Source organism: Luteibacter yeojuensis (assembly GCF_000964085.1).
GTDB lineage: Bacteria > Pseudomonadota > Gammaproteobacteria > Xanthomonadales > Rhodanobacteraceae > Luteibacter > Luteibacter yeojuensis_A.
Genome location: NZ_JZRB01000001.1, coordinates 115,344 through 172,735, shown reverse-complemented (window position 1 = coordinate 172,735; position 57,392 = coordinate 115,344). Strand labels below are relative to the sequence as shown.

General features: G+C 67.8%; 49 protein-coding genes (2 of these 49 cut by a window edge). 28 read left to right on the top strand and 21 right to left on the bottom strand.

The features are described 5' to 3' along the window. Positions 1 to 227, top strand: partial view of a hypothetical protein gene (locus VI08_RS00755; RefSeq protein ID WP_045827612.1) — the 3' end only. Its footprint begins 310 nt before the window's first position; the window shows 227 of its 537 coding nt (coding positions 311–537); its start codon lies off the left edge, out of view; it ends in the stop codon at positions 225 to 227. A 328-nt stretch (positions 228 to 555) separates the two neighbouring features. Here the strand turns inward: VI08_RS00755 and polA are convergent, their stop codons facing one another. Continuing rightward, the gene (gene polA / locus VI08_RS00750) at positions 556 to 3,291 is read right to left on the bottom strand and encodes a DNA polymerase I (protein WP_045827611.1); all 2,736 of its coding nucleotides are present in this window, start codon (positions 3,289 to 3,291) and stop codon (positions 556 to 558) included. Between the two features lie 95 nt (positions 3,292 to 3,386). On the opposite strand from polA, the gene VI08_RS20655 reads away from it, so the two are divergent. Next, complete coding sequence (locus VI08_RS20655) at positions 3,387 to 3,917, top strand: DUF2782 domain-containing protein (protein WP_052697598.1); 531 nt, start codon at positions 3,387 to 3,389, stop codon at positions 3,915 to 3,917. A gap of 120 nt (positions 3,918 to 4,037) precedes the next feature. Here the strand turns inward: VI08_RS20655 and VI08_RS00740 are convergent, their stop codons facing one another. After that, positions 4,038 to 4,736, bottom strand: a complete 699-nt coding sequence (locus VI08_RS00740) for a glutathione S-transferase (protein ID WP_045827610.1) — start codon at positions 4,734 to 4,736, stop codon at positions 4,038 to 4,040. A gap of 44 nt (positions 4,737 to 4,780) precedes the next feature. After that, complete coding sequence (locus VI08_RS00735; protein WP_045827609.1) at positions 4,781 to 5,671, bottom strand: LysR family transcriptional regulator; 891 nt, start codon at positions 5,669 to 5,671, stop codon at positions 4,781 to 4,783. Positions 5,672 to 5,767: 96 nt separating this feature from the next. Here VI08_RS00735 and VI08_RS00730 point away from each other — a divergent pair, with 96 nt between their 5' ends. Beyond that, on the top strand, positions 5,768 to 6,730 hold the full coding sequence (locus tag VI08_RS00730; protein ID WP_045827608.1) for a bile acid:sodium symporter family protein: 963 nt from the start codon (positions 5,768 to 5,770) through the stop codon (positions 6,728 to 6,730). A 106-nt stretch (positions 6,731 to 6,836) separates the two neighbouring features. Here the strand turns inward: VI08_RS00730 and purH are convergent, their stop codons facing one another. The 3 genes from purH to VI08_RS00715 form a co-directional block, all read right to left on the bottom strand. Then, entirely contained in the window at positions 6,837 to 8,426 is a 1,590-nt protein-coding gene (gene purH / locus VI08_RS00725) for a bifunctional phosphoribosylaminoimidazolecarboxamide formyltransferase/IMP cyclohydrolase (RefSeq protein ID WP_045827607.1), read from the bottom strand. Between the two features lie 63 nt (positions 8,427 to 8,489). Further along, the gene (locus tag VI08_RS00720; RefSeq protein ID WP_428992122.1) at positions 8,490 to 8,771 is read right to left on the bottom strand and encodes a helix-turn-helix domain-containing protein; all 282 of its coding nucleotides are present in this window, start codon (positions 8,769 to 8,771) and stop codon (positions 8,490 to 8,492) included. Between the two features lie 170 nt (positions 8,772 to 8,941). Further along, positions 8,942 to 9,787 (bottom strand): zinc-ribbon and DUF3426 domain-containing protein, encoded by an 846-nt coding sequence (locus VI08_RS00715; protein WP_045827605.1) that lies wholly within the window; start codon positions 9,785 to 9,787, stop codon positions 8,942 to 8,944. A 64-nt stretch (positions 9,788 to 9,851) separates the two neighbouring features. Here VI08_RS00715 and prmA point away from each other — a divergent pair, with 64 nt between their 5' ends. Then, entirely contained in the window at positions 9,852 to 10,754 is a 903-nt protein-coding gene (gene prmA, locus VI08_RS00710) for a 50S ribosomal protein L11 methyltransferase (protein WP_045827604.1), read from the top strand. Between the two features lie 130 nt (positions 10,755 to 10,884). On the opposite strand, the gene accC is transcribed toward prmA, so the two are convergent. From accC to VI08_RS00680, 6 genes are all read right to left on the bottom strand, one after another. Further along, positions 10,885 to 12,258, bottom strand: a complete 1,374-nt coding sequence (accC, locus tag VI08_RS00705; protein ID WP_045827603.1) for an acetyl-CoA carboxylase biotin carboxylase subunit — start codon at positions 12,256 to 12,258, stop codon at positions 10,885 to 10,887. Between the two features lie 11 nt (positions 12,259 to 12,269). Next, entirely contained in the window at positions 12,270 to 12,740 is a 471-nt protein-coding gene (gene accB / locus VI08_RS00700) for an acetyl-CoA carboxylase biotin carboxyl carrier protein (protein ID WP_045827602.1), read from the bottom strand. Between the two features lie 30 nt (positions 12,741 to 12,770). Then, positions 12,771 to 13,220, bottom strand: a complete 450-nt coding sequence (gene aroQ, locus VI08_RS00695) for a type II 3-dehydroquinate dehydratase (protein WP_045827601.1) — start codon at positions 13,218 to 13,220, stop codon at positions 12,771 to 12,773. Between the two features lie 184 nt (positions 13,221 to 13,404). Further along, the gene (locus tag VI08_RS00690) at positions 13,405 to 13,956 is read right to left on the bottom strand and encodes a DUF1415 domain-containing protein (protein ID WP_045827600.1); all 552 of its coding nucleotides are present in this window, start codon (positions 13,954 to 13,956) and stop codon (positions 13,405 to 13,407) included. A gap of 17 nt (positions 13,957 to 13,973) precedes the next feature. Beyond that, positions 13,974 to 14,507: a TlpA family protein disulfide reductase gene (locus VI08_RS00685; protein WP_045827599.1), complete on the bottom strand. Its 534-nt coding sequence runs from the start codon at positions 14,505 to 14,507 to the stop codon at positions 13,974 to 13,976. Then, a complete protein-coding gene (locus VI08_RS00680) occupies positions 14,504 to 16,756 on the bottom strand; it encodes a protein-disulfide reductase DsbD family protein (protein WP_045827598.1) in 2,253 nt (750 codons plus the stop codon). The genes VI08_RS00685 and VI08_RS00680 overlap by 4 nt, the downstream gene beginning before the upstream one ends. Positions 16,757 to 16,992: 236 nt before the next feature. Between VI08_RS00680 and groES the strand changes: the two genes are divergently transcribed. From groES to VI08_RS00665, 3 genes are all read left to right on the top strand, one after another. Beyond that, positions 16,993 to 17,286, top strand: coding sequence for a co-chaperone GroES (gene groES / locus VI08_RS00675; protein WP_045827597.1), 294 nt, complete (start codon positions 16,993 to 16,995; stop codon positions 17,284 to 17,286). Between the two features lie 109 nt (positions 17,287 to 17,395). Beyond that, entirely contained in the window at positions 17,396 to 19,039 is a 1,644-nt protein-coding gene (gene groL, locus VI08_RS00670; protein WP_045827596.1) for a chaperonin GroEL, read from the top strand. A gap of 154 nt (positions 19,040 to 19,193) precedes the next feature. Then, complete coding sequence (locus tag VI08_RS00665; protein WP_045827595.1) at positions 19,194 to 19,649, top strand: DUF2778 domain-containing protein; 456 nt, start codon at positions 19,194 to 19,196, stop codon at positions 19,647 to 19,649. A gap of 326 nt (positions 19,650 to 19,975) precedes the next feature. Here the strand turns inward: VI08_RS00665 and VI08_RS00655 are convergent, their stop codons facing one another. From VI08_RS00655 to VI08_RS00645, 3 genes are all read right to left on the bottom strand, one after another. Next, positions 19,976 to 20,233 (bottom strand): hypothetical protein, encoded by a 258-nt coding sequence (locus tag VI08_RS00655; RefSeq protein ID WP_045827593.1) that lies wholly within the window; start codon positions 20,231 to 20,233, stop codon positions 19,976 to 19,978. Positions 20,234 to 20,761: 528 nt separating this feature from the next. After that, positions 20,762 to 21,778 (bottom strand): hypothetical protein, encoded by a 1,017-nt coding sequence (locus VI08_RS00650; protein WP_045827592.1) that lies wholly within the window; start codon positions 21,776 to 21,778, stop codon positions 20,762 to 20,764. Positions 21,779 to 21,958: 180 nt separating this feature from the next. Next, on the bottom strand, positions 21,959 to 23,851 hold the full coding sequence (locus VI08_RS00645) for an LTA synthase family protein (RefSeq protein WP_045827591.1): 1,893 nt from the start codon (positions 23,849 to 23,851) through the stop codon (positions 21,959 to 21,961). Positions 23,852 to 24,028: 177 nt separating this feature from the next. Here VI08_RS00645 and glnE point away from each other — a divergent pair, with 177 nt between their 5' ends. The 4 genes from glnE to VI08_RS00625 all read left to right on the top strand — a co-directional run bounded on the left by glnE (position 24,029) and on the right by VI08_RS00625 (position 29,796). Next, positions 24,029 to 26,917: a bifunctional [glutamate--ammonia ligase]-adenylyl-L-tyrosine phosphorylase/[glutamate--ammonia-ligase] adenylyltransferase gene (gene glnE, locus VI08_RS00640; protein WP_045827590.1), complete on the top strand. Its 2,889-nt coding sequence runs from the start codon at positions 24,029 to 24,031 to the stop codon at positions 26,915 to 26,917. Positions 26,918 to 26,969: 52 nt separating this feature from the next. Next, entirely contained in the window at positions 26,970 to 27,902 is a 933-nt protein-coding gene (locus VI08_RS00635; protein WP_045827589.1) for a nucleoside hydrolase, read from the top strand. Between the two features lie 127 nt (positions 27,903 to 28,029). Then, entirely contained in the window at positions 28,030 to 28,275 is a 246-nt protein-coding gene (locus tag VI08_RS00630; RefSeq protein WP_045827588.1) for a type B 50S ribosomal protein L31, read from the top strand. A gap of 225 nt (positions 28,276 to 28,500) precedes the next feature. Next, on the top strand, positions 28,501 to 29,796 hold the full coding sequence (locus VI08_RS00625) for a citrate synthase (protein WP_045827587.1): 1,296 nt from the start codon (positions 28,501 to 28,503) through the stop codon (positions 29,794 to 29,796). A 95-nt stretch (positions 29,797 to 29,891) separates the two neighbouring features. Here the strand turns inward: VI08_RS00625 and VI08_RS00620 are convergent, their stop codons facing one another. Together VI08_RS00620 and VI08_RS00615 are read right to left on the bottom strand one after the other, a co-directional pair. Then, positions 29,892 to 30,542, bottom strand: a complete 651-nt coding sequence (locus VI08_RS00620) for a hypothetical protein (protein ID WP_045827586.1) — start codon at positions 30,540 to 30,542, stop codon at positions 29,892 to 29,894. A 33-nt stretch (positions 30,543 to 30,575) separates the two neighbouring features. Then, positions 30,576 to 33,152, bottom strand: coding sequence for a penicillin-binding protein 1A (locus tag VI08_RS00615; protein WP_045827585.1), 2,577 nt, complete (start codon positions 33,150 to 33,152; stop codon positions 30,576 to 30,578). A 236-nt stretch (positions 33,153 to 33,388) separates the two neighbouring features. Between VI08_RS00615 and VI08_RS00610 the strand changes: the two genes are divergently transcribed. The 11 genes from VI08_RS00610 to VI08_RS00560 all read left to right on the top strand — a co-directional run bounded on the left by VI08_RS00610 (position 33,389) and on the right by VI08_RS00560 (position 45,713). Then, on the top strand, positions 33,389 to 34,447 hold the full coding sequence (locus tag VI08_RS00610; protein WP_045827584.1) for a pilus assembly protein PilM: 1,059 nt from the start codon (positions 33,389 to 33,391) through the stop codon (positions 34,445 to 34,447). Continuing rightward, positions 34,447 to 35,199: a PilN domain-containing protein gene (locus VI08_RS00605; protein ID WP_045827583.1), complete on the top strand. Its 753-nt coding sequence runs from the start codon at positions 34,447 to 34,449 to the stop codon at positions 35,197 to 35,199. The genes VI08_RS00610 and VI08_RS00605 overlap by 1 nt, the downstream gene beginning before the upstream one ends. After that, positions 35,196 to 35,825 carry a type 4a pilus biogenesis protein PilO gene (locus tag VI08_RS00600; RefSeq protein WP_045827582.1) on the top strand — a complete coding sequence of 210 codons (630 nt, stop codon included), beginning with the start codon at positions 35,196 to 35,198 and terminating at the stop codon, positions 35,823 to 35,825. The genes VI08_RS00605 and VI08_RS00600 overlap by 4 nt, the downstream gene beginning before the upstream one ends. Next, on the top strand, positions 35,822 to 36,349 hold the full coding sequence (locus VI08_RS00595) for a pilus assembly protein PilP (RefSeq protein ID WP_045827581.1): 528 nt from the start codon (positions 35,822 to 35,824) through the stop codon (positions 36,347 to 36,349). Before VI08_RS00600 ends, VI08_RS00595 begins: the two co-directional genes overlap by 4 nt. 19 nt (positions 36,350 to 36,368) lie before the next feature. Next, a complete protein-coding gene (pilQ, locus tag VI08_RS00590; RefSeq protein ID WP_045827651.1) occupies positions 36,369 to 38,603 on the top strand; it encodes a type IV pilus secretin PilQ in 2,235 nt (744 codons plus the stop codon). Positions 38,604 to 38,729: 126 nt separating this feature from the next. Continuing rightward, complete coding sequence (locus VI08_RS00585; protein ID WP_045827580.1) at positions 38,730 to 39,725, top strand: AAA family ATPase; 996 nt, start codon at positions 38,730 to 38,732, stop codon at positions 39,723 to 39,725. Then, positions 39,722 to 40,642, top strand: coding sequence for a DUF58 domain-containing protein (locus VI08_RS00580; protein ID WP_045827579.1), 921 nt, complete (start codon positions 39,722 to 39,724; stop codon positions 40,640 to 40,642). Before VI08_RS00585 ends, VI08_RS00580 begins: the two co-directional genes overlap by 4 nt. Beyond that, entirely contained in the window at positions 40,642 to 41,133 is a 492-nt protein-coding gene (locus VI08_RS20650) for a DUF4381 domain-containing protein (RefSeq protein ID WP_052697597.1), read from the top strand. Before VI08_RS00580 ends, VI08_RS20650 begins: the two co-directional genes overlap by 1 nt. Continuing rightward, entirely contained in the window at positions 41,126 to 42,106 is a 981-nt protein-coding gene (locus VI08_RS00570) for a VWA domain-containing protein (protein WP_045827578.1), read from the top strand. Before VI08_RS20650 ends, VI08_RS00570 begins: the two co-directional genes overlap by 8 nt. Continuing rightward, positions 42,103 to 44,007 (top strand): tetratricopeptide repeat protein, encoded by a 1,905-nt coding sequence (locus tag VI08_RS00565; RefSeq protein ID WP_045827577.1) that lies wholly within the window; start codon positions 42,103 to 42,105, stop codon positions 44,005 to 44,007. Before VI08_RS00570 ends, VI08_RS00565 begins: the two co-directional genes overlap by 4 nt. Next, positions 44,004 to 45,713, top strand: coding sequence for a BatD family protein (locus VI08_RS00560; protein WP_045827576.1), 1,710 nt, complete (start codon positions 44,004 to 44,006; stop codon positions 45,711 to 45,713). The genes VI08_RS00565 and VI08_RS00560 overlap by 4 nt, the downstream gene beginning before the upstream one ends. Here VI08_RS00560 and VI08_RS00555 read toward each other — a convergent pair. Further along, a complete protein-coding gene (locus VI08_RS00555; RefSeq protein ID WP_045827575.1) occupies positions 45,710 to 46,225 on the bottom strand; it encodes an O-acetyl-ADP-ribose deacetylase in 516 nt (171 codons plus the stop codon). The genes VI08_RS00560 and VI08_RS00555 overlap by 4 nt on opposite strands. Positions 46,226 to 46,307: 82 nt before the next feature. On the opposite strand from VI08_RS00555, the gene VI08_RS00550 reads away from it, so the two are divergent. From VI08_RS00550 to VI08_RS00540, 3 genes are all read left to right on the top strand, one after another. Next, positions 46,308 to 46,769 (top strand): MarR family winged helix-turn-helix transcriptional regulator, encoded by a 462-nt coding sequence (locus VI08_RS00550; RefSeq protein ID WP_428992123.1) that lies wholly within the window; start codon positions 46,308 to 46,310, stop codon positions 46,767 to 46,769. A 117-nt stretch (positions 46,770 to 46,886) separates the two neighbouring features. Continuing rightward, entirely contained in the window at positions 46,887 to 48,029 is a 1,143-nt protein-coding gene (locus tag VI08_RS00545; protein ID WP_045827574.1) for an efflux RND transporter periplasmic adaptor subunit, read from the top strand. An 11-nt stretch (positions 48,030 to 48,040) separates the two neighbouring features. Then, positions 48,041 to 51,145 (top strand): efflux RND transporter permease subunit, encoded by a 3,105-nt coding sequence (locus tag VI08_RS00540; protein ID WP_045827573.1) that lies wholly within the window; start codon positions 48,041 to 48,043, stop codon positions 51,143 to 51,145. Positions 51,146 to 51,267: 122 nt separating this feature from the next. On the opposite strand, the gene VI08_RS00535 is transcribed toward VI08_RS00540, so the two are convergent. The 3 genes from VI08_RS00535 to VI08_RS00525 all read right to left on the bottom strand — a co-directional run bounded on the left by VI08_RS00535 (position 51,268) and on the right by VI08_RS00525 (position 54,862). Then, positions 51,268 to 52,710, bottom strand: coding sequence for a M20/M25/M40 family metallo-hydrolase (locus tag VI08_RS00535; RefSeq protein WP_045827572.1), 1,443 nt, complete (start codon positions 52,708 to 52,710; stop codon positions 51,268 to 51,270). A 68-nt stretch (positions 52,711 to 52,778) separates the two neighbouring features. After that, entirely contained in the window at positions 52,779 to 54,152 is a 1,374-nt protein-coding gene (locus tag VI08_RS00530) for an ATP-binding protein (RefSeq protein WP_045827571.1), read from the bottom strand. Next, positions 54,149 to 54,862 carry a response regulator gene (locus tag VI08_RS00525; protein ID WP_045827570.1) on the bottom strand — a complete coding sequence of 238 codons (714 nt, stop codon included), beginning with the start codon at positions 54,860 to 54,862 and terminating at the stop codon, positions 54,149 to 54,151. The genes VI08_RS00530 and VI08_RS00525 overlap by 4 nt, the downstream gene beginning before the upstream one ends. A 145-nt stretch (positions 54,863 to 55,007) precedes the next feature. On the opposite strand from VI08_RS00525, the gene VI08_RS00520 reads away from it, so the two are divergent. The 3 genes from VI08_RS00520 to VI08_RS00510 all read left to right on the top strand — a co-directional run. After that, a complete protein-coding gene (locus VI08_RS00520) occupies positions 55,008 to 55,286 on the top strand; it encodes a hypothetical protein (protein ID WP_045827569.1) in 279 nt (92 codons plus the stop codon). A gap of 11 nt (positions 55,287 to 55,297) precedes the next feature. Continuing rightward, complete coding sequence (locus VI08_RS00515) at positions 55,298 to 56,308, top strand: helix-turn-helix domain-containing protein (protein ID WP_045827568.1); 1,011 nt, start codon at positions 55,298 to 55,300, stop codon at positions 56,306 to 56,308. A gap of 133 nt (positions 56,309 to 56,441) precedes the next feature. Continuing rightward, positions 56,442 to 57,392 carry the 5' portion of a TonB-dependent receptor gene (locus VI08_RS00510; protein WP_232309393.1) on the top strand. It continues 2,058 nt past the right edge of the window, so the window shows 951 of its 3,009 coding nt (coding positions 1–951); its start codon is at positions 56,442 to 56,444; its stop codon lies beyond the right edge, outside the window.

Genomic DNA, 57,392 nt, shown 5'->3' with positions numbered 1-57,392 from the left:
AGGTGGCGTTCGCGTGGAAGGCGTTCGCAGCATCGGCGCTGGGCTCGTTCGCGCTGATTGGCGTGGCGGCGTACGTGATCTGGGAAGCCAGGGAGGCCGCGCGTGTCACGCGCTGGGTGAAGCAGGTCAATGCCGCGCAGGCGGCGGGGCGGCTCGGTGCGTGTCCGGCGGGTGGCGAGCATGTGTGCGCCAAGGTCGATAAGCGCTGGGTGAGGCTCGACCCTTAGCCGGTGACGTAAGAGCTTCGCGCGCAAGCGCGCTCCTACATGAGTGAGGCAAAAAAAACCCCGGCAGCCAGGGGAGCTGCCGGGGCGGGGTGGGATGGCCGGCCCAGGGGAAGACTGGCCATCCGCGAGGTGGCCCCAGGGAGGTGGGGCCCACCGATGGGACGCCGTTGCGTGCGTCCGATGATATAGACGGCTGAAGGGGCCGGAAGTTGCAATGCCGGGCCAAAAAAAGTCAGGCCATGTTCATGGCCAGTGGAATCAATAGCTTGGCGCGGGGCAATCTGAACGGGTAAACGAAAGATTTACGATTTGGCCGTCTAAACGCTGCTCAGTGGGCTTCGTCCCAGTTCTTGCCTTCGCCCACTTCCACTTGTAAGGGCACGCTAAGCTCGGCGGCGCCGCTCATGCTCGCCTCGATAACCTTCTTCACTTCCGTGACGGCATCCTCGCGCACCTCGAACACCAGTTCATCGTGCACCTGCATGAGCAGGCGCACGTCGTCGCGCTCGCCCATCCAGCGGGTGACCGCCAGCATGGCGCGCTTGATGATGTCGGCGGCGGTGCCCTGCATGGGCGCATTGATGGCGGCGCGCTCGGCACCGGCGCGCAGCGCCTGGTTGCGGGACTTCAGGTTCTCGAGGTACAGGCGGCGGCCAAACAGGGTCTCGACGTAGCCCTCCTGGTGGGCCTTGTCGCGCGTGGCGTCCATGAAGGCGCGCACGCCAGCGAAGCGTGAGAAGTAGCGCGCCATGTAGTCGGAGGCCTCGCCACGATCGACGCCCAGCTGGCGGGCCAGGCCGAAGGCGCTCATGCCATACATGAGGCCGAAATTGATGGCCTTGGCAGCGCGGCGCTGGTTGGTGGTGACCTCGTCGGGCGGCACGCCGAACACCTCGGCGGCCGTGGCGCGGTGCACGTCGCCGCCCTCGGCGAAGGCGCGCACGAGGCCTTCGTCGCCGGAGAGGTGGGCCATGATGCGCAGTTCGATCTGGGAGTAGTCGGCCGCGACGATGCGCCAGCCCGGCGGCGCCACGAAGGCCTGGCGGATGCGCCGGCCTTCCTCGGTGCGCACCGGGATGTTCTGCAGGTTGGGGTCGGACGAGCTGATGCGGCCGGTGGCCACGGCACCCTGGTGGTAGCTGGTGTGCACGCGGCCGGTGCGCGGGTTGACGATGCCGGCGAGCTTGTCGGTATACGTGGAGCGCAGCTTGGCCAGCCCGCGGTAATCGAGGACGAGGCGTGGCAGCTCGTGCGAATCGGCCAGTGCCTCGAGGGCTTCTTCGTTGGTCGAGGGCTGGCCCGTGGGGGTCTTCACCTTCGCCGGCAGGCCCAGCTCGTCGAACAGCACGGCCTGCAGCTGCTTGGGCGAATCCAGGTTGAACTCGTGCCCCGCGGCCGCGTACGCCTTTTGCTGCAGCTCGAGCATGCGCTTGCCGAGCTCCTGGCTCTGCAGGCGCAGTTCGTTGGCATCGATGAGCACGCCCGTGCGCTCCATCTTCGCCAGCACGGGCACGACGGGGATCTCGATGTCGGTGTACACGGCGCGCAACGAGGGCTCCGCCTCGAGCCGCGGCCAGAGTGCCTGGTGCAGGCGCAGGGTGATGTCGGCATCCTCCGCCGCGTACTTGCCCGCCGTTTCGATATCCACCTGCGAGAACGAGATCTGCTTCGCGCCCTTGCCGCAGATCTCCTCGTACTTCACCGTGGTGTAGCCGAGGTAGCGCTGGGCCAGCGAATCCATGTCGTGGCGGGTGGCGGTGGCGTTGTAGATGTACGACTCGAGCATGGTGTCGTGGGCCAGGCCCTGCACCGCGATGCCGTAGTGCGACAGCACGTTGATGTCGTATTTGCCGTGCTGGCCCACCTTGGGTCGTGACGGATCCTCGAGCACGGGCTTGAGCGCGCCAAGCACGTGCTCGCGGGAAAGCTGCGCAGGTGCGCCGGGGTAGTCGTGCGCCACGGGGATATAGCAGGCCTTGCCGGCCTCCACCGCCAGCGACACGCCCACCACCTCGGCCAGCATCGCGTCGATGCTGGTGGTCTCGGTGTCGAACGCGATGAGCGGCGCGGTTTCGAGCTTTTCGAGCCATGCGGCGAGGCGGTCTTCGGTGAGCACGACCTCGTACTCGCCGGGGCCGCTGAACACGTCCGGCGACACCAGCGCGGTGGCCGGGGCGGCGACGGCCGCCACCGGGGCGCTGGCGGCAGCGGAAGGCTCGGTACCGTTGTCGAGGTCCTTCAGTGCCGCCTTGAAGTCGTAGCGCGCGTAAAGCTCGCGCAGCGCCTCGACATCGCGCGGGCGCATGGCCAGGTCCTTCGGGCCCAGCTCGAGCGGCACGTCGGTGCGGATGGTGACGAGTTCGCGCGACAGGGGCAGGCGCGGGATGGCGGCACGCAGGTTCTCGCCGATCTTGCCGCCGATCTTGTCCGCATGGGCGATGAGTGCGTCGAGGTCGGCGTATTCCGCCAGCCATTTCGCGGCCGTCTTGGGGCCGCATTTCTCCACGCCGGGTACGTTGTCGATGCTGTCGCCCACCAGCGTGAGGTAATCGACGATCTGGCCGGGGCGCACGCCGAACTTCGCGATGACACCGTCGGTATCCATCGTGGTGTTGGTCATCGTGTTGATGAGGATGATGTCGCCGCCCACCAGCTGCGCGAAATCCTTGTCGCCCGTGGAGATGACCGTGTCGATGCCGGCGGCGCTGGCCTGGCGGGCCAGGGTGCCGATGACGTCGTCGGCTTCCACGCCGGGCACGCAGAGGATGGGGAAGCCCAGGGCGCCCACGATCTTCATCATCGGTTCCACCTGCGCGCGCAGGTCGTCCGGCATGGAGGGGCGGTTGGCCTTGTACTCGGCGTAGAGGTCGTCGCGGAAGGTGCGGCCCGGGGCGTCGCAGACGAAGGCGACGTAGTCGGAACCGGCCTTCATGGTGGTGCGCAACATGTTGACGATGCCGAACAGCGCGCCGGTGGGCTCGCCGTGCGCGTTGGTCAGGGGCGGCAGCGCGTGGAACGCGCGGTACAGGTACGAGGACCCGTCGATGAGCGTGAGCGTAGGCATCCCCGGATTCTCGCACGGCGGGCCCGGGGCCGCCCGTTCACGTGGCGTGGGTGGCCGGCCTTGGTATGCTCGCAGCCCCGCACGGAGACCACCCCATGAACCGCATGCACGCCCTTGCCGCCGCGTTGGTCCTTGCCCTGGCCCTGCCGGCCGCGGCGCAGACCGCCCCGGAGCCGAAGCTGAAGGATCTGCCGCCGCCGGCCCTGAACGATCCGGGCGTGAAGCCGGGTGAACCCGATCGCTCCGGCCAGAAGCCTATCGAGCGCCCCGTGCCGTACGACCAGTCGGCGGAGACCCGCGCCACGCCGGCCACGTCCGACGCCCAGGGCAGCAAGGTGTCGGCGGCCAACCTGCCGGCCATGCAGGATAACGGCCAGGTCGACGGCCGCGGCGACCAGCCGCCGCAGGTGACCGTGCACACCGAGGGTACCGACACGGTTGAGGAATATCGCACGGCCGGTCGCCTGACGATGATCCGCGTCACCCCGAAAAACGGCGTGCCTTACACGGTCATGGCGAACAACGACGGCAAGCTGGTGCGCGACTCCGGCACCCGCAACATCAGCCCCGTTTACTACAAGGTGTACGAGTGGGGCGCGGCGCCAAAGCCGGCCGGTTCGGACTAACAGAATGGGTGGCTTTTGATCCTGTGGGAGCGCGCTTGCGCGCGATGGGGCTTGCGGCAAGATACATCGCGCGCAAGCGCGCTCCCACAGAGAAAAGCACACACCGAAAAGGCGGGTCGGTCAGGCATCCAGTTCGGGGTAGTGGCGGAAGATGCCGTTCTCGCTGTGCGGCAGGCGCCGGTCGCTGGCCAGGTAGCCCGCCACGTTCGGCCGCTCAGCCACCCGCTTCGCCAGCGCGCGCAGCAGCGGCACGTCGTGCCGTGACATCGCCTTCGGGAACGCGTAATCCAGCCCCGACATGACCTGGAACAGCGACAGGTCGACGTAGCTGAACTCGCGCAGTGCATGCCTGCCACCGCCACGTTCCAGTGCTTTCTCGAAATACTGCAGGAACTTCGGGATCCGCGATTCCCGGAACTCCTTCGCCCGCCGCCTCGCTTCGGTTTTCTGGTCCTCGTAATAGGCGCCTGCGCCGACCGGGTGGTGCACGTCGTGCGCCTCCACGACCAGGTCGGTGATCGTCAGCTGCAACTGGTGCGCGTAGATGCGCTTCGCCTCGCTGTCGGGCACCTGGCCGTGCCGGGGCCCAAGGTAATGGAGGATATTGGCCACCTGCGCGATAACGAGGCGGCCTGATTTCAGGAAGGGCGGTGCGAAGGGCAGGGCGCCTTCGTGCTCGCCGTCCAGCCATGCGGACATCACGTCGTCGCCTTCCTCGCGCGCCACATCCGTGTAGGCGGCCCTGGCATCTTCCAGCGCCAGGCGCACGAATTCACCGCGGCCCTGGATGCCGGTCCAGTAGTAGAGCTCATAACTCATGCGCTTCCTCCTGCCGTGAAGGCCCGAGGATCGCGGCGCGGCGTTCAAGCCAGCGTGAGTGCGATGTCGCGGAAGGTGTCCCACGCGGTCTGCGCTGGTGGCGACAACGAGCGCGCCCGGCGGCGCAGCAGCGTCACATCGCGGTGGATCTGCGGCGTGAGGCGCAGGGTGACGAGGCCCGGGCGTAGCGCATCCAGCGAGAGTGCCGGCGTGACCGTCACGCCAAGGCCGGCTTCCACCATGCGGAACGCGGTGTGCGGATGGCCCACCTCGATGGCCACCCGTGCCACGACCCCTTGCGCGGCCAGCGCCGCGTCGATGAGCCGGCGGCTGCCCGACGCGTGGTCGAGCAGCACCAGGGGCTGGCCATCGAGCGCCTTCCACGCCACGCCCTTGCGCGCGGCGAGTGGGTGGTCGGCCCGGCAGACCAGGCGGAAGGGGTCGTGGAGGATGGTTTCCGCCTCGAACTCCTCGCGCGTGGCCGGTTCCACGGTGAGGCCGAAATCCACTTCGCCGCCGCGCACGGCATCGAGCACCTGCGCCTGGCTCTGGTCGCGCAGGATGATCTCCAGCGACGGGTGCTCGCGGGTGCAGCGCGCGATGCCCAGCGGCACGAGGCCTGCGGAAAGCGTCGGCACGGCCGCGATGCGCACGCGGCCGCGCAGCGGATCGGCCTGGGCCCTGGCGTGGCCCAATACGCCATCCAGCTCGTCGAGCACACGGGCCAGCGCCTGCTCGAGGTAGCGGCCCGCCTCCGTGGGCACCACCTCGCGCGTGCTGCGGTCAAACAGCTTCACGTCGAGCTCGGCCTCGAGGTCGGCGATGAGCCGGCTCACCGCGGGCTGGGTGAGGTGCAGCGCCTCCGCGGCACGGCGGAAATGCCGGTGCCCTGCGACGGCGAGAAAGGCCCTGAGCTGGCGCATCGAGACATTCATGCGCTCAGATTATCACTGAATCAGATAAAACGATTTGCCTTATCAAAGGCGGAGCAGTGCAATAGGCGCGTCCCCACTTCCACGCCGGCCCTCGCCATGCGCCGCTTCCTGCCCGACGGTTTTACCCTCTCGCTCATCGCCACGGTGCTCCTGGCAAGCGTCCTGCCATGCCGTGGCGCGGCCGCCCAGGCGTTTGAGGTACTGACCGATATCGCCATCGCGCTGCTGTTCTTCCTGCACGGGGCGAAGCTGTCGCGCGAGGCCGTGGTCGCGGGCATGACGAACTGGCGCCTGCATCTCACCGTGCTGGCCAGCACCTTCGTGTTGTTCCCGCTGCTGGGCCTGCTGCTGAAGCCCGTGCTGTCGCCGCTGGTATCGCCCGACCTCTACCTCGGCATCCTGTTCCTGTGCACGCTGCCGTCGACGGTGCAGTCTTCCATCGCCTTCACCTCCATCGCGCGGGGCAACGTGCCGGCCGCCATCGTGTCGGCCTCCGCGTCCAGCCTGCTGGGCATTTTCATCACGCCGCTGCTGGTGGGCCTGGTCATCGCCGGGTCGGGGCAGGGCGCCATGTCGTGGCATGCGATCGGCGCGATCGTGGTGCAGTTGTTCATCCCGTTTGTCGCGGGGCAGGTGGCGCAGCGCTGGATCGGCGGCTGGGTGCGCAGGCACGCGACGCTGCTGACCTTCGTCGACCGCGGCTCGATTTTGCTGGTGGTGTACACCGCTTTCAGCGCTGCCGTGCTGCAGGGCCTGTGGCACCAGTTGCCGCTGCCCGTGCTGGCCGGCCTGGTGGCGGTGAACGCCGTGCTGCTGGCACTGGCGCTACTGGCGACGCGTTATGGCGCGCGTGCGCTGGGCTTCGGCACCGAGGATGAGATCACCATCGTGTTCTGCGGCTCGAAGAAGAGCCTGGCCTCCGGCGTGCCGATGGCGAAAGTGTTGTTCGCCGGGCACCCGCTCGGCCTCATTGTGCTGCCGATCATGCTGTTCCACCAGGTGCAGCTGATGACCTGCGCGGTGCTGGCGCGCCGCTACGCGCTGCGCCGCACCGCATAAAAAAACCGGAGCTTGTGGGAGCCAGCTTGCTGGCGATGGGTGGTGCCGCAAGCCTCATCGCCAGCAAGCTGGCTCCCACAGTCTTTGGATCAGCCAGTTTTTTGCATCAATGGCGGAAGTGGCGGATGCCGGTGAACACCATGGCCATGCCGTGCTCGTCGGCCGCCGCGATCACCTCGCTATCGCGCATGGAGCCGCCGGGCTGGATCACCGCCGCGATGCCCGCGGCCGCCGCGGCATCGATACCGTCGCGGAACGGGAAGAACGCATCGGAGGCCATGACGCTGCCAGGCACGACGAGGCCGGCTTCTTCGGCCTTCAGCCCCGCGATCTTCGCGCTCACCACGCGGCTCATCTGGCCCGCACCGACGCCGATGGTGCGCTGGTCCTTCGCGTAGACGATGGCGTTGCTCTTCACCATCTTGGCGACGCGCCATGCGAACAGCAGGTCGTCGAGTTCGGCGGCGGAGGGCTGGCGCTTGCTCACCACCTTCAGCTCGTCGCGCGCCACCTGGCGGTGGTCGGCCGTCTGCACCAGCAGGCCGGAGCCGACACGCTTGATATCGTGCGTGTTGCGGCCCTCGCCCAGCGGGATCTCGAGCACGCGCACGTTGGCCTTCTTCGTGGCCTCTTCCACGGCACCGGCTTCGACCACCGGCGCGATCAGCACCTCGACGAACTGGCGCTTCAGGATCACCTTGGCCGTCTCGGCATCGAGCGGGCGGTTGAAGGCGATGATGCCGCCGAACGCGGAGGTGGGGTCGGTGGCGTACGCCAGCTCGTACGCGGCGAGCGGATCAGCGGCCACGGCGACACCGCACGGGTTCGCGTGCTTCACGATGACGCAGGCGGGCGCATCGAACTGGCGTACGCATTCCCACGCGGCATCGGCATCGGCGATGTTGTTGAACGACAGTTCCTTGCCCTGCAGCTGGCGGAAGGTGGCGAGCGTGCCGGCGGCCGGGCAAAGGTCGCGGTAGAACGCGCCGGCCTGGTGCGGGTTCTCGCCGTAACGCAGGTCCATGACCTTCACGAAGCGGCCGTTCGACTGCGCCGGGAATTCAGCGCGGCTCGCGACAGCGGCGTGCGTCTCGTCAAGCGTGACACCGGAGAGGTAATCGCTGATGGCGGCATCGTAGTTCGACACGCGGTTGAAGGCGGCCACCGACAGGCGGAAGCGCGTGGCGCGCGTGAGGCCGCCCTTGTCTTCGATCTCGGCCAGGGCTTCGTCGTACTGCGCCGGGTCGGTGAGCACGCCCACGTCGTTCCAGTTCTTGGCCGCCGCGCGCAACATGGCAGGGCCGCCGATATCGATGTTTTCGATGGCGTCCTCCAGCGTGCATTCAGGGTTCGCCACGGTGCGCTCGAACGGGTAGAGGTTCAGCACCAGCAGGTCGATGGGGACGATGCCGTGCTCGGCCATCACGCCGTCGTCGGTGCCGCGGCGGCCCAGCAGGCCGCCGTGCACCCTGGGGTGCAGCGTCTTGACGCGGCCATCCATGATCTCGGGGAAACCCGTGAGGTCGCCCACGTCGCGGACGGGGATGCCGGCGTCGCGGAGCGCCCTGGCGGAGCCACCCGTGGAGAGGATCTCGACGTTGGCCGCGGCGAGGCGGCGGGCGAGGTCGGTCAGCCCGGCCTTATCGGAGACGCTGACGAGCGCGCGGCGGACGGGAACGAGGTCGGGGGATGGCATGGGCACTTTCCGGGAGGGGAAAGCGCGCCATTATAGCCGCCTAAATGGCGGGCGGCCGGAAACTCAGGAAATACCGTGGGCGGCGAGCTTCTTGCGCAGGGTGGCGCGGTTGATGCCGAGCGCGGCCGCGGCACGGCTCTGGTTGCCGTCGTGGAACGCCAGGACCTCGCGCAGCAGGGGGCCCTCGACCTCGCGGATGACCAGCGCGTGCAGGCCCTCGGCGCAATCGGTGTCACCGATATCGGCGAGGTAGCGGCGCACGGTACGGCTGACGCATTCGCTGAGAGCACTCTGCATGGAGGTTTCGTTGGCGGCCTCGCCGGCAGCAAGTCTCACAGCGTTCAAGGCATATCCCTCTCGCCCCGGGGCCGTGGCACCGGACGGTTTCTTGTTCTCGTGATCGCGGATGCGACGTGCACCGCCGTTCAAGGCCGGCCTTGTGTCGCGAAGGGGATTGAGTGTACTCGCCTGCGGGGGCGAAGTGCAGGCTTGCAAAAAGAAAATTTTTCGCACGGTCACTCGAAGCTGAACGCGAAAGCCACCGCGTGCTGGCCTGGGTCTTGCACCTCGAAGACCATGGCCGTGGTCGCGTCGGCGCCCAGCCCGCGTGCGCGGGCATCGGCATCGCCGACATAATCGGCGGGCTGGAAGCGGCGCATGGCGAGCCGCTGGCCGTTCGCGTCGGAGAGCACGATGGTGACGACGGGGTACGGCTGCGCGAACGCGGCATCGTTGTGCACGCTGGCGGTGATGAGCAGGCCATCGGGCACCGACGGGTGTTGCTCGACATCGCGCGCGAGCAGGCGCAACCGGCCCGGCGCGGCCACCAGCGGCAGGTGGCAGCCAAGCACGCCGCACGCGGCCTGCAGCACCGGGCCGAAGGTGGGGTCGGCCACCAGCGAATCGCGCTTGGCCCACGCCAGTTGCGCGCCGAGCCCCAGCACCAGCACGGCGCACACGCCCACCCACGCGAGGGAGCGCCATGCGCGCGGCTTTTTCGTGCGCGCGAACTTCGGCGTGAACGTGAGCTGGGAGAAATCCTCGCCCAGGGGCGCGGGTTCGGGGCCTGCCTCGACCACGCCATCATCGGCCACGAGTGAGACGACGGCCTCGGGCACCGGCTCGGGCGTGGTGGCGGCCGGGCGGGGCCGGAAGACCGCCACGTCCACCACGGGCGGCTCCTGGTCGAGCGCATGCATGGGCAACTGGGTGAAGGGCTCGGCCGGCAGGTGGGCGGCCAGCGTGCCCAGCGCGTTGAACACCGTGCCGCAATGGCTGCAACGAAGGCAGCCGCAGGCGGGCACCAGCAGCTCCGCTTCCAGCTTGTAAACGGTGAGGCATTCGGGGCACTGGGTGTACATCGTTCGATCATAGCGTGCGCGCCCGGTAGAATCGTCGCTCCCACCTCGCCCCGCTGGCCCAACCATGCCCTGGCTCGAACTCTCCCTCACCATCCGTGCCGCCGAACAGCCGCGCGTGGAAGCCGCGCTCGAAGACCTCGGCGCCCTGTCGATCACCCTGCAGGATGCCGATGCGGAGACGCCGGACGAGGAAGCCATCTTCGAGCCCGGCGTGGGCGAGCTGCCGCTGTGGAACCAGATCGTGCTTAACGCGCTGTTCGACATCGACGCCGACCGCCGCGGCCTCACCGCCGCCATCGCCGACGACCTGCCCTTCATCGAGCCGGCGCATATCAGCTGGCGCGAAGTGGAAGACCAGGACTGGGAGCGCGCGTGGATGGACCAGTTCAAGCCCATGCCGTTCGGCCGCCGCCTGTGGGTCTACCCGTGGAACATCGACCCGCCGGAGGACGGTGGCATCGTGGTCGTGCGCCTCGACCCTGGCCTCGCGTTCGGCACCGGCACGCACCCCACCACCGCCATGTGCCTGGAGTGGCTCGATGGCCAGCAGCTGGCCGGCCAGCGTGTGCTCGATTACGGCTGCGGCTCGGGCATCCTCGCCATCGCCGCGCTGAAATGTGGCGCCGCGCACGCCGTGGGCATCGACAACGACCCGCAGGCGCTGCTGGCCTCGCGCGATAACGCCGAGCGCAATGGCGTGGAAGGCGCGCTCGATGTGTACCTTCCGGGCGAGGCGCCGGCCGAACTGGCCGACGTGCTGGTGGCGAACATCCTGGCAGGCCCGCTGGGCGAGCTGGCACCGACCTTTGCCGCCGCGGTGAAGCCCGGTGCGCCGTTCGCGCTCTCGGGCATCCTGTTCGGGCAGCACGAGGAACTGCTGGCGCGCTACGCCGAGTGGTTCGATGACCTGGAAGTGCGCCAGCTCGAAGACTGGGTGCGCATCAGCGGCCGCCGCAAGCGCGGCTGAGTTGTCGTAGGAGCCCACTGGTGGGCGACGCCGTTCGCGAGAGGGCAACGGGCCTGCTGCGCTGGTGCAAAAGATGTCGCCCACGGCGTGGGCTCCTACAAAAAAATCCCGCCATCAGGCGGGATTTTTTTTAATCCGAAGCGTGCGGGGCTTCTTTTTCTTTCTGCTCCGCCATCCGCTTTTCCAGGTAGTGGATGTTCTGCCCACCTTGCTGGAAACCCACGTCGGCCATGATGCGTTGCTGCAGCGGGATGTTGCACTTCACGCCTTCGATCACCGTCTCGTTCAGCGCCATGCGCATGCGCGCGATGGCCGTGGCGCGGTCGGGGCCGTGCACGATGATCTTGCCGATCATCGAATCGTAGTTCGGCGGGATGCGGTAGCCGTCGTACAGGTGCGTATCCACGCGCACGCCCGGGCCGCCCGGGGCCTCGAAGCGCTTCACCGTGCCGGGGCTGGGCATGAAGGTGTCCGGGTCCTCGGCGTTGACGCGGCACTCGATGGCGTGGCCGGTGAGCACGATGTCTTCCTGGCGGATCGAGAGCTTCTCGCCACCGGCGATCAGCAGCTGCTCGCGGACGAGGTCGATACCCGTCACCAGCTCGGTCACCGGGTGCTCCACCTGGATGCGGGTGTTCATCTCGATGAAGTAGAAGCGGCCGTTCTCGAACAGGAACTCGAACGTGCCCGCGCCGCGGTAGCCGATGCGGATGCATGCATCGACGCAGACCTTGCCGATCTCATTGCGCATCTCGGGCGTGATGCCCGGTGCCGGTGCTTCCTCGACGACCTTCTGGTGGCGGCGCTGCATGGAGCAGTCGCGCTCGCCGAGGTGGATGGCGTTGCCCTGGCCATCGGCCAGCACCTGGATCTCCACGTGGCGCGGGTTCTCCAGGAATTTCTCCATGTAGACCTGGTCGTTGCTGAAAGCGGCCTTCGCTTCCTGCTTGGTCATGACGATGGAGTTGGCGAGGTGGGCCTCGGTGCGCACCACGCGCATGCCGCGGCCACCGCCGCCACCGGCGGCCTTGATGATGACCGGGTAGCCGATCTCGCGGGCGATGCGGATGTTCTCGTCCACGTTATCGCCCAGCGGGCCGCCCGAACCCGGCACGCACGGTACGCCGGCGGCCTTCATGGCGCGGATGGCTTCCACCTTGTCGCCCATCAGGCGGATGACGTCGGCGGTGGGGCCGATGAAGACGAACCCGGATTGTTCGACCTGCTCGGCGAAGTTGGCGTTCTCCGAGAGGAAGCCGTATCCCGGGTGGATCGCGCCGGCATCGGTGATCTCGGCGGCGGCGATGATGCGCGGGATGTTGAGGTAGCTATCGACCGAAGGGCCCGGGCCGATGCACACCGATTCGTCGGCCAGGCCGACGTGCTTCAGGTTGCGATCGACGGTGGAGTGCACCGCGACCGTCTTGATGCCGAGCGCGTGGCATGCGCGCAGCACCCGCAGCGCGATCTCGCCGCGGTTGGCAATGACGACCTTCTCAAGCATGGGGGGGCGCCTCAGGCGATGACGAACATCGGTTCGTCGAATTCGACCGGCTGGCCGTTCTCGACCAGGATGGCGACGACCGTGCCGGCGACGTCGGCTTCGATCTGGTTGAACATCTTCATCGCTTCGATGATGCCGATCGTCTCGCCGGCCTTCACCTGCTGGCCCACCGTGGCGAACGCCGGGGCGCCCGGGGTGGAGGCGGCGTAGAACGTGCCGACCATGGGGGCCTTCACGACGTGGCCCGGCGGCAGGCCGGCATCGGCAGCGGGGGCGGCCGGGGCGGCGGCCGGTGCGACGGCAGCGGCAGCGGCAGGGGCGGCGGCGACCGGCGCGGCATACATCGGCGGCGCGGCCACGGCGACGCCACCCTTCGGCACGCGCGAGAGGCGGACGACTTCTTCGCCTTCCTTGATTTCCAGCTCGGCGAGGTTCGATTCCTCGAGCAGGTCGATAAGCTTCTTGATCTTGCGCAGGTCCATGGGACAAACCTTGGTAAGTAGAGGGGGTGCTTACGCCGCCGGGATGGCCAGGCGGAGCAGGGCGGCCTCGAGGGCCAGGCGGTAGCTATCGCCGCCAAGACCGCAGATGACACCCGAGGCGATATCCGACATGAACGAGTGGTGCCGGAACGGCTCGCGCGCATGCGGGTTGGAAAGGTGTACTTCGATGAACGGGATGGCGACGCCGGCCAGGGCATCACGCAGGGCCACCGACGTGTGCGTGAACGCCGCCGGGTTGAACAGGATCCAGGCCACGCCTTCGTCGCGGGCCTGGTGGATGCGGCCAATGAGCTCGTATTCGGCGTTCGACTGGAAGTAGGTCAGGTCGTGGCCGGCCGCCTGGGCGCGGGCCAGCAGCGAGGCGTTGATGTCGGCCAGGGTTTCGCGCCCGTAGACCGACGGCTCGCGCACGCCAAGGAGATTGAGGTTGGGTCCGTGCAGGACGAGGATCCTGGCCACTCTTCACCTGTGCCTTGAGTCCGGAACGCCGGAACGCCGCGCAGTGTGCGCCTGTCGGGCGAGGTTGTCCAGTTCGGTGGAGATCGGCGCAGTTCGCCGTAGATCGCGACTTTCCACACGGTACCGTATGGTCCGCCACGAAAGGTAGGAGCGCGCTTGCGCGCGATCGCGCGCAAGCGCGCTCCTACACCGCGAAGAGTTTCTTCCAGCCCTCAAGCCCCAGTTTCTCAAGCGTCTCCATGTTCGCCTCGAAGATCTTCGACGCATCCGGGAACGCCGCCACCGCCTTGTCGATGCTGGCCTCGCGCAGCAGGTGCAGGGTGGGGAAGGGCGAGCGGTTGGTGTAGTTGGTGATGTCGTCGGGGGCGGTGCCCTCGAACTGGAAATCGGGGTGGAAGCTGGCGACCTGGATCTCGCCCTCGAGCGCGAGGTCGGCCACCGTATCGTCGGCCACCTCCAGGAACTCGTTGAAATCCATGAAATCGGCGAGGACGCCCGGGTGGATCAGCAGCGTGGTGTCGACCTGCTCGGCGTTCGTATCGCGCAGCAGCTCGAGCTCGCGCACCAGGTCCTCGTGCAACTGCAGCGGCTGGGTGGCATCGCTCACCACGTAGCGCACCTGCCCCTTCTTGTGCACGGCCTTGGCAAACGGGCACAGGTTGAGGCCGATGACGGCACGTTCGAGCCAGTTCCGCGTGGCATCGATGGCTTCGTCGTGGGTGGGTATGGGGGTCATGCGGGTTCCGGGAGGGCTCAGGGCGCGAGCCATCCAGCGAGCTCCTGTTCGCTGAACGTGCCCATCTTGCGGCGGAGGATACGCCCATCCTCGCCCACCAGGACGCTGTAGGGCAGCACCTGGTGCAGGTTGCCGAACGACAGCGAGCCGCCCGGGGCATCGCTGGCACCCACCACGATGGGGTACCCCACGGGGTGGGCGCGGAGGTGCGCGCGAACGGCTGGCGCGGTGTCCTCGGCCACGCCGATGATGGCTACGTTGCCACCGGCATGGGCTTTCGCAGCGGCGCCCAGCAGCGGCGTCTCGCGCTGGCACGGTGCGCACCAGGTGGCCCAGAAGTTGATCAGCACTTTCTTGCCGCGCCAGTCGGCCAGCCGGCGCGGCTGGCCATCCACGCTGAGCCAGGTGGCCGGCGGGGCCATGTCGCCCACGCCGGCGATGCGGACGCCATCCACTTCGGCCGGGTGCTCGCGACGGTGCTCCACCCACAGGCCCACCGACGCGGCGGCGACGGCCAGCAGCACGAACCAGAAGGTGGGGCCCCGCGTCATGTGCCCGCGGCGGCCTCGAGCGCCTGGCGCACGTTGTCCTGGGTGAGCACCGTGGAGAGCTTCTTACCGTCGCCGCCACCCTTCGGGTACACCACGTAAAGCGGCACGCCCACCGAGTGGTACTGCTCCAGGAACGCGGCGATGGTGGCGTTTACGTCGGTCCAGTCGCCCTTCATGTAGACGGTGCCGGTCTTCTTCAGCAGGTCGCGGAACGTATCGGTATCGAGCACGGCGCGCTCGTTGGCCTTGCAGGTGATGCACCAGTCCGCCGTCATGTCCACCAGCACCGGGGTACCGGCGGCGCGCAGTTCGGCGAGTTTCTCCGGCGAATACGGCACCGAGCCATCGGTAGCCACCGCCGTGTTGGTGTTGGCGGGCAGGCCATGGACGGTCCAGAGGGCCGCGGCGGCGCCGATGGCCAGCACGGCGGTGAACACCCACGACAGGCGGCTGCCGCCGCGGCTGCGGCCGTACCACCACAAGGCCATGGCCACCAGCACGCCACCGGCCAGCACCAGCGCGGCGGCATCGGCGCCACGCTGCTTGGTGAGCACCCACAACAGCCACACAGCGGTGAGGTACATGGGGAAGGCCAGGGCCTGCTTCAGCGTCTCCATCCAGCGACCCGGGCGCGGCAGCATGCGCGCCACGGCGGGCACGAAGCCCATCAGCAGGAAGGGCAGGGCGAGGCCCAGGCCGAGCGCGATGAAGATGAGGAAGGCCACGTAGAGCGGTGCCGCGAAGGCGAAGGCGATGGCCGAGCCCATGAAGGGCGCGGTGCAAGGGCTGGCCACGACCACGGCCAGGACGCCGGTGAAGAAGTCGCCCGTGGGGCCCGAGCGCGAGGCGAGGCCGCTACCGACGTTGCCCAGCGAACCGCCTACCTCGAAGACGCCCGACATCGACAGGCCAATGGCCAGCATGACGTAGACCAGCACGCCCACGATGACCGGCTGCTGGAACTGGGCGCCCCACTGCAGGCCATGGCCGGCGGCGCGGATGCCCACCACCACGAGGCCGAGCACGGCGAAGGCCAGCATGACGCCGGCGGTGTACCACAGCGCGTGCTTGCGGGCCGCGGCCGGGCTCTCGCCGCTTTCCAGTACCGTGATGGCCTTCAGCGACAGCACCGGCAGCACGCAGGGCATGAGGTTGAGGATGAGGCCGCCCAGCAGGGCCAGGCCGATGGCGGCGATGAAGCCCACCTTTTCGGCGCCGCCCGGCATCAGGTCGGCCGGCGGCGGCGTGGGGGCGACCTCGGCTGGCGCAGCCTTGGCAGCCCCGGCGGGGGCGGTTTCGCCCGCGCTGCCGATCGTGACCGCGCCCGAGGCCAGATCGGCCGTGAGGTGGCGGGTCATCACCGGGTAGCAGATGCCATTCTCAAGGCAGCCCTGGTAGGCGATGTCCAGCTCCACCTTCTTCGACGGGTCGGCGCCGTTGAGCGGCACCGGCACTTCCACCTGGTCGAAATACACGATGGTGTCGCCGAAATGCTCGTCGTGGTGCGCCGTGCCGCTCGGCCAGTCGGGCTCGCCCGCGGTAACCCCTGCCGGCGAGCTGACCTTGATCTCGGTCTTGTCGCGGTAGAGGTAATAGTCCTTCGGCATGGTCCAGCGCAGCAGCAGGGTCTTGCCGTCTTTCGCCAGGGCCTCGAAACGGAACGCCTGGTCGGCCGGCAGGGCCTGTGCATCGGTGCCACCCGGGGTGGCGGCGGGGGCGCCCAGCAGCGCGGCGCCGCTGGCCTGGCCGGCGGGGGCGGCCGGCGCCTTCTCGGTCGGGATAGTGGAGGCGGCGCCGATGGTGAGCTTCAGGTGCTCGGTGTTCGGCGGGTAGCAGATCTTGGGCTCCACCTCGTGGCAGCCCTGGTACTGCACGTCGAGGGCCAGCACTTTGGTCGCGGCGTCGGCCAGGGTGTAGGGCACGGTGGCCTCGATGTCGCCGTGGTAGATCTCCACGTCGCCGAGGTACTCGTCGTGCTTCTTGATGCCGTCGGGCAGGGAGGGCTCGCCCAGCTTCACCGCGCCGGCATCGGCCGTCTTGATCTTGATGCGGCCGCGGTACAGGTAATAGTCCGGCGCGATGCGCCAGTGCAGCTTCACCATGCCGGGCTGGCTCGCGTCGGTGGTGAGGTGGAACGCCTCGGTCACCGGCAGCAGGTTGTCGTCGTCCTGCGCCAGGGCGGGCAGGGCGAACAGGCTCAGGCAGGCCAGGGCGGCCAGGTTTCGCATCAGGCGGGCGAACGACAGCATGGTGGCTCCGTGGATCAGGGCGTCGGTGAGTATGACCGGGCCAGCGCGGTTTGGCTTGCATCGCACTTTTTTGAACCGCCAGCCCTTGAACGTTTTGCCAACGACGCCACATCTGGGCCATCCATGGCTCTTCCGATTCGGGGCGTGCTTTGGCTAAACTTCTGGCACTCACCCTGGCCAAGTGCTAACAGGGTGGCCATTTTCCCTTGTACAACAAACACCTGCTTGGAGTAGTCATGAGCAAGCTGCGCCCCCTGCACGACCGCGTCATCGTCAAGCGCCTCGAAGAGGAGCGTATCTCGGCCGGCGGCATCGTCATCCCCGATAGCGCCACCGAGAAGCCCACCCGCGGCAAGGTCATCGCCGCCGGCAACGGCCGCATCCAGGAAGACGGCAAGGTCCGTCCGATGTCGGTCAAGGAAGGCGACACGGTGCTGTTCGGCAAGTACGCCGGCCAGGAAATCAAGATCGACGGCGAAGAGCTGGTCTTCCTGAAGGAAGACGACATCGTGGCGGTGATCGAGGGCTAAGAGCGTAAAGCGTCAGTAGTGCATCGTTAGCTGCCGACGCTTCGTCCTGGTCCCTCCCTCTTACTTACTCTTCACTCTTTACTCTTAACGCTTTCAAGGATTTTGTCTCATGGCTGCTAAAGAAGTCCGCTTCGGCGAAGACGTCCGCGCCCGCATGCTGAAGGGTGTGAACACCCTCGCCAACGCCGTCAAGGTCACGCTCGGCCCGAAGGGCCGCAACGTCGTGCTCGAGAAGAGCTTCGGTACCCCCACCGTCACGAAGGACGGTGTCTCGGTCGCCAAGGAAATCGAGCTGGCCGACAAGTACGAGAACATCGGCGCCCAGATCGTGAAGGAAGCCGCCTCGAAGACCTCCGACGTGGCCGGTGACGGCACCACGACGGCCACCGTCCTCGCCCAGGCGTTCATCCAGGAAGGCCTCAAGGCCGTCGCCGCCGGCATCAACCCGATGGACCTCAAGCGCGGCATCGACCAGGCCGTCGTGGCCGCCGTCGGCGAGCTGAAGTCGCTGTCGAAGCCCACCGCCGACGACAAGGCCATCGCCCAGGTCGGCACCATCTCGGCCAACTCCGATGCCGACATCGGCGAGATCATCGCCAATGCCATGAAGAAGGTTGGCAAGGAAGGCGTCATCACGGTCGAAGAAGGCTCGGGCCTCGAGAACGAACTCGACGTCGTCGAGGGCATGCAGTTCGACCGCGGCTACCTGTCGCCGTACTTCATCAACAACCAGCAGTCGCAGCAGGTTGAGCTGGATGACCCGTTCATCCTCATCCACGACAAGAAGATCTCGAACGTCCGCGAGCTGCTCCCGGCGCTCGAAGCCGTCGCCAAGGCCGGCAAGCCGCTGCTGATCGTGGCCGAGGAAGTGGAAGGCGAAGCCCTGGCCACCCTCGTCGTGAACACCATCCGTGGCATCGTCAAGGTCGCCGCCGTCAAGGCGCCGGGCTTCGGCGATCGCCGCAAGGCCATCCTCGAAGACATCGCCATCCTCACCAATGGCGTCGTCATCTCCGAGGAAGTGGGCCTGCAGCTCGACAAGGCCACCATCAACGACCTGGGCCGCGCCAAGCGCGTCGTCATCACCAAGGAAAACACCACCATCATCGATGGTGCCGGTGAAGCCGAGAAGATCCAGGCGCGCATTGGCCAGATCAAGGCGCAGATCGAAGAGACCTCGTCCGACTACGACCGCGAGAAGCTCCAGGAGCGCGTGGCCAAGCTGGCCGGCGGCGTGGCCGTCATCAAGGTCGGTGCCGCCACCGAAGTCGAGATGAAGGAAAAGAAGGCGCGCGTCGAAGACGCCCTGCACGCCACCCGTGCAGCCGTCGAAGAAGGCGTGGTCCCGGGCGGCGGCGTCGCCCTCATTCGTGCGCTCAAGGCCCTCGACGGCCTCAAGGGCAAGAACCCGGACCAGGACCTCGGCATCGCCATCACCCGCCGCACGCTCGAAGCCCCGCTGCGCGCCATCGTCACGAACGCCGGCGAAGAAGCCTCGGTCATCGTGAACAAGGTGAAGGAAAACAGCGGTAACTTCGGTTACAACGCCGCCACGGGCGAGTTCGGCGACATGATCGCCTTCGGCATCCTGGACCCGACCAAGGTCACCCGTTCGGCCCTGCAGTACGCTGCCTCGGTCGCCGGTTCGATCATCACCACCGAAGCCGCGGTCACCGAAGTGCCGAAGAAGGACGACGGCGCGGCCCACGGTGCCCCGGGTGGCATGGGCGGCATGGGTGGCATGGACTTCTAAGTCCTCGTCACACATTCGCCGTTTCGATGAAGGAGTCCTGCGCGAGCAGGGCTCCTTCATTCGTTTTGCGATGCGGAATTGTCCGCTTTTCTCAAGTCGTCCGAAATTCTCAAGCCCGTTGACGGAACGTCTTTCAATCTAGAAGGGAACCAACATGCTTACTTGCCGCTTCCGCCTGAACGATTTACCCATTAGTGCCATCTCGCTCGGAGCGAGCCATTACCCTGCGTTCTCTGGCGAGGACCAGCATGTCAACAGCCAACTACATCAATGCATGCCAAATGGACCGATACCCAAAGGTACCTACTACATCGTCGACCGTGAGTCGGGTGGTCGACTGGGTTCGCTGAGGGATAAGGTCACCAAGGCCGAATGGTGGTTCGCGCTATACGCCGATGACATCAAGATCGATGACGAAGTGTTCTGCGACCGTGTGCTGCGCGGAAAGCTTCGCCTGCATCCAGCGGGGTGGTCGGGCCGCAGCGCCGGTTGCGTGACCTTGCCCTTCATGCACGACTTCCTGCAGCTCCGGCAAGTCTTACTCTCGCAAACGATGGTCGAAGTGCCTTGCTCCGACATGCGGGCCTATGGCCAGCTCATCGTTTCATGAAGTGCGTTCTGACAGTCCTGGGCTGGGCGTCGTGGCTCGTGGTCACTAGCCTGGCCCTCATCACGCTTGAGGGAATCATCGAGGTAAGCGACATCCCGCCCCGCAGCACGATCGTGGAAGCGCTTGGTGGTTACGATAGCGGAGCCGTGTCAGACCGCAGCGATGCATCCCTGCTTGCGTGGGCATGGGAACGAATTCTTTCGGTTCATCTGGGGGCATACATCGTATGGCGTGCGGTAAAGGCCACGCTATTGCGCTGAACCGCGGATCGAGAGGGTCAAGCCGCTCAGTGCTGTTTCCGATGCATGGTAGAGCATCGAGAGACCCTACCCTGCGTGACTGAAGGCCCCTCCGTCAGGCAAACATTCCACGATGGTGTCGACCATTTCCCCCACGGTGTCGCATGTCGCGCCGTCAGGCAGGGGGCGTGCGCCGGTAGCGGCACACATTTCGGCGTATATCGTCTTGAGCGTACCCACAGGTACCTTCAGGTCGATGAAATGCGTATCTACATCGATAACAGGAAGGTTCAACGATGCATACGTTTTATTAGCGACCATCCTGATGATTTCGTCTCTGGTCATTTCAATTCTCCTCGTCCTACGTATCCGCTTCGTGCGCTACACAGCGTGCCGCCGTGTCACTAGCGAAGCAAGTCGAATCGGTATGAAGAATATGCACCGCCATTCGCATGTTCTTGACTCTTGTCACCTTTCCTCTCGCGAAGAAAGGCATGCGGTAGCGCAGGATCCTCCTGCTTGTGTTTCACGATACCGGGCGTGTGGACTCGGCGGCGGGTGGGGCTCTGGGGCCGACATGAGCGGAGGGCCGCGCAACATCACGTCATGGCGTTAGCGGGGCTACGGCCCGGTCCGTAGGTCCGCGACTGGCGGCCCCAGGGCCCCGCCCGCCGCCGACTTGCCAAACGCCACCAGCCTATAGCGGCGCAAGCCGCTGGTTACACGCATTCGCATACGCGAATGAACCGGCGCACTGGCGCGAGACAGCAACTGACCTGTGCAGTGCTCGAGGAACCAAAAAAAGGCCTGCGCAAACAGAACAAAAAAGGAGCGCGCTTGCGCGCGATCGCGCGCAAGCGCGCTCCAACAGGGTTAGTAGGAAATCGTCGCCGACGTGGCCGTCGTGTTGAGCCCGTAGTTGCACTGCGGGTCCACCTTCGACGTATCGCCGCCCTGCCAAGGTGGGTTCGCCACGCGGTTGTTGTCGCGGTCGTACACCTCGATATCGTGGAAGGTGATGGGGCCGCCGGGGTACTCCCCACACGTACTCACGTTGTAGACCTCCAGCACGCCGCCGAACACCCAGTTGAGGTCGGCGTACGGGTCGGTGCTAAGCGAGCTGGTCTGGCCCGTGGTGGTGTTGCGCGAATCGATCTTCCACGTATCGCACGCCACGCCCGCCGCGCAGGTGGAATACGTATCGCCCACGACGTTATCACCCTCGTTGGCCGGCACCGGGTCACTGTGGAACGTCGTGCCGTCGACACAGCAGTTCCAGCTCGCGAGCGTCCACTTCTTGTCGCTGTAACCGTTCCACCCAAGCACGGGCTGCAGGATCGACTTCACGTCGGGCAGCTGTTCCAGGCCGGGGAAGAAATAGATGACCTGGTCATCCTGCGTGGTCGGCGCGCTTGGCACGGTCCACGTGGCCACGATGCGGCCAATGGGTTTGTCGCTGGAATAATTGGCTGACTGCACCCAGCCGGTCTGTTCCGGCGGCGGCGTGCCCTTCGCGCGCAGCGTGACCTGGCCGTTGGGTTCGACGCGGTCGCCACGGAGGTTGAAGTTGGCCTTGCCACATGTAGCCGGCTTTTCAACGGCGCCACTGGCATGGCGGATAAGGCCATCCTTCTGCAGCTTGTCGCCGGCATGGATGGTGGCGACGCAATCCGGCGAGAAGTAACCGTTGGGGGTGACGACGAAATCGTCGGGTACGCCCGCAGGCTTTGCGCCAGGCGGCAACGTGCCCACGCGCGTGAGTTGCAGGGTGGGTGGCGCCGCTTGTGCCTGTGGCGCCTGCGCCGCCAAGGCGGCGACGGAAAGGGAGAGCATGGCCGCGATGATGCCCGTTTGCGCTACGACCCTTGCGAGTGAAGCGAACCTCTTCATGCGTACGACTCCTGCGTTGGGAAGGATGTCGTCCTTGGAGCGTCGGTACACACCGGCGCAGCCCCCTGCACCTCCCACCGCGAATGGCGATGGAAGGTGCAGGCTAGTGGCGGGGGATATCGTGTTCTGTGACCTGCGTGGCAAACGCGGCACGCGTGCCGCGGAAGTATGGACGTCTGTTTACTGCCGCACGCCGGCGGCCGCGGCGTCTTCCTGATCACCGCCCTGCCGCGCCATCATCGATGTGTCGAGCGGCGTGTACTGCGCCACCATGGGGCCGAGCTTGTTCTTCATGCGCAGCATGGCCACGTTGCCCATCGAGACATCGGTGTACTTGAGCTGTGCGTCCTCGCTTGTCTCCGGCGCGTCGGGCGCGCGCGTCAGCGCGGCGAGCTGCGGTGCGACCACCTGCGTGAGCGCGTAGTAGGCGTCATCATGCACGCCAGCCTGTTCCATCAGGCGGCCAGGCAACATCCACGCGGCAAGGTCGTCGTGGCGCGGTGCCGGGCCGTCGCCATGCGCATCGATAAGGATGTACGGCACCGTCTGCGTAAGCATGTCGCGGCCGTTGGTGAAGCCGGCCTTTGCGTAGGTTTCGGTCAGGGCCGGCAGGTGGTCGCCGTAGAACAGCAGAAGCGTGGGGCGCTCGCGCTTCTTCAGCAGATCGGCCAGGCGGCCCAGTTCCGCGTCGGCATGGCGCATGTGATAGACGTAGTTGCGCAGTTGCAGTTTCGCATCGTCGCTGATGCCGTCAGGCACGGCGATCGCATCACGCTCCGCGGTGTTGGCGATGGTCGACTTATCGTACGGGCCGTGCGCCTCCATGCTGATGGCGAAGACGAAGCGCGGCGGGCCGTCGTTCTTCAGCTGCGCCATGATCTCGTCGGTCATGGCGCTGTCGGGCATGTATTCGCCGTTCTTCGTCGCGTTGGCCGGGAAATCCTTCTGCGACACGAACCGGTCGAAGCCCAGCGCGCGGAACGCGGCCGTGCGGTTCCAGAAACCCGGGTCGTTGCCGTGCACGGCAACGGTCTCATAGCCGTGCGCGCGCAGCGCGCGGACCATGCCCGGCATGACCCCCGCATGCATCTGCAGGTAGGGGAACTGCATGGTGGGGAAATAGCGCAGCGACAGGCCGGTCAGCACTTCGAACTCAGTACGGATGGTGCCGCCGCCATAAGTGGGTACATGCAGCTGGCCGAAGCTGGCGTGTTTGGCCAGGCGGTGCAGGTTCGGCGCGAAGTCCTGCTCCTGCAGGCCCTTGATCACCGACGGGTCGAAGAACGATTCGCTCTGGACAATGACGATATCGGGCGTCTGGCGTGTGTTGGCGGCGGCGTCGGCCATGTGCTGGCGCAACGCGCCATCGGTGCTGGCGATAAAGCGGCTGGCTTCGCCCGCATCGGCCTTCGTCTTCTTGCCCGCGTTTTGCAGGCGGAATTGCATGAGCGTGGTGACCACGCCGTTGTAGCCGGCATTGGACGCGGCCGACCAGGGCTGCATCCCGAGCCGGTCCTTGTCGTACATGTGCGCCCACGCCGGCAGGCCGGCGAACAGCGTACCGATGAGGGCGACCAGCGCCACGCCGCTGGCGAGGCGGCGGCCATGCGTGCGGCGGGCAAACAGGGGCGGCTCGTACTTCGCGAGCAGCACGATGAGCGCGATGGTGGCGGCGATGGCGAGGTAGGGCAGCGGGTTCGTCGGCAGGTACCCGCCCAGCAGGTGCAGGCCGCCGTTCTTCAGCTGGCCGACCATGCGGAAATCGGCGGGCAGCAGCGGTGACCCGAGGTTCTTCATCTTGATGGCGCTGACCGCGAGCACGATGCCCTGGGCCAGGAACGCCAGTGCGAACGAGAGGAGGGCGCGGCGGGTCAATACCAGCAGCAACATGGCGCACAACAGCGCCGGGAAGGCGTTGGCGAACAGGTGCCATGGCCGGTCCGCCCACTCGGCAGACGCCACGCCCGGGTTGCCATCGAGGAAGCCGGTGTAGAGGACAAAAACGACCGCCAGGGCCACCGGGAGGATGACCTTGGCCGCTGTGCCGCGCCAACCCGTTGAATTACCTTTCATAAGCGCCTCGTGTCACGCCCCTGTAGCGAGGGGACGAGGACTGTAACGCGCCTGACATGAACCAGTTGTCAGGTAAATCCACGTTGTTCCATGCGATCTTTCGCATACTTATGCCGAAAACGGCTGCAAACGGCGCCACTGCGCGCTTGTGACCATGTCAGGCAGAATGACCGTCCCATGAATGATCCTTCCCCGATCCCCGCCGAGAGCGCCGAGCTGAGAGCGCTCATCGACCAGCGTTACGCGGACGTGATGGCTGCGTGCCGCGCCGCGCGTATCCCGCTTCACGACGATGCGGGTGTCGCCGAACGCGTCCGCCGCACCTTGCTCGCGTCGGACTTCGCCTACGATGTGCTGCGACGGCAGCCCGAGCTGCTGGCGCCCGCCGGGCTCGAGCGCCTGCGGGCCAACGGCGATGCCTCCACGCGCGGCGCCACGCTGGATCTGCCGGGAGACGAGAACCGCTGCATGGCCGTCCTGCGCCGGTTCCGCCACGCCGAGGCGGTGCGCATCGTCTTCCGCGATGTCAACGGGCTGGACGATATCGACGAAACGCTTTCGTCCACGAGCGCGTTGTACGAGACCCTCCTGGCCGAGGCACTGCGGTGGTCGGAAACCGCCATGCGCGCCCGCTATGGCACGGCGCGCGACCCCGCTGGCAAGGAGCAGCGCATGGTGGTGCTGGGCTTTGGCAAGCTTGGCGGCAACGAACTCAATTTCTCGTCCGACATCGACCTGGTGCTCGCCTATGCATCGGGTGGCGACACCGATGGTTCCCGGCCGCTCGACAACGGTGAATACTTCGTTCGCGAGGGCCGGCAGCTGGTGCGCCTGTTGGCCGAGCCCACCGTCGACGGCATCTGTGCCCGCGTCGACCTGCGCTTGCGGCCCTTCGGCAATGCGGGGCGCCTGGCGCTGCCGTTCACGTCCATGGAGCAGTACTACCAGCGCGAAGGCCGCGACTGGGAGCGCTACGCGTGGATCAAGGCGCGCCCGGTGGCGGGCGACCGCACCGCTGGCCGCGAACTGCAGGACATGCTGCGGCCCTTCGTGTACCGCCGCTACCTCGATTACACGGCGTTCGCCGGCCTGCGCGAGATGAAGGCACTGATCGATGCCGAAGTGGCGCGCAAGGATCTCGCCGGCAACCTCAAGCTGGGCCCCGGCGGCATCCGCGAGATCGAGTTCGTGGTGCAGCTGACCCAGATGATCCGCGGTGGCCGCGACCCCGCGTTGCGGGTCCGTGGCCTGCTGCCGGCGCTGCGCGCGTGCGAGTCGCGCGGCTATATCCCCAGGGCACGCGCGAAACTGCTCCGGGAGGCCTACGTATTCCTGCGCCGCCTTGAGAACCGCGTGCAGATGCTGCGCGACGCGCAGACGCACGATATCCCCGACGATGCCCTGTCGCGCGAGCGCCTGGCGCTCGGCCTCGATTTCCCTTCGTGGGAGGCGCTGGCCACCGACCTGGCGAAGCACCGTACGGCGGTCTCGGCGGAATTCGCGGAGGTGCTGGTGCCACAGGGCGGCCAGACCGCCTCCGCGCCAGCCGCCGATATCGAGCTTTGGCAGGCGGCACGCGATGAGTCGCTGTCGGCGGAAACCATGGAAGCCTCGGGCTTCGTCCCGGGTGCCGAGGCGGCCGCCGAACTGGGCAAGCTGCCGCAGGCGGCCGCGGTGCGCTCCATGTCCGCGCGCTCGTCCGAGCGGCTCGAGCGGCTCATGCCCCAGCTCATCGCGGCCGCGCGCGCGAGCGCCGCACCCGTGTCGAGCCTGTTGCGGATGGTCCGGCTGGTGCAGGCCGTGGCGCGACGCTCGTCGTACCTTGCGTTGCTCGACGAGCAGCCGAGCGCGCGCCGGCGTGTCGCGTCGGTATTCGCCGGCAGCGCGTTCCTCGCCGAGCGAGTCATCGCTCAGCCGTTGTTGCTCGACGATGTGCTCGACCCGCGCATCGACCAGCTACCTTTGAAGCGGGCTGACATCACCGCCGAAATCGTGCGGTCCCTGGGCACGCTCGATGAGCGCGACGCGGAGCGCGAGCTGGAGCGCATCAACGAATTCCGCTCTAGCATTGCGTTCCGCCTCGGCCTTGCGTTCAGTGACGGGCGCGCCGATGCGACGGCCACGGCGCGCCGGTTGGCGGGCCTGGCGGAGGCGGTCATCGGCGCGGTGCTGGCGCTGGCCGCGCGCGAGATGACGTCGCAGCACGGGCGCTTGCCCGGCGAGGGCATGGGCTTCGCCGTGCTCGGGTACGGCAGCCTCGGTGGCGAGGAACTCGGGTTCGCGTCCGATCTCGACCTGGTCTTCGTCTACGACGGCAAGCGGGCGAATGCGACCAGCGATGGTGCGCGCCCCGTGGATGGCACCCGCTGGTACCAGCGGCTCGCCCAGCGCGTCATGCACTGGCTCGGCGCCCAGACACACGCGGGCAAGCTCTATGACGTCGACACCCGCCTGCGCCCCGATGGCTCGAAGGGCCTGCTGGTCGCCAGCGTGGATGCGTTCGAGGCCTACCAGCGCGATCGCGCATGGACATGGGAACACCAGGCGCTGCAGCGCGCGCGCTTCGTCGCGGGCGACGCGGCGGTGGGCCAGGGCCTGGAGCGGGTGCGCCGCGACATCCTGGGTGCAGCGCGCGACACGGCGCGCGTGCTGGCGGAGGTCGGTGCCATGCGGGCCCGCTGGCGCGCGGAGCGCGACCGCTCGGACGCCTCTCAGTTCGATCTCAAGCAGGGCAGGGGCGGCCTCATCGACATCGAGTTCGCGCTGCAGGGCATGGTGCTTGCCCACGCCGCGGAGCAACCCGGCATCCTGCACACCACGGCCAACAGCGTGCTGATCGACGAACTGCGCGTGGCGGGCCTGCTGACCCAGGCCCAGGCCGATACGCTGCACGTGGCCCACGCCGACCTCCTCCAGATGGGGCTCACCTGCACGCTCGACCTGCGCCCACGGCTGGCAAGGCGCACGGCGGCGCTTGATGCGCTCTGCGTCGCCGTCACCCACGTGATCACCGAACTGGGCTTCGATTTCGGCGAAAAGGCTGCCAGCGAGGCCAAGGCTGTCTGAACCGGCGCGGCGGCGCTATGCTGTCCGGCCGACCAAGGACGCCCACCGCACGATGACCCGACTGCCGCTCCTGATCGACACCGACCCGGGTGTCGACGATGCCCTCGCCATCCTCATGGCCCACGCCCACACCGACGTCGCCGCCCTCACGGTGGCCGCCGGCAACGTCGGCCTGAAGCACACCGTGCGCAATGCGCGCACGTTGGTGGACCTGGTCGGCGCGGCCACGCCGGTCTTCGCGGGTTGCCCCTCGCCGCTGGTGCGCGCGCCGGAAGAAGACGCGGCGTTCGTGCACGGCGAGGACGGCTTCGGCGACGTGGGCTTCCCCGAGCCCACGCACCCGGCCGAAGCCGAGCATGCGGCGCTCGCCATCATCCGCCTCACCAACGAGCGCCCTGGCGAGCTCACCCTGGTGGCGCTGGGCCCCCTGACCAACCTCGCCCTGGCCGTACGCCTCGACCCCACGCTGCCTCGGCGGATGAAGCGCCTGGTCATCATGGGTGGTGCGGTCACCGGCCATGGCAACACGGGCAAGGTGCCCGCGGAATTCAACATCGGCTTCGACCCGGAGGCTGCGCACGTGGTGTTCGAGTCGTTCGACATGTTCGATCTGGTCGACTGGGAGGCCACGGTGCGCCATGCCTTCCCTGATGCCATCTACGAAGGCTGGGTGGCCTCGGGCGACAAGCGCGCGGCGTTCTTCCACGACGTGTTCGGTACGGCCCGCAAGTTCAACGCCGAGCACGAGCGCACCGGGTTCATCGCCGCTGATGCCCTGGCCATGGCCGTGGCGCTCGACCCGGGCATGGTCACCCGCGCCGAGACCCGGCATGTGGCGATCGAACTGGATGGCCGCCTGACGCGGGGCGCCACGGTCGTGGACTGGCATAACCGTCTGGGCGGCAAGGCCAATGCGCGGATCGTGCTCGAGGTGGACCAGGGGCGGTTTGGGGAGTTGATCGCCGGGGCGCTCGGGGTGGGGTGAGGTAGCCCCGTCGCGCGCAAGCGCGCTCCCACAGGGGGTGCGCTGGGTTGTGGGGCTGGTTGCGGAGTGACCGGCCCCGGGCTACAATGCCGCTCTTTTCACCCCGCCATTCCAAGAAGTCGCTGCTATGAAAGAAAACATCCATCCGAAGTACCAGCCGGTGGTCTTCCAGGACCTGTCGTCCGATTTCGCGTTCCTTACGCGCTCGACCATGTCCTCGAAGGAAACCGTGAAGTGGGAAGACGGTAACGAATACCCGGTCATCAAGCTGGATATCACCAGCCACTCGCACCCGTTCTACACGGGCAAGCAGAAGACCCTCGACGTGGGCGGCCGCGTCGACAAGTTCCGCCAGCGCTACGGCAAGAAGTAAGCCGTAGCGGTCCGCGCGCCGCCTGCGGGGTGGCGTTTCGCGAGGATAGAAAGACACGGGGCGAGCCCTTGGCTTGCCCCGTGTCTTTTTGCGTGCGCGCTTTTAACCTGGCTCGAACGGACGTTCGACGGGGCTATGTGCGATAATGGGGAACTTTACGGCCCTCCCCGCGGCCGCATGTTCCATTCCCCAATACGCGCTGCAAAAGCTAAGAAGGAGCTCGCCGTGTCCGACGCCAAAACCGTCAAATTGGTCGATGAATCCAACAAACCCGTGAGTGAACTGCCGGTCATCGGCGGCACCCTGGGCGCCGAGTGCGTCGACATCGGCACGCTCTACAAGGATACGGGCTACTTCACGTACGACCCGGGCTACGGCAGCACCGCCAGCACCAAGAGCGCCATCACCTACATCGACGGCGACAAGGGCATCCTGCTGTACCGCGGCTACCCCATCGAGCAGCTGGCCGAGAAGTCCACCTTCCTCGAAACCTCGTACCTGCTGCTCAACGGCGAGCTGCCGACCAAGCCGCAGTTCGAGAAGTTCTCGAACGACATCACGCACCACTCGATGATGCACGAGAACCTTAAGGACTTCCTCAAGGGCTTCCACCATAACGCGCACCCGATGGCCATGCTCGCCGCGTCGGTGGCGTCGCTCTCGGCGTTCTACCACGACGACCTCAACGTCGAGAACCCCGACGACCGCAAGCTGGCCGCCATCCGCCTTATCGCGAAGATGCCGACCATCGCTTCGGCCATCTACCGCCACAGCATCGGCTGGCCGAACCGCTACCCGCGCAACAACCTCGAGTACGTCACCCGCTTCCTGCACACCATGTTCGAGGTGCCGAGCGAGGCGTACCACGTGAACCCGGTGGTCGCGAAGGCGCTCGACCTGCTCTTCATCCTGCACGCCGACCACGAACAGAACGCTTCCACGTCCACGGTGCGCCTGGTGGGCTCCACCGGTGCGAACCCGTACGCGTCCGTTGCCGCCGGCATCACCGCCCTCTGGGGCCCGGCCCACGGCGGCGCCAACGAGGCCGTGCTGCTGCAGCTCGAAGAAATCGGCACCGCCGACAAGGTCGAGACCGCCGTCAAGCGCGCGAAGGACAAGAACGATTCGTTCCGCCTCATGGGCTTCGGCCACCGCGTGTACAAGAACTTCGACCCGCGCGCCAAGATCATCCGCGAGGCGTGCCACAACGTGCTCAACGAGCTCGGCGTGAACGATCCGCTGCTTGAAGTGGCCATGAAGCTCGAAGAGGCCGCGCTCAAGGACGATTACTTCGTCGAGCGCAAGCTCTACCCGAACGTCGACTTCTACTCGGGCATCATCTACAAGGCGCTCGGCATCCCCACCGAGATGTTCACCGTCATGTTCGCCATCGCGCGCACGTCCGGCTGGATCTCGCACTGGATCGAACAGCACGAAACCCCGGGGTCGCGCATCGGCCGCCCGCGCCAGATCTACACCGGCGCGGATGTCCGCGACTACGTCGGCACCGACAAGCGCTAAGTAAAAACCATGTGGAGCGCGCTTGCGCGCGATGGGGTTGCGGCAGGCACCCATCGCGCGCAAGCGCGCTCCCACAGTTTTTTAATTACACGCTTTTAGCTGTTGAATGCCGCGATGTCTTCCTCGGCCAGCAGTTCCTGCACCATGACCCGCGTGGCGCGGCGCATGGGGCGTTCGTCCACCCTATCGAGCGGGGCCTGGCGTAGCGCATCCAGCGGCAGCACGGTGATATCGAACGGGATGCCGTCGGCACCGAACAGCAGCACGGTATGTTCGCTCTGGTCGCTGTTCGACCAGCGCAGGCGGCGCGTCTGTGTTTCCAGCGGGATGCCCTGTTCCTGCAGGAACAGCCCCGGGGCCTCCGGGTCGTCGCTGTAGACATGCAGGCAAACGGCGGAATGTTCGTCGGCCGTGCCCTCCAGCACCGCGCCCACCAGCCGTGAATCGAATGAGCGGAGGAAGCGCATCGCTTCTACCGCGGCCTCACGGCGCGCCCGAAGGGCCTGGGGCTGCGTATCGCCGTGGAAGATGCGCTGGTGCTCACGCAGCGCATCCTCGATCTCGTTGTTACGGGGCAGCGCCTGCGTATCGACGATGCCGAGCCGCTCGGCGGCTTTCAGTTTCGCGTGGTGGAAGTCGCGGATGCCATGTTCGCTCATCAGGCGCGCCGCCTCCTGGGCGACGAGGACGCGGTTGCGCTGCGTCCTGTCCTGGGCGTGGATCCGGTGGTGTTCGCCTCGTGCCATGACTTACCCCCAAGTGGTGATAAAGCGTGTACGTCAGAAGATGTCGTAGGCGTGGTCCTGCTGTTCCTCCTGCTGCTTCTGTTGCGCCTGTTCGCGGAGGCGGTCGACATCCTCCACCTTCATGATTTCGTTCATGCCGCCCGGCGAGGGCAGGCCGGACGCCGGGTCGATCTGCACGGTGGCGATGCCCGGCGGCATGCCCAGCGTATGCGAAGGCTTGTCCTTCAGCACGGCCCCCATGTAATCCATCCAGATCGGCAGGGCGGCCTTGGCGCCGAACTCGCCGCGGCCCAGCGAGCTGAAATCGTCGAAGCCCACCCACACGGCCGTCGAAACATCGCCGTTGAAGCCGACGAACCAGGCATCGCGGTGGTCGTTGGTGGAGCCTGTCTTGCCCGCGATATCGTCGCGGCCCAGCGCGCGCGCCGCCGCGCCGGTGCCGCGCTTGACCACGTCCTGCATCAGCGAGGTGACCAGGTAATCGTTGCGCACGTCGATGACATGCGGGGCTAGCTTGGGCGCCTGCGCCGTGTTGTCGTGCGCATCGGCCGGCAGCACGGCATCGCCCGTGCCGGTATCGCCGGCGCTGCTGGCCGCGGCCGGCTTGGCCGGGATCAGCGCCGTGCTGGGCTGGTTCGGCGGCCCGGGCGGCGTCGGGTTGAGCAGGCGTTCCTGGCAATCCGCGCAGGCACGTTCCGGGTTCGCCACGTACACGGGGTTGCCGTCGCGGTCGTCGATGCGCCCGATGAAGTACGGGGTGACCAGGTAGCCGCCGTTGGCGAACACCGCATAGCCACGCGCCATGGCCATGGGCGAAACAGAGGCGGTGCCAAGCGCGAGCGAGAGGTTCTGCGGCAGCGCATCGGGCGTGAAGCCGAAACGGGTCATGTAGTCGCGCGCATAGCGCACGCCGATGGCATCGAGCAGGCGCACCGACACCAGGTTCTTCGACTGCACCAGGGCCTCGCGCAGGCGCATCGGGCCGCTGAACTTGTTGTCGTCGTTGGCCGGGGTCCACACGCCATCGGGGCGGCTGGGGTCGGGGAACGCTACCGGTGCGTCGTTGACGATGGAGGCCGGCGTGAAGCCGCGCTCGAACGATGCCGAGTACAGGTACGGCTTGAAGCTGGAACCCGGCTGGCGGGCGGCCATGACCGCGCGGTTGAACTTCGAGCGCGCGAAGCTGAAGCCACCCACCAGGGCGCGCACCGCGCCGTCTTCCGGGTCGATGGACACGAGCGCCGCCTGCACGGCGGGGATCTGCGTGAGGCGCCACGGCCCCTTGTTGGATTCGGGCTTGGCTTCGGTGGTGGTCGCGGCGGTATCCGACGCCTTGGCGTCCTCGGAGATATCGTCCTTCTCGCTGCGGATGAGCCGCACCACGTCGCCGCGCTTCAGCACGGCATCAACACTCTTCGGCGCCGCGCCGGCGCGGCCCTCGTTGACGTACGGCCGGGCCCAGGCGATGGATTCCAGGCTGATCGTGGCCGATTCCTTCGCGTTGATGTACACGGTGGCCTCCTTGGCACCGGTCGCCGTGACGATACCCGGCATCATGCCCGCCACCGGCGTGTAGCTGGCGAGAACGCGGTCGAACTCATCCGGGCCGGCACCGGCCGGCAGTTCCTCGTGGCCCTCGGGGCCGCGGTAGCCGTGGCGGCGGTCGTATGCCGAAAGGCGGCCGCGCAGCGCATCGTTGGCGGCGGCCTGGCTCTCGCTGGGTACGGTGGTGTGCACCACGTAGCCCTCGGTGAGCGCATCGTTGCCGAGCTTCTCGAGCACTTGCTGGCGCACCATTTCGGCAAGGTAAGGCGCATCGACCTCGATCTGCTGCTCGTGCGGGTACGCGTCGTTCGGCTCCTTGATGGCCTCGTCGTACTCCGGCTGCGTGATGAAGCGATTGGCCAGCATCTGGCCCAGCACCCAGTCACGGCGCGCGATCATGCGCTTGGGGTTGTTGAGTGGGTTGACCACGGAAGGCAGCTGGAACGTCGACGCGATGGTGGCGGCCTGGGCCACGGTGAGCTGGTCGAGGGTCTTGCCGTAGTAGTACGACGCGGCGGCGGCAACGCCGTACGCGCGGTGGCCGAGGAACATCTTGTTGAGGTAAAGCTCGAGGATCTGGTCCTTGCTGAGCTCGTTCTCCATGCGCAACGCGATGAACATTTCCGTCAGTTTGCGCGAATATAGCTTCTCCGGACTGAGGAAGAAGTTGCGCGCCACCTGCTGGGTGATGGTGGAGCCGCCAGGGCCCTTGTCGCCGCCCGAGACGATGACATGGATGCCCGCGCGGGCGATGCCGTGCCAGTCGATGCCGGGGTGGCTATAGAAATCGCCATCTTCTGCCGATAAGACAGCATTCTTGAGGCGTGCCGGCACATCGGCGATGCGCACCGGGATGCGTCGGGTTTCACCGAAGGACGCGATCAGGCGGCCATCGGCGCTCAAAACGCGCAGCGGGACCTGCATGTGGTAATCGCGCAGCACCGCCACGGATGGCAGGCGCGGGGCCAGTAGCCAGTAGGCGACGCCGATGGCGCCGGCCACGAACAGGATGCCGGCCAGGGCCAGGTAGAGCGCGATACGGAGCAGACGCTTGAGGATTCGCATGGAAGGGGAGGGGTCACCGCCGTCTAGGTCGTGGCGGAGTATAGAGCCTCGCCACCCCGTGGGACGGGTAGGCGGGGTTCGACGGGGTGTGAAGGGGGGACGCTAACCCAGCGTCAGGATTTGTGAATTAGTGCCGATACAGGCTCAGGCAGGCCGTTGCTAATCCGTTAAGTTTTAGATCTAATGCCCTCGCGCCGAAGACCAAATTCCGACAAGGCGCGGGGAAGGGGGACACAGTGGGGCTCTTTACACCCAAAGCGGCGCCGTTGATCGGTGTCGACATCAGCTCGACCGCAGTTAAGCTGCTGCAGCTCAGCGAGGCAGGTGGGCGCTATCGCGTCGAACACTATGCCGTGGAGCCGTTGCCGCCCAACGCCGTCGTCGAAAAGAACATCGTCGAGGTCGAGGCAGTCGGCGAAGCCATCCGCCGTGCCCTCGCGCGCTCCGGCGCCAAGGTGAAGCACGCCGCGGCGGCCGTCGCAGGCTCGGCGGTTATTACCCGGATCATTCCCATGTCGGCCGACCTCTCCGAGGACGACCTCGAGGGCCAGATCCAGGTCGAGGCCAACCAGTACATTCCCTACCCGATCGAGGAAGTCAGCCTCGATTTCGAGGTGCTGGGCCCCGTCCGCGACAACCCGGAGATGAACAACATCCTCCTCGCGGCCTCGCGCACCGAGAACGTCGACATGCGCATCGCCGCGCTCGACCTGGGTGGCCTTGCCGCCCGGGTCATCGACGTCGAGGCCTTCGCCATGGAGAACGCGTTCGCCATGGTGGCCGACCAGCTGGCGGTCTCCCGCGACGCCCTGGTGGCGGTGGTCGACATCGGCGCCACCATGACCACCCTGGCCGTGCTGAAGAACCAGCGCACCATCTATTCCCGCGAGCAGGTCTTCGGTGGCAAGCAGCTCACCGACGAGATCATGCGCCGCTACGGCCTCTCCTACGAGGAGGCCGGCCGCGCCAAGCGCAAGGGCGGCCTGCCCGAGTCGTACGAAATGGAGGCCCTCGAGCCGTTCAAGGAATCGCTGGTGCAGCAGGTGAGCCGCCTGCTCCAGTTCTTCTTCGCCGGTAGCGAGTACAGCCGCGTCGACCAGGTGGTGCTGGCCGGCGGCTGCGCCTCCATCGATGGCATCACCGACATCCTCGAGCAGCAGCTGGGCGTGCCCTGCGTGGTGGCCAACCCGCTCGCGCGCATGTCGCTGTCCAGCAAGGTCCAGGCACAGACCCTCGCCCAGGACGCCCCCGCGCTGATGATCGCCGTCGGCCTGGCCCTGCGGAGCTTCGACTGATGGCACGGATCAACCTACTCCCCTGGCGCGCCGAACGCCGCAAGCTGCGCGAACGCGAGTTCTACATGCAGCTGGGCATGGCGTTCGCGGCCGCGCTCGTCGTCCTCATCGCCTGGTCCTACTGGATGGGCGCCCGCGTCGATAACCAGAACGACCGCAACACCTACCTGCAGGGCGAGATCAAGCAGCTGGACGACCGCATCGCGAAGATCAAGGACCTTGAAAAAGTCCGCGCGGGCCTGCTCCAGCGCAAGCAGATCATCGAGCAGCTGCAGGCCAACCGGTCGCAGATGGTCCACCTGTTCGACGAACTGGTGAAGACCATCCCCGCCAGTGCCCGCCTGGGGTCCATGAAGCAGTCGGGCGATTCGATGTCGCTTGATGGCGTGGCGCAGTCGAACTCCAGCGTGGCCGAGTACATGCGCAATATCGAGGCCTCGCCGTGGATGGGCCACGTCGACCTGCGCAAGACCGAGAACACGCACGAAGACCAGCGCATGCCGTACACGTTCGGCGTCGACGTGAAGCTCAACACGCCGAGCACGGATGGCCCCGCCCCGTCGTCGTCGGTCGCCCCGGCCCCTGCCAGCACCGCCGCGGCCGCCGTGCCTGCGCCGCTGGCGACAGCCGCCAGGGCGGTGTCGGGCTCGCCCGCACCCGCGCCGGCAGGCTCGGCGCGTCCCGCCGCGGCGCCTGCCCCGGCCATGGCCCCGCCGTCGACCGCCGCCGCCCCGGCAGGAGCCAAGCCATGAGTTTCGTCCAGGATCTGCGCAACCTCGACCGCAACAACGTGGGTGGCTGGCCCAAGTCGGTGAAGATGTTCTTCACCGGCCTGGTGTTCGTCATCGTCGTCGCCATTGGCTGGTACGTCGAAATCAGCGGCCAGCAGGACGAGCTGGCGGCCGCCGAGCAGAAGGAAGACGCGCTCAAGGCCGAGTTCTCACAGAAGCAGGCCAAGTCCGCGAACCTCGAGGCACTCGAGCAACAGCTCGCCGAGATGCAGGACATGCTGCGCCAGCTGCTCCGCCAGCTGCCCAGCAAGACCGAAATGCCTGCCCTTCTTGTCGATATCTCGCAGACGGCCCTCGCCGCGGGCCTCGAGCCTGATGTGTTCCAGCCGGGCCCCGAGACGCCGAAGGATTTCTACGCCGAGCGCCCGATCACGCTGCGCATGGTGGGTACCTACCACCAGTTCGGCACCTTCATCAGTGGCGTGGCCTCGCTGCCCCGCGTCGTTATCCTGACGCTGCACGACGTCTCGCTGCAGCCGAAGGACAAGGGCACGGGCCAGCTGGTGCTGCAGGGCACCGTCAAGACCTACCGCTATCTCGAAGACGACGAGCAGCAGACCAACGCGCCGGCAGGGGGTGCCAAGTGACCAGCGCCCGCCACACCCACCTCCGCCTCGCGGCGGCTGGCCTTGCCCTCGTGGCGCTGGCCGGCTGCACGCGCGGCCAATCCGACCTTCGCGACTGGGTTGACGCCGAGAAACACAAGAAGGGCGAACCGATCCCGCCGCTGCCGGTGATCCGTACCTTCGAGACCTTCGCCTACCAGGACCAGTCGGCCCGCGACCCTTTCAGCCCCAGCACGGCGGAATTGGACAATGCGGCGTCGAGTGGCCCCCGCCCGGATGAGAACCGGCCGAAGGAACCCCTCGAGATGTTCTCGCTCGATACCTTGAAGATGGTTGGCACGCTCGGTGCAGGCAATAACCTGGAAGCGTTGGTGAAGGATCCCGGGGGGGTCATCCATCGCATCCATCGCAATGAGTACATGGGGCAGTCGTACGGCCGTGTCACGGCCGTGGGGGAAGACCGCATCGATCTGGTCGAGCTGGTGCCCAATGGCAACGGCGGCTGGATGGAGCGTCCGGCAAGCATCGCGGTCAGCGACAAATAAGAACTCGGGGATGAAGCACATGACGACCAAAATCAATCATCTGCCGGGTAGCGCGCGGTATCGCACGCGGCGCTGGGCCCTGGGGTTCGCGCTGGTCGCGGCCCTTGGGTTCACCGGTAGCGCGGCGGCTGAAACGGCGCTCAAGAACGTCACGTACGACGCCCAGCCCGGCGGCCGTGTCGAGCTGACGCTGGCCTTCTCGGGCCAGGCGCCCGAGCCGAAGGTCTTCACGACCTCGAAGCCACCGCGCATCGCCATCGACCTGCCGGATACCACCAACGCCTTCACCACGCGGCACCTTGACGTGAACAAGGGCGCCACCTCGGGCGTCTCCGTCGTGTCCGCCGGGGGCCGCACCCGCGTCACGGTCGAGTTGTTCCGCGACTCGGCCTACAAGACCCGCGTCGACGGCAACAACCTCGTGGTCACCGTGAACAACGGCCCCACGGGCGCCACGACGACTACGGCCATCGCGTCGGATCCGACCAAGGCACTGCCCTCCAGCGCCGGCACGCCGCTTTCCAACATCGACTTCCGCCGCGGCCCCAATGGCGAAGGCCGTGTCATCGTCACCCTTGGCGGCGACAACACCACGCCGGAAATGCGTCGCGAGAATGGCAAGGTCATCGTAAGCCTCACGGGTGCCAGCCTGCCGCCGAAGCTGGCGCAGCGCCTGGACGTGCTCGATTTCGCCACGCCCGTGCAGTCGATCCAGTCGGCTTCGGTGCCGGGCGGTACGCGCATGGAAATCGCCACCAAGGGCGATACCGATGTGTCGGCCTACCAGAACGGCACCGAATATGTCGTCGAAGTGGCCGCCAAAAAGGCCGCGCCGCTGACCGGCAAGGCCGCCAAGGGCCAGGAGCCGGTGTACTCGGGTTCCCGCCTCACTTTCAACTTCCAGGACATTCCGGTCCGTTCGGCCCTGCAGCTGATTGCCGACGAAGCCAAGCTGAACCTCGTCGCCTCCGATACGGTGGGCGGCAGCGTCACGTTGCGCCTCGTCAATACGCCGTGGGACCAGGCGCTCGACGTCATCCTGCGCGCCAAGGGCCTCGACAAGCGCCGCAGCGGCAACGTGATCTGGATCGCGCCGCAGCAGGAGCTTGCCAGCTACGAACAGAGCCTGGCCGATGCCCGCCAGAAGGCCGAGGACAACGCCGAGCTTGTGTCGGATTACATCCCCATCAGCTACGGCAAGGCCGAGGACATCGCCAAGCTGCTCACCCAGGGCGCCATGCAGGGCACGGGCGGTGGTGGCGGCAACAGCACGGGTGCCCGAGGGTTCCTGTCCGCACGTGGCAGCGTCTCGTTTGACGAGCGCACCAACACCCTGCTGATCAACGACACGCCGGACAAGATCCGCGACCTGCGCGAACTCATCAGCACGCTCGACCGGCCGGTGCAGCAGGTGCTCATCGAGTCGCGCATCGTCGTGGCCACCGACCAGTTCACCCGCCAGCTCGGCGTGCGTTGGGGCGTCCAGGCCTTCCGCACCAACCCGAGCGGCCAGGTCATCAGCACCACGCCCGACCTGACGGCCGGTGCGACGGGCACGACGGCGGGCGGCGCCAGCAACCTCGCCACCCAGGTGCATAACCTGAACAACGGTACCGCCACGTCCAACACCCTTACCTTCCCGGGTGGCTACAACGTCAACCTGCCGGTCTCGAACCCGGCGGGCAGCCTGGGCCTGGCCATCCTCGGTTCGAACTACCTGGTCGACCTCGAGCTCTCGGCCGCGCAGACCGAGGGCCGCAGCGAAGTCATCTCCAGCCCGCGCGTGATCACGGCCAACCAGCAGGAAGCCGTGATCAAGCAGGGTACGGAAATCGGCTATGTCACCTACCAGGCCTCCGGCTCGGGTGGTGGCGCCCAGAACGCCACGGTGCAGTTCAAGGATGCCGTGCTCGAGCTGCGCGTGACCCCGACGATCACCGCCGACAGCCGCGTCTACCTCAAGATCAACGTGAAGAAGGACGCCCTCGCCGGCAACACGCCGTCGCCGGGTGGTGGCTTCGTCCCCTCGATCGATACGCGCGAGATCAACACCTCGGTGCTGGTCGACAACGGCCAGACGGTGGTGCTCGGCGGCATCTATGAAATCACCAAGGCCAACACCGTGACCAAGGTGCCGGGCCTCGGCGATATCCCCGGCATCGGCGTCCTGTTCCGCAATACCTCGCGGCAGAACGACAAGGCCGAGCTGCTCATCTTCGTGACGCCGCGCATCCTCAGCGATACGTTGCAGTAAGCCCAAAAGGCAGGCGAAAGGGCCCGGTGCGAACCGGGCCCTTTTTTTGTCCGTGCCATCCGGCCCTAAACTTCTGGGCCCCGCTGTGGTCTCATCGGGCCTGTCGCCTGTTTCACGAGCCACGCCATGACCGATACCCCCGCCGCCGCCGCGACGCCGCTCCAGGAGGCCTTCGTCCACCTGCGGAACGAGCTTTCGCGCGGCATCATCGGGCAGCCCCACCTAGTGGAATGCCTCCTCGTCGCCCTGCTGGCCGATGGCCACCTGCTGGTCGAGGGCGCCCCGGGCCTGGCGAAAACCACGGCCATCAAGGCGCTGGCCACCCGCGTCGAGGCGGATTTCCACCGTATCCAGTTCACGCCCGACCTGCTGCCGGCCGACCTCACAGGCACCGACATCTTCCGCCCGCAGACGGGCACGTTCGAGTTCGAGCGCGGCCCGCTGTTCCACAACATCGTGCTGGCGGACGAGATCAACCGCGCCCCGGCCAAGGTGCAGTCGGCCCTGCTCGAGGCCATGGCCGAGCGCCAGATCACCATCGGGCGCCGCACGTGGCCGCTACCCGAGCTGTTCATGGTCATGGCCACGCAGAACCCCATCGAGCAGGAGGGCACGTTCGCGCTGCCCGAGGCCCAGCTCGATCGCTTCCTCATGCACGTGACCATCGGTTACCCCGATGCCGACGCCGAGCTGGCCATCCTGCGGCTGGCCCGTGAACAGGCGCGCGAGGCCATGCACCCGGCGCCGCCGGCCGCCCACCTGCTGCGCCCCGCCGATGTGTTCGCCGCGCGCGACGCGGTGCTGGCGGTGCACATGGCGCCGCCCCTGGAGCTCTACATCACCCAACTGGTCGTCGCCACGCGCGATGCCGGGCGCTACGGCCCCGAGCTTGCCCGCTGGATCGCCTGGGGTGCCAGCCCGCGCGCCAGCATCGCCCTCGACCGCTGTTCCCGGGCGCACGCGTGGCTGCAGGGCCGGGATTACGTGCTGCCCGAGGACGTGCACGCCATCGCGCACGAGGTGCTGCGCCACCGCGTGCTGCCCAGCTACGAGGCCGAGGCCGAAGGCGTTCGCATCGATACCGTCATCGACCGCCTGCTGGATCTCGTGCCGCTGCCGTGAGTGCCGTCCCCCACGTCGACGACCCACGCGTCCGCGTCGCGTTGCCTGAATTGCTCGCGCTGCGCTCGCGCGTCATGCGCGCGCCCGCCCCGCCGGTGGTATCGCGCGCAGCGCGCAGCGGCCAGCGCCCGGGCCGCCTGCACGGGCGCGGCATGGATTACGCGGAGTCGCGGGTCTACCAGGCTGGCGACGACGTACGCCGCATGGATTGGCGCCTCACCGCGCGCAGCGGCGTCGCGCATACCAAGTTGTTCCAGGAAGAGCGCGAAGGGCGCCTCCTTGTGCTTCTCGACACCAACGCCAGCATGCGCTTCGGCACGCGCGGGCGGTTCAAGTCCGTGCAGGCCGCGCGTGTCGCCGCCATGGCCGCGTGGTACGCGATCCGCGGCGGCGACCGGGTGGGTGTACTCGCCTTCGGCGGCCAGCGCCAGCTGCTGCGCCCCCAGGGCGGCCCGCGTGGCGCGCTTGCGCTGTGCGGCGCCCTGGCCACCTGGGATGCCATGCCACCCGGCACGGACGAAAGCCTTTCTGCGGCCCTGCAACGCGCCGGCCGCCTCATGCACGGTGCCTCCCGCGTGCTGCTGGTGAGCGATGGCTTCGCCGTCGACCCCGCTGCGCACGGCCGCATGCTCGGCCTTGTGAACAAGGCCGAGGTGCGCGTCGTCGCCGTGGCCGACCCGCTGGAGCTGGCCGAACCGCCACCGGGCCGCTACCCGTTCTCGCAAGGCGGGGTGCATGTCGACATCGCACTGCACGGCGAGCGCCAGCGCGCCGAGTTCGCGCAGGCGCTGGGCAGTGGCCACCAGCGCCTGGGCGCCCTCGCGGCCCAGCTCGGGCTTCGCCAGCGCACCGTGGACACCACCGCCGACCCGCTCGACGCCATCGTCGACCTGCTCGGCCCGGGCAGGGGGCGCTGATGCCGACGCAAGGCCCCGAGCTGCGCGATGTGCACGTGCCCCACGTGGGCTGGTGGCCGCTCGCGCCAGGGTGGTGGGTACTGGCGGGCCTGCTCATCGCGCTTGTCCTCATCACCGCATTGCTCCTGGCGCGGCGCGCGCGCAGGCGCCGCCACGTGCATGCCGTGCTCGGCGACCTGCGCCAGGCCCGGTCGCGGCATGCCAGCGACGGCGACAACGCCGCGTTCGCCGCCACGGCGCACCAGCTGCTGCGCCGCGTGGCCCGTACGCGTGACCCTTACAGCGTGACCCTTTCCGCCGCGGCATGGCGCGATGCGCTGGCCGCCATGGCGCCAAAGCGCGATGTCGCACGCCTCGCCACGCTGGGCGACGCGATGTACCGGCGTGATACGCCGCTCGACGTGGATGCGGTTGCCGCCGATGTCGAGGCGTGGGTGCGCGACGTGCTGATGCGCGGCGCACCGCGCAGGCCGGGGAGGGCGCATGCCTGAGTTCGCCTGGCCCTGGCTGTTCATCGCCCTGCCGTTGCCGTGGATCCTCCGCCACGTGCTTCGCCCCATCCGCCCCGCACAGGCGATGGCACTGCCGCAGCCGGGCATCACGCTCGTGGCCGCATCGGCCAACCGTGCATCGTTCGCCGCCACGGCCTTGCTCGTGCTCGCGTGGGTGTGCCTCGTCACCGCCGCCGCACGGCCCCAGCACCTGGGCCCACCGGAGCCGCAGAAGCGCAGCGGCCGCGCCACCATGCTCGCCGTCGACCTGTCTGGCAGCATGTCGCTCGACGACATGCAGCTGGCCGGCCGCCAGGTGACGCGTTTCGCTGCGGTGGAAGCCATCGCGGGCGACTTCATCGACCGCCGCGCGGGCGATGAACTCGGGCTGGTGCTGTTCGGTTCGCAGGCCTATCTCGTCACGCCGCTCACCTACGACCTCGATGCCGTGCGTGCGCAACTGCACGATGCGGTGGTCGGCTTGCCCGGCCGCGAAACGGCGATCGGCGACGCCATCGCCGTCGCGGTGAAACGCCTTGCCGACCTGCCGCAGCAGGCACGCGTGCTGGTGCTGCTCACCGATGGCGTGAACAACGCGGGTTCGATCGCGCCGCGCGAGGCGGCGCGCGCGGCCAAGGCCGCGGGCGTGCGTGTCTACACCATCGGTATCGGCGCCACCGCCATGCGCGTGCCGGATTTCTTTGGGTCGCGCATCGAGAACCCCTCGGCCGACCTCGACGTGGGCATGCTTACCGATATCGCGAACCAGACCGGTGGGCGTTTCTTCCGCGCCACCGATACCGACGAACTGGCCCAGGCCTACCGGCAGATCGACGAGCTCGAACCGGTGCCGCAGCAAGGTGCCGCGCTACGCCCGCACGATGAGTTATTCCGCTGGCCGCTGCTCGCCGCGCTGGTGTTGCTTGGCCTCGGTTTGCTGCCGCGCCTGTTGCCCGCGAGGGCCGCCGCATGATGGCGCCATTCGCCTCGTTCCACTTCCTCCAGCCACACTGGCTTTGGTTGCTGCTGCTGGTGCCGCCGCTGGCGTGGGCCATGCTGCGCCGTTCGCCCGAGGTGCGCGTCCTGTCGCGCCTGGCCGACCCGGCGTTGCTGCCCTACCTGCTCGACGGGGCGCCCCGTTCATCGCGCTTGCCGGCGTGGGCCGTGGCCTCCGCGGCGACGCTGGGCGTGCTCGCGCTGGCGGGCCCGGCGTGGGACCACACGGCGGAGCAGCTCTTCAGCGAACGCACGGCGCAGGTGGTCGTGGTCTCGATGTCGCCACATATGCTGGCGCGTGACGTCGTGCCCGACCGGCTCAGCCGCGCGCGCTACAAGGTGCGCGAACTCTACGCGGCCAACAGCGACGGCATGAACGCGCTGGTGGCCTACACGGGCGAGGCGTTCACGGTGGCGCCGCTCACGACCGATGCCCATAGCGTCGACGACCTGCTCGCGGCCCTCGCGCCCGACACGCTGCCCGTCGGCGGCGACGACCCGGGCAAGGCCATCGACCAGGCAGTGGCGCTCATCCGCCACGCGGACGTGCGTGGTGGCTCCATCGTCGTCGTCACCGATCGTGCGGATGCCAGCGCGCAGGCCGCCGCGCGCCGTGCGCTCGCCGCGGGCGATACGGTCTCGGTCCTGGGCATAGGGACGCCGCGCGGTGGCCCGATCACCACCGACGATGGCCAGTTCCTGAAAGACGAGCAGGGCACCATCGTCATGGCGCCGCGCGACGACGCATCGTTGCAGGCACTGGCCAGCGCTGGCGGCGGCCGCTTCGCGCTGGCCGCCGACGACCGCAGCGACATTACCGCGATGGCGGCCGCGCTGCGCGATGCCGGCAAGGGCAGGGCGGCGGAAGGTGCCACCACCACTGCATGGCAGGATCGCGGCCCCTGGCTGCTGCTGCCGTTGCTGCCGCTCGTGGCACTCGGGTTCCGCCGCGGCTGGCTGCTCGTGCTCGCGCTGGCGCTGCTGCCGGTGGCGCCCTCGCGCGCAGCCACCACGCCCACGCCGGTGGTCGATGCTTTCCGCACGCGCGACCAGCAGGCCGCCGATGCGCTGGCGCGCGGCGATGCGAAGCAGGCGCAGGCGCTCGCGCAAAGCGCATCACTGCGTGGTGCCGCCGCCTACCGCGCGGGCGACTACGCCGCGGCCGAGGCGGCGCTCGCGCACGCCACCGACAGCGATGGCCAGTACAACCTCGGCAACGCGCTGGCGAAGCAGCAGCGCTACGACGATGCCATCGCTGCTTACGATCGCGCACTGAAGGCCAACCCGGGCAACGCGGATGCCGCCGCCAACCGCAAGGCGGTCGCCGACTTCATGAAGCAACAGCAAAAGAAGAAGGACGACGACGGCGCCAAGGGGAAGAAGGACGGCAAGCCGCAGCAGAAACCAGGCGAACAGAACAAAGGCTCGCAGGGCCAACAGGGTCAGCAAGGTGACCCGCAGCAAGGCCAGCAGGGTAGCCAGCCATCGGGCGGGCAGGGCGACAACGACAAGCAGGGCCAGCAGGGCTCGCCAGGCCAGGCCGGTGAAGGCGAGGGCAACGACAAGGCCCAGGACGCCGGCAAGGCCCAGCCGCCGCAGGGCGATGCCACCGGCAAGACCGACGCCGAGCGCGCGCAAGCCGAGCAAGCGCAGCAGGCGCTGAAGCAGAAGATGGATGCCGCGCTCGCCGGCAAGGGCGAGAAGAAAGACGGCGACCAGCACGACCTGGGGCAACTGACCGAATCCGACGCCTCGTCGAAGCTGCCGCCCGACGTGCGCCGCCAGCTGATGCGCGTGCCCGACGACCCGGGTGGCCTGCTGCGCCGCAAGTTCATGCTCGAATACCAACGCCGCCATGGCGCGGAGCCGGAGGAATGAAGATGCGCCACGCATGGATGGCCCTCGCCCTGTGGTTGCTGCTGGGGGTGGCCCACGCGCAGGCGGCCGCACCGGTGGCGTCGCTCGACCGCACGCATGTCGGCAACGGCGAGACCGTCACGCTCAACATCGAAGTGGGCGAAGACAACGTCGACAACCCCGACCTTTCGCCGTTATCCGCGGATTTCGTGGTGCTCGGCACATCGACGAACCACACGCTCAGCATCGTCAACGGCAAGCGCGAGGCGCACACGATCCTCGGCGTGGCGCTGCGCCCGAAGCACGAGGGCCAGCTCACCGTGCCGGCCCTCGCCATCGGCGGGCACACCACGCAGCCGCTGCAACTGCAGGTGGATGCCGCGTCCAGCGCGCCGGCCGATGCGGCCAACCGGCCCGTCGTGCTCGAAGGCAAGGTGGAGCCAGGCCAGGGTTACATCGGGCAGCAGTTCGATTACACGCTGCGCCTGTATTTCGCGGTGAACCTGGCGGATGGCCAGTTGGGCGACCCCTCGGCCGAAGGCGCGGAGATCCGCCGCATTGGGTCGGACGCGAACTACCAGACCGTGCGTGGGGGCCGCCGCTTCAACGTCGTCGAACGGCACTACGCCATCATTCCGCAACACCCGGGCCCGCTCGTGGTGCAGCCGCCCACGTTCCAGGGCACCGCCGTCGACCCCACCGACGTCAACTCGTTCTTTGGCGCCGGCGAGCCGGTGAATGCCGTCGCCCAGCCCGCGCGCATCGATGTGCGTGCCCGCCCGCAGGGCGCCACCGATGGCGCGTGGCTGCCCGCGCGGGAGCTCAAGCTCGCGCTCGATGGCTTCCCCGCCGACGGCAGGGCACGCGTTGGCCAGCCGATCACGCTGACCATGCGGCTCGATGCCGTGGGCCTGCCGTTCGAAGCTCTGCCCGCGTTGTCGCTGCCGAAGATCGACGGTGCCGACGTGTATCCGGACAAGGCCGTGACGGGCAGCAGCACCAGCGGCCCGTGGATCACCGGGCGGCGCCAGCAGGGGTTCGCCGTGGTGCCGACCCACGAAGGGACGCTGCACATTCCCGAAACCACGCTGCACTGGTGGAATGTCGCCACCGACAAGGCCGAGACCGCGACCCTGCCGGCGCGCGACCTCACCGTGGGCCCGGGCAGCGGCGCCGCGACGCCGACACCGCCGGCCATTGCCGCCCATGCCGCGGCGGGCACGCCCGCGCCGGCGGCCAGTGCCGCAGGCAGCGATGTGGCCAGGGTGCCCGTCGTCGCCGGCGTTCCCTGGCACTGGATCGCCGCGGGCCTGGGGGCGCTGTGGCTGCTTACCCTCCTCGCGTGGGCTGGGTGGGCACGCCGGCGCAGGCAGGCGGCGCCGCCGATGCCCGCGGCTGGCACCCCCGGTGCGCCACCCGTGCGCGCGGGCCCCGCCCGTGAGCAGTTTCTCAAGGCGGCGGCATCCGGTGATCTTGCCGCGACCGAGCGCGCCCTCCTGGCCTGGGCGCGTGCCGGGCGGCCAGCGGTCCGCACCCTGGGCGAACTGGCGGCGGCTTTGCAGCCAGGCCGCCAGCGCGATGCCATCGCCGCGCTCCAGCGGGCACGTTTCGGCGAAGGCGTGCCCGATACGACCGCGTGGCGCGACGCCTTCGCCAACGGTTTCGAGTGGGCGGCCAGCGGCAAGCCGCCTGGCGAGGGCGGCCTGCCGCCCCTGTACCCGCGCTAGACCCTGGCCAGGGCCGTCGTGTAGTGGGCCGCCATGGCGGCGCCAAACGCGCATAACACCACGCGGCCCGGCACCCAGGGCGCGGCGCGGATGGCGCTGACCGCCACGGCGGCCGCCTCTGCCGACGGGTAGCCGTATACCCCGGCACTGATGGCGGGGAACGCGATGCTGGCCACGCCGCACTCACGCGCCAGCGCGAGGCTGTTGGCATAGCAGGCGGCCAGGAGCGCCGGTTCGCCGCGGCCGCCGCCGTGCCAGACTGGCCCCACGGTGTGGATCACCCACCGGGCGGGCAGGTCGAAGCCCGGGGTGATGCGCGCTTCGCCCGTCGGGCAGCGGACACCGGGGCGAGTTTCCGGCAAGGCGCGGCACGCCGCGAGCAGGCGGGCGCCCGCCGCCCGGTGGATGGCGCCATCGACGCCACCGCCGCCCAGCAGCGTTTCATTGGCGGCGTTGGCGATCGCATCCACGGCCAGCGTCGTGATATCGGCCTCGACCACTTCCAGCGGCATGCTGCATCCTCGCTTGTGACGGGTGGGCACAGGTGGATACGATGCCCGCTCCACCGTGAAAATACCGACCAGCTACGTAGCCATGGCCGATCTGCAAAAAGTCGAAGAAACCTCGTTCGGATACCTCCTCAACGACGTCACGTTGCTGTTGCGCAAGCACTTCGACCGTCGCGCGGTGAAGTTCGGGCTTACCCGTGCCCAGTGGCGTGCCCTGAAATGGCTGCACCGCCGCCCGGGCATGCGCCAGAACGAACTGGCCGAGCAGCTCGACATGGAGCCGATCGCCGTGGGCCGGGTCATCGACCGCCTGCAGGCCGCCGGCTTCGTCGAGCGCCGCCCCGACCCGAGGGATCGCCGCGCGTGGCGCCTGCACGATACGGAGCAGGCCCGTGGCGTCGTCGACGACATGGAAGACATCGCCCGGGGCCTGCGCAGCGACGCCACCCGCGGCATCAGCGCCGCTGACCTCGAACACATGCTCGGCACGCTCGAGCGCATCAAGGAAAACCTCCAGGCGCTCGACGGCCCCGGCGAGGCAGGCTAAACGCCCGGTCAACCGATCCACGGCACGTGCGTTTACAACACGGATGTCCGTAACGAACCCATGGCCGCGCGTTCCCCCCGCGCGGTGACCGGACCCGCGGTCCCGGCCGGAGCCCCCATGCAACGATCCCCAGGGAAGAAACTCGCCATCATCGTCGGCCTCGTCGCTGTCGCCGCCATCGGCGTCGGCGTACTGCGGCACGGTGCCGATGGCAAGGATGCGCAGCCGGCCTCGAAAAAGGCCGCCGCGGCCAACAACGCCACGCCTGTCACGACCGCCGTCGCGACACGCGGCGAGATCGACCTCTCGCTCAAGATCATCGGCCGCGCCGAGGCCTATTCCACGGTGAACATCCGCTCGCGCGTCAATGGCCAGCTCGAGTCGCTGGCCTTCACGCCGGGCAGCCATGTGAAGAAGGGCGACCTGCTCGCCCGGGTCGACCCGCGCCCCCTCAAGGCTGCGCTCGACGAAGCCCAGGGCAAGGTCGCCAGCGACCAGGCCCAGCTGGTGAAAGCCGAGGCCGACCTGTCGCGCTACCAGAACATGCTCGGCAAGGGCTTCGTCAGCCGCGCCGATTTCGACCTCTACAAGGCCAACCTCGGCGTGGCGCGCGCCGCGCTGGAAAGCGACCGCGCCGCCGCGCGCGCCGCGCAGGTGCAGCTCGACTTCACCACCATCAGTGCGCCGTTCGACGGCATCACCGGCGCGCCGCTGGCGTACCCGGGCGCCACGCTCACGGCCGATACCACCGATATCGTGGTGCTGAACGAGATGGACCCCATCCGCGTGGCGTTTGCCATCCCCGAGGACAGCCTCTCGGCCGTGCGTGCCAGCCAGCGCCGCGGCGCGCTGCCGGTGGAAGCGAAGATCCCGGGCGATACCGGTGGCCCGCTGAAGGGCGAGCTGGAATTCGTCGACAACGCGGTGGACGCCACCACCGGCACCATCGTGCTGAAGGGGCGCTTTGCCAACGCCGATGGCCGCCTCACGCCGGGCCAGTTCGCCGAGGTAACCCTGCCGACCACCCGCCTGGCCGATGCGGTGAGCATCCCAGTGATCGCGCTGCAGAGTTCCACGGCCGGCACCTTCGTGTTCGTGGTGAAGGCCGATAACACGGTGGAGCAGCGTAACGTCACCACGGGCGCCACGACGGCATCGCGCGTCGTCGTCGACAAGGGCCTCGCCGAAGGCGAGCGCGTGGTCACCGAGGGCCAGATGCTGCTCGTCGACGGCGCGCGCGTGCGCGTCGACAAGAGCTGACGGGGCGCGGCATGAACCTGCCAGAACTCTGCATCCGCCGCCCCGTGATGACGACGCTGCTGATGGCGGCGCTGGTCATCTTCGGTATCGCCGCGTACCCCAAGCTGCCGGTCAACGAACTGCCGAACGTCGATTTCCCCACCATCAACATCAGCGCGAGCCTGCCGGGCGCGTCGCCCGAGACGATGGCGTCATCGGTGGCCACGCCGCTCGAAGCGCAGCTCTCCACCATCGCGGGCATCGATTCGATGACCTCGACGAGCGCGCTGGGCAGCACCACCATCACCGTCACCTTCGCGCTCGACCGCAGCATCGACGGCGCCGCGCAGGATGTGCAGGCCGCCATCTCGGCCGCGCAACGCCAGCTGCCGCAGGACATGCCCACGCCGCCCACCTACCGCAAGGTGAACCCGGCCGACGCACCCATCCTGTTCCTCACCATGGCCTCGTCCACGCTGCCGCTTTCCACCGTGGACGACTACGCGGAAACCGAGCTGGCGCAGCGCCTGTCGATGGTGGAGGGCGTGGCGCAGGTGAACGTCTACGGCTCGCAGAAGTACGCCGTGCGCGTGGCGGTGGACCCCGATCGCCTTGCCGCCACCGGCATCGGCGTCGACCAGATGGCCACGGCCATCGCCGCCGCCAACGTCAACAAGGCCACCGGCTCGCTCAACGGCAGCCGCCAGTTGCTGTCCATCCGTTCCGACGGCCAGCTCATGCGCGCCGCCGACTACAACCAGGTGGTGGTGGCGTACCGCAACGGCGCACCCGTGCGGCTTTCCGACATCGCCACGCCGCGCGACAGCGTGCAGGACGACCAGAAGGCCAGCTGGTTCAACGGCAACCGTGCCATCACGCTGGCCATCCAGCGGCAGCCGGGCGCGAACACGGTGGAAACCGTGGATCGCATCCTGGGCCTGGTCCCCGGGTTCGAGGCCACGCTGCCACCCTCGGTGAAGCTCGACGTGATGTACGACCGCTCGGTGTCCATTCGCGAATCGGTGCACGACGTGCAGTTCACGCTGGTGCTCGCGGGCATCCTCGTGGTGCTGGTGATCTACCTGTTCCTTGGCAACGCATCGGCCACGCTCATCCCCGCGGTGGCCTTGCCCATCTCGGTGCTGGGCACGTTCGGGGCCATGTTCGCGCTGGGCTACAGCCTCGACAACCTGTCACTGCTGGCGCTGACGCTGGCCGTGGGCTTCGTGGTGGACGATGCCATCGTGATGCTCGAGAACATCATGCGCCACATCGAGCTGGGCGAGCGGCCGTTCGACGCGGCGGTGAAGGGTGCCAACGAGATCGGCTTCACCATCTTCTCGATGACGCTGTCGCTGGTGGCCGTGTTCATCCCCGTGATGTTCATGGGCGGCATCGTGGGCCGCCTGTTCCACGAGTTCGCCGTGGTGATCAGCGTCTCCATCCTCATCTCGGGCTTCGTGTCGATCACGCTGACCCCGATGCTGTGCAGCCGTTTCGTCAAGGCCCACGACCACTCAAAGCGCAGCTTCATCGTCGTATGGTTCGACCGCGGCTTCGGCGCGCTGACCAACCGCTACACGCGCACGCTGGCGTGGTGCATGCGCCACCCGCGCAGCGTCGTGGGTGTGTTCGCGCTGAGCCTCCTGGCCACCGGGCTGCTGTTCTACGTGGTGCCCAAGGATTTCATCCCTGCCGGCGATAGCGGCCAGCTGCGTGTCACCACCGAAGGCCCCACCGATATCTCGTTCACCGCCATGTCGGCCCGCCAGCAACGGCTGGCCGAGATCGCGGGCAATGATCCGAACATCGAGGGTTATATGTCCACGGTGGGCGCCGGCGGCGCACGTGCCACCGCCAATGCGGGGTCGATCCTGCTGCGCCTGAAGGACGCGGGCGCCCGCGGCCACACCACGCCGGACGAGATCATCCAGGAACTGCGCAAGAAGTTCGCCACGGTGCCGGGCATCCGCACGTACATCCAGAACCCGCCCGCGATCCAGGTGGGTGGGCGCCAGTCGAAGGCGCAGTACCAGTACACCGTGCAAAGCACCGACCTGAACGCGCTTTATGACTGGTCGGGCAAGCTGGTGAATGCGTTCCAGAAGCTGCCCGGCTTCCAGGATGTCACCACCGACCTCGACCTCAACAGCCCCTCGATGATCGTGCAGGTGAACCGCGACAAGCTGGCGCCGCTGGGCCTCACGATGGACCAGGTGCAGACCGCGCTGGGCACGGCGTTCGGCGAGAACCAGATCTCGACGATCTACGGCTCGGCCACCCAGTATTGGGTCATCCTGCAGGTGGAGCGGCGCATGCAGGACGACCCCGCGGTGCTCTCGAAGCTGTATGTCACCTCCGACGCGGGCAAGCTCATCCCGCTCAGCACCGTGGCGCATTTCGAGCGCAAGCCGCAGGTGCTGACCGTGAACCACCAGGGCCAGCTGCCTGCCGTAACGGTTTCGTTCAACCTTGCGCCCGGTGTATCACTCAGTGATGCGGTGGCCAGCATCGACCGCGCCACCACCGAACTGAAACTGCCGGCCACGCTGAGCGGCAGCGTGCAGGGCACGGCGCAGGCGTTCCAGGATTCCATCAAGGGCATGGGCCTGCTGCTGCTGCTGGCCGTGTTCGTGATCTACCTGGTGCTGGGCATTTTGTACGAGAGCTTCATCCATCCGCTCACCATCCTCTCCGGCCTGCCGGCGGCGGGCGTGGGCGCGCTGCTTACCCTTGTCGTGTTCAATGCCTCGCTCGACCTGTTCGCGTTCGTCGGCATCGTGATGCTGGTGGGCATCGTGAAGAAGAACGCGATCATGATGATCGACTTCGCACTCGAGCGTCAGCGCGAGGAAGCCATGGCGCCGTTCGATGCCATTTTCGAAGCCTGCCGCGTGCGTTTCCGCCCCATCATGATGACGACGATGGCCGCGTTCGCGGGCACGCTGCCGATCGCCCTGGGCATCGGTGCGGGCGCCGAGACGCGGCGCCCGCTGGGCCTGGCGGTGGTGGGTGGCCTGGTGGTATCCCAGATCCTTACCCTGTATCTCACGCCCGTCATCTACCTGTACATGAACCGCCTGCAGGAGCGCGTGGCGCCCAAGCAGATCGAAAGCGGCGAGCCCGTGGCGCACTAGGCTCGCCGCTCCTGTAGGAGCCCACACCTGTGGGCGACTGCTTTTGGCGACGACGCGAGAAGCTGTCGCCCACGGGTGTGGGCTCCTACAACAGCACCTCGTAGGCGGCGGGCCGCCGGGCGTCAGTCGTGCGCGCCGTCGCCCTTGAACGCATCCGGGGCCGAGCCGAAGTTGCCGTCGGCCTGCGCGGCCATGTAGGCGAACGTGGCATAGACCGCGACGTTCTGCGCCAGGGCCTTCGGGTCGATCTTGTCGAGCGTGTCGTTGGCGTTGTGGTGGTAGTCGAAATAGTCGGTGCCATCCTGCGTCAGCGACAGCGCGGCCATGCCCTTCGCGTGCATCTGCGACAGGTCGGAACCACCGCCGCCCGGCTTGTTCGGGTCGTAGGCCACGCCGATGGGCTCGATCACCTTGGCGATCTGCTCGATGGCGCCGCGCGCCCCGGGCTTCACCGACGCCGTCATGCGCCAGATGCGGCCGGCGCCGAAATCCGACTCGGTGCCCAGCTGGAACTTTGCAACATCCTTCGCGTGCGCTTCGGCATATGCGCGGCCACCCCACAGCCCCATTTCCTCGTTCGCGAAAGCGATGACGCGAATGGTGCGATCGGGGCGCAGTGGCATGTCCTTGATGAGCTTGGCGGCCGCGGCGGCGATGGCCACGCCCGCGCCATCGTCGATGGCACCCGTGCCCAGGTCCCACGAATCGAGGTGGCCACCGATGGCGACCACTTCGTTGGGCTTCTTGCGGCCGGTGACTTCGGCGATGACGTTTTCGCCCTCGTAGGTACCCTTGAAGCCCACGTCGAGGTCGAGCTTGATGGTGACCGGCTTGCCTTCCTTCAGCACGCGCTCTAGCTGGTCGGCATCGGGCAGCGACAGCGCGCCGGCGGGGATGGCGTCTTCGGGTTTGGTGAAGCCCGTGACGCCCGTGTGCGGGGTGCGGCTATGCGGGTCGGTGCCGGCGGAGCGCAGCAGGTAGCCGACGGCGCCCATCTTCGCGGCAAGCACCGGGCCGCGCGTGCGCGTGGCAGAGCCCATGCCGTAGTCGTGGCCGTCCTTCTGCTGCTGCATGTGGGTGCTGACGTAGACGATCTTGCCCTTCACCGTGGCGGGGTCGGCCGCCTTCAGCGCATCGAGCGTATCGAACGCCACCACGTCGGCGGTGAGGCCGCCGGCCGGCGTGCCGGCGGAATAGCCCAGGGCGGTGACGAAGAGGTTCTGCGGGTAGGGCGCCACGATGGCGGCGTGCTCGCTGCGGCGCTCCCACAGCGGGTAGCTCACCTTTTCGGTGTACACCTTGTCGAAGCCCATGGCCTTGAACTTCGCGACGGTCCATTCGACGCCGCGCTTGTCGGCGGCGCTACCGGCGAGGCGCGGGCCCACTTCGGTGGTAAGGCCGCTGACGAATTCGTAGCCGGTGTTGTCGGCCATGGCCTTGTCGCGCAGCGCGGTGGCGGCTTCCACGGCCTTCGCGGGGATCGTGGTGGCCTTCTCGGCGGCGAAAGCGGGGCAGGCAAGGGCGATGCACGCGGCGAGCGCGTGGAGACGAAGAGCAGGACGCATGGGGACCCCCGGGGACGGAAAGACCCGATTATGGACCCGTGACCCCGGGCCAGCGCGTAGGTAGGAAGTCATGCATGGCGGCGCGCCGGCAGCGTAAGCGATGCCCGCAGGCCGCCTTCGCGGCGGTTGCGCAGCTCCACCTGGCCGCCGTGCTCCGACACGATGGCGCGCACGCTGGCGAGCCCCAGGCCGATCCCGCCGGTATCCCGGTTGCGTGATGCCTCCAGGCGGAAGAACGGCTCGAACACCTGGCGCTGCATCGGCTCGGGGATGCCGGGGCCGTCGTCGTCGATCTCCAGCACGCACGCGTGGTTTTGGAAGCGCAGGCGCATGCGCACGCGGTCACCGTATTTCAGCCCGTTCTCCACGAGGTTCACCACGGCGCGGCGCAGGGCCACGGGGTCGCCGTCCACCGTGATGGCCTCGCCGGCCTGCAGCGAGACATCGTGGCCGACATCGACGAGGTCGTCGGCCACGCTTTCCACCAGCAGGCGCAGGTCGAGCGGCTGGCGATGCGGCCCCGACGAGCGGTCGCGGATGAAATCCAGAGCGGCCGAGATCATCGTCTTCATCTCGCGGATATCGCCGTCCACTTTCTCGCCCAAGGGCGGTGGCAGGCCATCGAGGCGGAACGACAGGCGCGTGAGCGGCGTGCGCAGGTCGTGCGCGATGGCCGCGATCATGTGCGTGCGCTCCTGCATCATGCGGTTCATGCGTGCCTGCATGGCGTTGAACGCGTCGACCGCCTGGCGCATTTCGGTGGGGCCCTCGCGCGGCACGGGGGGCGCGTTCGTATCGCCGCCGAGGCGGTGCGCGGCGTCGGCGAAGCGGCGTATGGGCGCGGACAGCGCGCGCGCGAACACGCCGGCCAATGGCAGCATGACCAGGATGCCAAGGCCCAGCATCCACAGCAGCCGCGCGACGACGGTATCGGCGAATGGCGTCCCGGGCACCGTCACGACGCGCCACGTGCCGTCGTCCTGGCGCAGCGCGATGACGGAACCCGCACCCGCCACGGCGCGCATGGGGCCGGCCATCGGCCCGAAGGCATCCTTCGTGGCGTAAACGCGCAGCTGGTCGGGGGGCGTCGCGAGCATGCCCGCGAGGCGGTCGGCGAGGCGCGTCGAGGCGCCCGTGTCGACGTCGCGTGGCATCGACGGCGGCGCCTTGGCCGTTGCCACGTCAAGGTCCACCGAGCGCGGTGGGCCGAAGCCACCCTGCGCGCCCATGTCGCCGGGCGGCCGGCCACTGTCGAAGGGATGGCCAAACGCCTGCAGGTCGGGGCGCAGCGCGGTCACGATGTCGAACAGGCCAGCCGAAGGCGCCGGCCGGGGCGGGCGCATGGTGAAGACGAGGAAGCCGACGGCCTCGGCCACCAGCAAGGCGCACGCCATCATGAGGAAGCTGCGCGCGAAGATCGACAGGCGGGGCAGGCGGATCATGCGCGCGCCACCTTTGGCACCAGCATGTAGCCCTCGTTGCGCACGGTGCGGATCATCTCCATGGCGGCACGGTCGTTGAGCTTGCGCCGCAGCCGGCTGATCTGCGTGTCGATCGCGCGGTCGAAGACCTCCGTGCGGCCGCCGTGCACGAGATCCAGCAGCTGGTCGCGGCTGAGGATGCGCTGGGGGTGGTCGACGAACGCCCGCAGCAGGGCGAACTCGCCATCGGAGAGATTGATGAAGATGCCGGTGGGGTCGCGCAGGTCGCGGCGCGTGACATCCAGCCGCCACCCCGCGAAGAGATAGGGGCGGGCCTCGTCGGGCGCCACCGCGTCGCCCGGGGCCACGCGGCGCAGCACGGCGCGCACGCGCGCCAGCAACTCGCGCGGGTTGCACGGCTTGGGCAGGTAATCGTCCGCGCCCACCTCCAGGCCGATGATGCGGTCGGTATCGCCACCCAGTGCGCTGAGGATGATGACGGGCGGGCCTTTTTCCGCCGCCAGCCGCCGCGCGGCGGAGAGGCCGTCCTCGCCCGGCATCATCACGTCGAGCACCACCAGGTCGGGGCGCTCGCGGGCGATGGTGCGGTCCATCTGCGCGGCGCTTTCGGCCGTTTGCACGCGAAAGCCATGCCCGCCGAGGAAGCCGGCGATCAGGTCGCGAAGTTCAGGGTCGTCGTCGACGACCAGGATGAGGGCGTGGGTATCCATGACCATGGCGCTTTTGATAGCAGAAACCGGCCCGCGGCGCGTGTCGGCCCTGTCATCACTTGAAACAAACCCGACACACGGCGACAACGCCGGGTGACGCGCGGGGGCTAGCCTGCATGGCAACCGCAGCCACGCAGGCCCTTCCATGCTCGTCTTCCCCCGCTGGAGCACCACGTTGTTCGCCTTCGCGATGACGGCCGCCGCGGCCGCTTATGCGCAGGACCGCGACGCCCCCCGCCACCCGCCGCGCGATCCCGCGTTCGAGGCCGCCCTCGACGCATGCTGGGTGGATTACGACGGCGAAGCCGACGACCCGGTGCCGCAGGACATGATGGACGAATGCATGGCATCGAAGGGGTTCCCGCCGCATGCCATGGCACCGGACGGCGATGACGACGATTTCGATCCGTACCCCGGCCCTTGAGGAGACCCGACGTGCCCACGCCGCTGACCGCCCTGCGCACCTCGCCGCCGCTGCCCGCACCCCGCGAGCACCTGGCCATCGCACAGCGCTTCTGGGACGATTTCCGCCAAGGACCGGCGCGCCAAACCGGCAACACCGTGCTGCTCGATGGCTATGCCGGGCACCGGCTGCGTTTCGCCACCTTCAGCCACAAGCCACACGTGTTCAGCAGCGACCAGCTGCCGCGCGAACACCGCCATGCGGCCCTGCTCGTACTCCAGCTCGAGGGCGAGAGCCGCGTGGAGCAGCACGGCCGCCGCAGCGACATCATGCCCGGTGACTTCTGCCTCATCGACCTGTCGCGGCCGTTCCGCGTCGAGACCGGCCGTTCGCTGGTGCAGGCGGCCTACCTGCCACTCTCCGTCCTGCGCGACGCCGTGCCCCGTCTTGAGCAGGTGGCGGCCATTGGCGTGCGCGGGCACGTGGCATCGGCCACGTTCCTGCGCAGCCTGTATCGCGAGCTGTTCGACCACGCCGAGGACATGACCGAGGACGTGGCCGACCGGCTCGTCGAAGCGATACCGCATATGCTGGCCGCCGCCACGGCCACCGTGGGCGACCTGATGCCGCCACCGTCGCAGCTGCGCCGGCACCACAAGGAGCAGGTGCGACGCTACGTGCGGGAGCACCTGCCCGACCCCGCGCTGTGCGCGGAGATGATCGGCAAGGGCGTGGGCCTTTCCACCAGCTACCTCTTCGAACTTTTCGCCGACGAGGAGGTGACCCTCATGCGCTGGGTGCGAGCCGAGCGGCTGGCACGTTGCCGCCGCGAGCTCGCCGACCCTGCGCTGCGCTACCGCAGCATCGCGCAGATCGCCCAGGCGTGGGGGTTTGGCGACATGACGCACTTCGGCCGCAGTTTCCGCGAGGCGTATGGGCTTTCGCCGCGATCGTGGCGGCAAGCCTCGCGCATGGCCGTCCATACGGCCAAGGAATCGCCGAGCGATGGTGCAGTTCCGGCCCACGTGGCCACGCGGATTTAACACTACATTGGCTGTGCGGCCATCGCGTACGAAACGCGGCGCACGCTAGCCAGCCTCCGGTGCAGTGGGGATGGCGCAACGCCAGGCGTTGCGCCGGCGGTTGGCCTTCTTAGTCCATTTGGGGAGTCCCGTTGTGTCCAAGCATGTTTATTCCTCGGTCCGGCTGAGCCGGATCAGTCTTGCGCTCGCCCTTGCGCTGGGCTCGGGTGCCGCGTTCGCCCAGTCCACCACCGGCAGCATCTTCGGCCAGGCCCCCGTCGCCGAGGGCGAAAGCGTCGTGGCGCGCAGCGGCACCGGCGTATCGCGCGAGGTGGCTGTCGGTGCCGACGGCCGCTATACCATCGGTTCGCTGCCGCTCGGCTCGTATACCGTCACGCTGATGAAGGGTGGCCAGCCCGTCGACAGCCGCAACGACGTGGGCTTGCGCGTCGGCTCGGGTACGGAAGTGTCGTTCGCCGGTGCCGTGGCTGCTACCGAGGCGACCAGCCTGGGCTCGGTCACCGTCTCGGCCAACGCGTTGCCGCCGGTGGACGTATCCAGCGTCGACTCGCGCACCGTGATCACCTCCGAACAGCTGGCGAAGCTGCCGCTCGCCCGTAGCGCCGAAGCCATCGCGCTGCTCGCGCCCGGCGTCGTGCCCGGCTACAGCGGCTTCAGTGGTACCACCAACAGCAATTCGCTCGTCTCCATCGGCGGTTCGTCGGTGACGGAGAACGCGTACTACCTCAACGGCTTCAACACCACCGACCCGCTTAGCGGCTTCGGCGGCATCACGCTGCCGTATGGCGCGATCGACCAGCAGGAAATCCTGGGTGGTGGCTACGGCGCAGCCTATGGCCGCTCCGATGGCGGCGTGATCAGCCAGAGCGGCAAGCGCGGCACCAACGAGTGGCACTTCGGTGCGCAGCTGCTCTGGCAGCCGGCGTTCGCCCGGGGTACCAGCCCGAGCTCGTACTACGTCAGTGGTGCCAACGCCGGCGACATCTACCGCCGCTATTCGCAGAACAACTCGTGGACGGCCACCGAGAGCGCCTACGTGGGCGGCCCGCTGATCAAGGACAAGCTGTTCTTCTTCGCCGCCGTG

Bases quoted from the DNA above. Each gene is read 5' to 3' on its own strand.
- polA (WP_045827611.1), bottom strand. From the start codon at position 3,291: ATGCCTACGCTCACGCTCATCGACGGGTCCTCGTACCTGTACCGCGCG.
- VI08_RS20655 (WP_052697598.1), top strand. From the start codon at position 3,387: ATGAACCGCATGCACGCCCTTGCCGCCGCGTTGGTCCTTGCCCTGGCC.
- VI08_RS00740 (WP_045827610.1), bottom strand. From the start codon at position 4,736: ATGAGTTATGAGCTCTACTACTGGACCGGCATCCAGGGCCGCGGTGAA.
- VI08_RS00735 (WP_045827609.1), bottom strand. From the start codon at position 5,671: ATGAATGTCTCGATGCGCCAGCTCAGGGCCTTTCTCGCCGTCGCAGGG.
- VI08_RS00730 (WP_045827608.1), top strand. From the start codon at position 5,768: ATGCGCCGCTTCCTGCCCGACGGTTTTACCCTCTCGCTCATCGCCACG.
- purH (WP_045827607.1), bottom strand. From the start codon at position 8,426: ATGCCATCCCCCGACCTCGTTCCCGTCCGCCGCGCGCTCGTCAGCGTC.
- VI08_RS00715 (WP_045827605.1), bottom strand. From the start codon at position 9,787: ATGTACACCCAGTGCCCCGAATGCCTCACCGTTTACAAGCTGGAAGCG.
- prmA (WP_045827604.1), top strand. From the start codon at position 9,852: ATGCCCTGGCTCGAACTCTCCCTCACCATCCGTGCCGCCGAACAGCCG.
- accC (WP_045827603.1), bottom strand. From the start codon at position 12,258: ATGCTTGAGAAGGTCGTCATTGCCAACCGCGGCGAGATCGCGCTGCGG.
- accB (WP_045827602.1), bottom strand. From the start codon at position 12,740: ATGGACCTGCGCAAGATCAAGAAGCTTATCGACCTGCTCGAGGAATCG.
- VI08_RS00690 (WP_045827600.1), bottom strand. From the start codon at position 13,956: ATGACCCCCATACCCACCCACGACGAAGCCATCGATGCCACGCGGAAC.
- VI08_RS00685 (WP_045827599.1), bottom strand. From the start codon at position 14,507: ATGACGCGGGGCCCCACCTTCTGGTTCGTGCTGCTGGCCGTCGCCGCC.
- VI08_RS00680 (WP_045827598.1), bottom strand. From the start codon at position 16,756: ATGCTGTCGTTCGCCCGCCTGATGCGAAACCTGGCCGCCCTGGCCTGC.
- groES (WP_045827597.1), top strand. From the start codon at position 16,993: ATGAGCAAGCTGCGCCCCCTGCACGACCGCGTCATCGTCAAGCGCCTC.
- groL (WP_045827596.1), top strand. From the start codon at position 17,396: ATGGCTGCTAAAGAAGTCCGCTTCGGCGAAGACGTCCGCGCCCGCATG.
- VI08_RS00665 (WP_045827595.1), top strand. From the start codon at position 19,194: ATGCTTACTTGCCGCTTCCGCCTGAACGATTTACCCATTAGTGCCATC.
- VI08_RS00655 (WP_045827593.1), bottom strand. From the start codon at position 20,233: ATGACCAGAGACGAAATCATCAGGATGGTCGCTAATAAAACGTATGCA.
- VI08_RS00650 (WP_045827592.1), bottom strand. From the start codon at position 21,778: ATGAAGAGGTTCGCTTCACTCGCAAGGGTCGTAGCGCAAACGGGCATC.
- VI08_RS00645 (WP_045827591.1), bottom strand. From the start codon at position 23,851: ATGAAAGGTAATTCAACGGGTTGGCGCGGCACAGCGGCCAAGGTCATC.
- glnE (WP_045827590.1), top strand. From the start codon at position 24,029: ATGAATGATCCTTCCCCGATCCCCGCCGAGAGCGCCGAGCTGAGAGCG.
- VI08_RS00635 (WP_045827589.1), top strand. From the start codon at position 26,970: ATGACCCGACTGCCGCTCCTGATCGACACCGACCCGGGTGTCGACGAT.
- VI08_RS00630 (WP_045827588.1), top strand. From the start codon at position 28,030: ATGAAAGAAAACATCCATCCGAAGTACCAGCCGGTGGTCTTCCAGGAC.
- VI08_RS00620 (WP_045827586.1), bottom strand. From the start codon at position 30,542: ATGGCACGAGGCGAACACCACCGGATCCACGCCCAGGACAGGACGCAG.
- VI08_RS00615 (WP_045827585.1), bottom strand. From the start codon at position 33,152: ATGCGAATCCTCAAGCGTCTGCTCCGTATCGCGCTCTACCTGGCCCTG.
- VI08_RS00605 (WP_045827583.1), top strand. From the start codon at position 34,447: ATGGCACGGATCAACCTACTCCCCTGGCGCGCCGAACGCCGCAAGCTG.
- VI08_RS00600 (WP_045827582.1), top strand. From the start codon at position 35,196: ATGAGTTTCGTCCAGGATCTGCGCAACCTCGACCGCAACAACGTGGGT.
- pilQ (WP_045827651.1), top strand. From the start codon at position 36,369: ATGACGACCAAAATCAATCATCTGCCGGGTAGCGCGCGGTATCGCACG.
- VI08_RS00585 (WP_045827580.1), top strand. From the start codon at position 38,730: ATGACCGATACCCCCGCCGCCGCCGCGACGCCGCTCCAGGAGGCCTTC.
- VI08_RS20650 (WP_052697597.1), top strand. From the start codon at position 40,642: ATGCCGACGCAAGGCCCCGAGCTGCGCGATGTGCACGTGCCCCACGTG.
- VI08_RS00570 (WP_045827578.1), top strand. From the start codon at position 41,126: ATGCCTGAGTTCGCCTGGCCCTGGCTGTTCATCGCCCTGCCGTTGCCG.
- VI08_RS00565 (WP_045827577.1), top strand. From the start codon at position 42,103: ATGATGGCGCCATTCGCCTCGTTCCACTTCCTCCAGCCACACTGGCTT.
- VI08_RS00560 (WP_045827576.1), top strand. From the start codon at position 44,004: ATGAAGATGCGCCACGCATGGATGGCCCTCGCCCTGTGGTTGCTGCTG.
- VI08_RS00555 (WP_045827575.1), bottom strand. From the start codon at position 46,225: ATGCCGCTGGAAGTGGTCGAGGCCGATATCACGACGCTGGCCGTGGAT.
- VI08_RS00550 (WP_428992123.1), top strand. From the start codon at position 46,308: ATGGCCGATCTGCAAAAAGTCGAAGAAACCTCGTTCGGATACCTCCTC.
- VI08_RS00545 (WP_045827574.1), top strand. From the start codon at position 46,887: ATGCAACGATCCCCAGGGAAGAAACTCGCCATCATCGTCGGCCTCGTC.
- VI08_RS00540 (WP_045827573.1), top strand. From the start codon at position 48,041: ATGAACCTGCCAGAACTCTGCATCCGCCGCCCCGTGATGACGACGCTG.
- VI08_RS00535 (WP_045827572.1), bottom strand. From the start codon at position 52,710: ATGCGTCCTGCTCTTCGTCTCCACGCGCTCGCCGCGTGCATCGCCCTT.
- VI08_RS00530 (WP_045827571.1), bottom strand. From the start codon at position 54,152: ATGATCCGCCTGCCCCGCCTGTCGATCTTCGCGCGCAGCTTCCTCATG.
- VI08_RS00525 (WP_045827570.1), bottom strand. From the start codon at position 54,862: ATGGATACCCACGCCCTCATCCTGGTCGTCGACGACGACCCTGAACTT.
- VI08_RS00520 (WP_045827569.1), top strand. From the start codon at position 55,008: ATGCTCGTCTTCCCCCGCTGGAGCACCACGTTGTTCGCCTTCGCGATG.